This is a genomic window from Ruegeria aquimaris, assembly GCF_025751555.1.
In the GTDB taxonomy this organism is placed as follows: Bacteria; Pseudomonadota; Alphaproteobacteria; order Rhodobacterales; family Rhodobacteraceae; genus Ruegeria_B; species Ruegeria_B aquimaris.
Genome location: NZ_JAOWLB010000025.1, coordinates 1 through 57,671 on the forward strand (window position 1 = coordinate 1; position 57,671 = coordinate 57,671).

Here is a 57,671-nt window from a genome sequence, read left to right on the forward strand (position 1 = left end):
GTCCGACACGGCCTTCCGAAGCCGCTCATTCTCTTTCTGGAGCCGTTTGAGTTCCTTGAGTTGGTCGGTTCCCATACCGCCATACTGCTTGCGCCAGCGGTAATAGGTCTGCTCAGTAATGCGCACTTCGCGGATCGCATCCACGCGCTGCATCCCCTGGCCGACAAGCACATCAACCTGCCGCAACTTCTGAACTATTTCCTCGGGCTTGTGCCGCTTGTTTGCCATTCTCTGTCCTCCGTTCCCTATACATAACGGTGGACCTAGGCAGCTGGGGCATTCCAGCCCGGCTGGAAAGCGGTGCGGACGAACCGGTTTACACGCTCGAACAGAAGGGGCGCCTGACCTATCTGGCGGTTTGTACCGGCTGCCACGCCTATGACGGCGTGCTACATGGCCCGTCGATGCAATCGATCCAGGCGCTTTATGATGGCGACAAGTCTGGCATGGTCGCCTATATCAACAACCCGGAACGCAAGCGTGAGGATTTCCCCGAAATGCCGCCCCAGAGCTATCTGGGAGCGGAGACCCTGGATGCCATTGCGCAATACATCCTCGAAGACCTCGGGAAGTAGGGCGGTCTAAAACGGCAGGGCATCCGAAGACTGCCGAAGCCGGCAAAAGGCAATCCTATTCTGCCCGACCTGTCCGTCGGGCACCTCTGCTGGGCCTCGCCATAGGTGAGGTCCATACCGATCGAGAGCGGTATGACGCCCCGGTTGCTTGGTGCTGCATTTGCTGCAACGGTTCAACAATCAAGCGCTTGCTTGAACCAACCGGGAATACCTCACCGGCTGACGCTGGCAAACTTCTATCCCGATCTGGAAAGATCAGACGTGGCCGCCAAACCAGAACAAGTCGATCCCTGAAGAAGTTGTGCGTATTGGGCGCTCCTTTGGAATGTAGAATGCCAACGATTTGCTCTTCGTTGAAACGGCGCTGCTTCAGCGCTTGTCGCCTCAAATGAAGAGCACGCTGACCTGGAAGCAAGGCTTTTTGAGTAGAACATAGAAGTGGCTCTACGACAGCAGGTCGAACACCTCGCTGCCGATTTGCAGGTTGATCGCTGACTGCCCCTGACCATCGACCAGCGCCCACATGATCTGACCGGTGGGGCGATAGATCACGAAAGCCTCCTGCACCGCATCGTCGCCCGCGCGTTCGCCCTCGGCGTTCTGGGTATGGGCGAAGTTGACCTGGAAATCGGCACGGGTGGCGGTCGTGTTGCCGAACAGGAGCACGTCCCCCTCGGCAGAACTGTAATCCTGCACCCAGTCCGAGCCATGTCCTTCGACACCGACATGGAAGAACTTGTCCGCCCCGTCGCCGCCGTTGATCCGGTCATGGCCGAAGCCGCCATTGACGAAGTCATTCCCGGCGCCGCCGAACACGAGGTCACTGAACGCAGAACCGGTGATGACGTCGTCACCGTCCTGACCCTGGATTTCATCGACGCCAAAGCCGCCCGCAATGGTATCGTTGCCGCCCTGGCCAAAGACCTGGTCATTGCCCGCGCCCGCATCGACGCTGTCATTGCCCTCACCTGCAAAGATCACGTCGCGCAGATCGCCCTCGGACGGGCCGCCGATGATGATGTCATCGCCATCGCCGCCGTTGAGCGTATCGGCGCCCAGACCACCATCCATGCTGTCATTGCCTGCCTCGCCCAAGAGCCGGTCGTTGCCGTCGAGGCCTGTGATCGTATCGTCGCCGGAGCCGCCCTGCAGCACATCCGCCTCGGGCGTGCCGGTCAGCGACCTGCCCGCCGAACCGCCATCCGCCAGAGCCGTCATCTCGGCCAGCGTCAGGCTGCGATCGGCGAACTGAAAGGATTCGAACCCGGTGGCTTGATCGCTGCCCTGCGACGAGACGATGGTGAACGTGTCGCCAGAGCGGGTGACCGTAACGTCATCGACATCGACGTCGAACCCGACCGTGTCGGTCCCCTCGCCGCCATCCATCGTGTCGTCGCCCAGACCGCCGGAGAGGCGGTCATTTCCAGCCCCACCGTTCAGTTGGTTGTCGCCGTCCGATCCGATAACGATATCGTTGCCAAAACCGCCGGCCGCGTTCTCGATCACGGCGCCGAACGCGATGGCCACGTCCTCGTATGAGCCGAAACGGGAAAAGCTGCCCGGCATCAGGTTGAGCGCGACCGGACCGGCATGAGTTGAGGCATCGAGCCAGTCTTCGCCCCCGGCGTCCCAGATTACGTCAACGCCGGCCACGCGGGGGCCGGTGTAGCGGTCGTCTCCGGTATTATAGCCCGGGTTCGCCCCCCACCGATCCTGCAAGGCCAGGACATCGAACAGGCCCATGCTTTGCGGATCGGTAGAGGTGTCAGGGTTGTCCGTATAGGACATGACCGTGAACTTCCGGTTGTCGTACTCGTCTGGCAGTGGAGGGTTCACAACATCGCCGGATCTGCTTTCGTCAAACGAGTGTTTCAACCCCAGCGCGTGCCCTAACTCATGCAGGATGAGCCAGTGCCAGCGCGATGTCAGCTCCAGCGTGTTGTCATAGACGGCGAAACCGTCATAGTTTGCCAATGTGCCATCGGACCATGCGGAATAGCTGTAACCACCGTATCCAACGGTCGTTCCGGGGATGTCGACTTTGCCGATGTTGATATCGGGATCCGAAGCGCCCGCGACTTCGGTGAACTGTACGTTGAGAAAGGTCTCCAGATGGTCCAGCGCCAGACGGATCTGGGTCTTTTCCGCCGCATTCAGGAGCTGCCAGCCGCTGAAGGTGCGGGCCAGGTCCGGGGGTTGAACCATCGCTTCGAACTGATAGGTGAACGAGTAGGGCAGCTGCGTCGAGGTATTGATCGGCCCTGAAAGCAGCGAAAAGGGGAACTGTAGCCCTTGTAGGATTTCCGTTTCGGTCAGCACTGGGTTCTCGTATCGGTTTCTTTGTTGTTTCCGGCGCGCTATTCAATCTTGTGGTCCGGGCTACTGCAGAAAACTGTCACAGGGCGCCAATAGCGCAGTTCGCTATAGCAGGTCGAACAGATCATCCCCGATCTTGAGATTGATCGAGGACTGCCCCTCGCCATCCACCAAGGCCCACATGATCTGGCCCGTCGGGCGATAGATCACAAACGCCTCTTGCACCGCGTCGTCACCGGCGCGTTCGCCTTCGGCATTCTGGGTATGCGCGAAGTTCACCTGGAATTGGTCCGGTCTGGCGGACTCGTTCCCGAACAGCAGCACGTCACCCTCGGCGGCGTCATAGTCCTGCACCCAGTCCGAGCCATGGCCCTCGACGCCCACATGAAAGAACTTGTCCGCGCCGTCGCCGCCGTTGATCCGGTCATGGCCGAACCCGCCGTTGACGAAATCGTCACCGGCGCCGCCGAAGACCAGATCCGAGAAGCTCGACCCGGTGATGACGTCATCGCCATCCTGGCCCTGGATCTCGTCGACCCCGGCGCCACCCGCGATCGTGTCATTGCCCTCCTGGCCATAAACGAGGTCATTACCGGCGCCCGCGTCGACGCTGTCGTTGCCTTCGCCCGCAAAGATCACATCGCGCAAGTCGCCTGTGGCTGGACCGCCGATGAGGATGTCATCGCCGTCGCCGCCATTGAGCGTGTCGGCGCCAAGGCCGCCGTCGAGACTGTCATTGCCCGTATCGCCCAGCAGCCGGTCATTGCCTGCTTGCCCCTGCAAGACGTCGTCGCCCGCAAGTCCGTAAAGCGTATCCGCGCCGGCATTCCCGGTCAGTGTATCGTTGTCGGGAGTGCCGGTTTGGTCGATGGGAACAAGGCTGAGACCATTGTCATGGATCCAGACGCCATGACCCGAGAAGGCCAGGATTTCGTCAACACCGTCGCCGTCGAAATCAGCCAGCGCCAGGGCTTCGTTGCCGCCACCTATGGTCTGGTCGTCAGGTCCAGGTGAAAACCTGCCATCCTCTTGGTAAAAGATGCGATGCTTGTTCGGATACTGCATCTGAATCAGCAGGTCCTGATCGCCATCAAGATCGAGATCGGAAAAGATCAGCCGCGACGCCCAGCCGTTGGGGTCGATTTCACCCGCGAAATCGGCGGGATCGAACCAGTCGGTCGTGCGGTCCGAGAAACTGCCATCGGGTTGCTGGATCAGGACCTGGATGCCGATCCCTGTGTAAAAAGGATCGGTGTCGGTGGCCAGTGTGACGATATCGGGGCGGTCATCGCCGTTCAGATCGAGCACCTCGAGATCGACCGTGATCGCCTGATCCAGGGTGGTCTGGTTCGGCAGCGAAGTCATGACAAAACCGAACCCGTTATAGCGGGCGATTTTGTTGGTAAGTCCGGCCTGAAACCCTTGATCCGCACCAAGGATCAACTCGCCTTTCCCGTCGCCGTCCAGATCGGCTATCGCTGATGCGGTGTAGTCCCGGATGCCAGGCAGGGGCAGCGCGCCGATTGTGGGGGACCCGTCAGGTTGTACCGTCACGATATAGGCACCGTTCACGCCGAGGTTTCCGACGAAGATATCGGTCAACCCATCACCGCTCAGATCGCCCGCAGCGACGGAATGGGTAAAATCCTGCTCGCGCGAGTACTCGGCCGAACGATTGATCCAGCCCCCGGTGCCGTCCGAGATCAGAACCGTGTTGACCTGTCCGGGAAAGGGATGGGTATCCAGACCATGATCGGCGACGAAGATGTCGTCCCACCCATCACCGTTCAGATCCTGTACGATCAGTCCGCGTCCAAAATCGACCTGTAACGGTGTCCCGCCACCGTACCGGGCAGAGACGTCTTCGACGGTACCGTCGGCATGGACCGTGAAGATAGGCATGTCCAGCCATTCACCGCCGGGAACGGAAAACCGTGTGACGATGATCTCGGGTTGCCCGTCACGATCCAGATCGCTTACCTGGGTCCAACCGGCATAGTTGTAGTCCCGTTCGAAATAGAGGTCGGCCAGATAGGTGAACATGGATGCCTGCATGTGCTATTCTGATTTCTGAATATTTTTCACGAAAACCAGGCCGCAGGCAACCTTTGTAAACACGAAAGGTGGTATCAGAGAAACTGCGCCAGAAGGATGCGGAACGTTTGCAGCAGTTCGTCGCGCGTTTTCCGATCTGCCCCGATCTGACCCTGCATCAGATATCGGAATGCGCCGTCCAAGAGCGCATAGTACAATTCAACGTTATCGGGCTCGGGATGCCCGGCTCTGTCGAAGGCCTGGCGTACAATGTCGATCAACTTAGCTTCGATCGCGGCAACGGCAGGCCTGAAGGCGTCGTCGAACATGGCCTGAGTGCGAATATCGTACCACAGCCGATGGATCATTTCGTCATCAATGATCGACACGACCAGAGCATTGGAGAAATTGTCGATGACCGCTTGGCGCCCTTCGGCCGCGTCCAGTGCGCGAATGATGTTTTCGACGAAAAACTCCTTGTAGATCGCCACGCAGTGGATGATCAGGTCGGTTTTGTCTGCGAAGTAATAGTGAAGCATGCCCAGCGACACATCGCTTTTCTCGGCAATGTCACGCAAAGAGGTATTGGCGTAACCCAATTCCTTTAGCGCCTCGATAGCGGAATCCGCGATCTGGCGCTTTCTCTCCAAACGTTTGGCAGACTTGCGGTCAGCGCGCTCGTCCGGTTTCGCGGGCAGGTCATCCATATCGCTCCAATGTCGCGAAAATGGATGAGTTGCAAGTCATTCAGGTCGTCCCTGATGCTTTGCCCGGCAAGATCCGAGAAAGCAACTGGCCGACTGTCCGATCTGGCCGCCCCGTTCCACAAGGTCCAGGGCGACCGACGGTTTGTCAGGCGTCCCGGTCGATCAGGACATTGCCGAATTGCTCGCGTAACTTGTTTTTCAGCATCTTGCCGGTGCCGTTCAGGGGAATGGCATCGGTAAAGACCACCGCATCCGGCACCTGCCACTTTGCGACCTTGTTCGTGAAATACGAGATGATTTCTTCCTCGCTTGGGCTGGCGCCATCTGCCCGGACAGCGACAATCACCGGACGTTCGTCCCATTTCGGGTGTTTAGCACCGATGGCCGCCGCCATGGCGATGCCGGGATGCGAGACGGCGATCCCCTCCAGATCGACCGAGGAAATCCATTCGCCACCGGACTTGATGATGTCTTTGGTGCGATCACGGATCACCATATAGCCATCTGCGTCGATAGTGGAGACATCGCCGGTGTCGAACCAGCCGTCATCGGTGAGCGCGCTGCTGTCCTTGCCGAAATAGGTGTCGACGACCCAGTGACCCCGGCATTGCAGCGCGCCTTCGGTCTTGCCGTCATGGGGCACTGGATTACCCTGGTCGTCGACGATGCGAATGTCGATCCCAAAGGGCGGACGCCCCTGACCGAGGCGCAGCGCGGCCATGGCATCCACCTCCAGATCAAGATGCTTGGCCTTGATCTGGTTGGCGGTTCCTAGCGGAGATGTTTCGGTCATGCCCCAGGCGTGGATGGTCTCGCAATCGTATGTATCGCGGAACGTGGCAATCATCGACGGCGCGGCCGCCGAGCCGCCGATCACGTTGCGCTTGAGGCTGGCCATCTTCGACCCTGACTTGGCCGCGGCTGCGAGCAGCATTTGCCAGATTGTCGGTACGCCCAGGGCGAGGGTAACCTTGTGATCGTCGATCATCGACAAGAGGCTGTCGCCGTCCAGCCCCGGACCGGGCATGATCAGCTTGGCACCCGTCATCGCGGCGGCGTAGGGGATGCCCCAGGCATTGGCGTGAAACATCGGAACCACAGGCAAGACCGTCTCGCGCGACGACAGGTTCAGCCCGTCCGGCAGCGAGATCGCGAATGTGTGGAGCATCGTCGAACGATGATAGTAAAGCACCCCCTTGGGGTTACCGGTCGTGCCCGAGGTGTAGCACAGCGAACAGGGCATATCCTCGCTGAGGGCGGGCCATTGATAGGCGTCGTCGCCCCCCAGGATCAGATCATCGAAGAAGATCGCGCCAGGGACGGCGGCGGCGACCTCGGGGTCATGCGGGCCCATATAGATGAAATGCTCGATCGTCTTGAGATGGGCGCGCGTGCCGACGATCAGCGGCATGAAGGTCTTGTCGAAGAAGATCGCCTTGTCACCGGCATCGTTGCAGATGAAGATGAACTGTTCGGGGAAGAGGCGCGGGTTCAGGGTGTGGCACACCATACCCCCACCTGAAACCGCGAACCAGATCTTCAGGTGCCGATGGTTGTTCCAGGCCAGCGTGGCAATCCGGTCGCCGTGTTCCAGACCCATCTTGCCGAGCGCCGATGCCAGCTTGCGCGCCGAAGCATCGACCTCGGCCCAGTTGGTTACCGTGATCTCTCCGGTGGTTTCGCGGCTGACGATCTCGGTGTCGGCATGGTATTTTGCGGCATGCACGATCAGGTCGCTGATCAGCAGCTCTTGTTTCATCATCGATCCCAGCATGGGCAAACTCTCCTGAAAATATCCCTGGGACACAGGTCGCCTATTTCGGAGCCGGTTGAAAAGGCGTTACGCTGCGTACATTGCCGGGACCACACTGGCGCATTTCGCGCGCGTCAATCGCATTCCGCGTTGTTGGCATGGGTTTGCAATGATCAGGTGGGCAGTGTGCGGCCCTGAGTAAAAAAACCGGCGCGGTGGGCGCGCCGGTTTCCTGAACCACTTTCCGGGTCGCGCAGAGCGACCGCCGGGTCGTTCTTGTCTTAGCCGAAGACGCGGGTCAGAGCCGCGTCGACGGCATTGGTGATGGCGTCGATATCCTCGGCGGTGGCAATCAGCGCGGGCGAGAAACACAGCGTGTTGTTGCGCCCCGGGATCGAGCGGTTGGTCACCCCGATGATCACGCCCTGCGCCATGCAGTCGGCCACCACGGCCTGCGCCTGTTTCTCGGTCACCGGTTCCTTGGTCTCGCGATTGGCCACCAGTTCGGCGCCAAGGAACAGGCCCTTGCCGCGCACATCGCCGATCACGGCGTGCTTTTCCATCAGCGCATGCAGGTTGCCCAGCATCCGCTCGCCCATGGCGGTGCAGTTGCCCAGCAGGTCCTCATCCTCGATGATGCGCATGTTTTCCAGCGCGGCGGCGGGGCCAGCGGTACAACCGCCAAAGGTCGAGATATCGCGGAAATAGTTCAGCGGATCGTCGCTGTTGTCCTTGAACATCTCGAACACTTCCTCGGTGGTCACCATGCAGGCGATGGCCGCATAGCCCGAGGCGACGCCCTTGGCCATGGTCACGAAGTCGGGCTTGATGCCGTATTGCTGATAGCCAAACCAGGTACCGGTGCGGCCTATGCCACAGACTACCTCGTCGATATGCAAGAGCACGTCGTATTGCTTGCAGATTTCCTGCACCCGCTCCCAATAGCCTTCGGGCGGGGTGATGACGCCGCCACCGGCGGTCACCGGCTCAAGGCACAGCGCACCGACGGTCTCGGGGCCCTCGCGCAGGATCACCTCTTCGATCAGGTCGGCGGCGGCGCGTCCGAACTCGGCGCCCGACAGATGACCCAGCCCCAGTTCTTCCTTGCGGTACTCCATGCAGTGGGGAACCTTGACGAAGTCCGGCGCAAAGGGGCCATACTGCGCGTTGCGCTCGTCCTGGCCGCCCGCCGACATCGCCGCCAGGGTCGAGCCGTGATAGTCGCGGTCGCGATAGAGGATCTTGGTCTTCTTGCCGCCGTATTTCTTGTGCGCGATCTGGCGCACCATCTTGAACGCCTTCTCGTTCGCCTCGGAACCCGAGTTGGTGTAATAGACCCGGCTCATCCCCGGCATCTTGGAAATCAGCTTCTCGGCATACAGCGCGCCGGGAATCGAGCCAGCCGAGTTGGCGAAGTAGCACAGTTTCATCAACTGGTCATAAACCGCCTTGCAGATGGACTCACGGCCATAGCCCACATTCACGGTCCAGACCCCGCCCGAAACCGCGTCGAGATGTTCCTTGCCCTTCTGATCCCAGACCCGCATGCCCTTGCCTTCGACGATGATGCGCGGATCGTTGGTTTCAAAGGGTTTGTGCTGAATCAGATGATGCCAGATATGGGCGCGGTCGGCCTCGACCACGCGACTCAGATCGTTTTCGTTGAACGTGCCGTCCATGACGTGCCCTCTTTTTTGCTGTGCGGTTCCGCAGTGGGATAATACAGAAGAACCCGAGGTGGGCTTCAGAGTCCAGAGACGTCAATTCATGGGCAACCGATAGGGCCAGAATTTTACGTCCCATATATCCAAAAAATGACGCTTTCGTAAGGTAAATGGTCGCTCGATTCAGGGCAACGCTCGGAAAACAATAGAAGTTTCCCTATTTCGAAAGTCAAAATCCGGACATTCAAAAGCTGCGACTCAGTCGTGTGGCCCGAAAAATTCGTTGATTGGATGCGGGTTTTCCATTCGGATCATTGCACGCCAGAGATATCCTTTGGCCGACAAGAGACGGCAAACCGTCCTGAACCTTTGATCGCCGCGCAACGTGGCAACAGGGAGAAGATAGAATGACAGGAAAGACAAAGTTTCTGGGTGCCGCCGCCGGGCTGGCGATGATGGCCGCAGCGTTTCCGACGCTGGCCACCGCAGCCGACGGTGAAATCACCGTGGCTTACTTCCTCGAATGGCCGATGCCGTTCGAATATGCCAAGCAGAAGGGCACTTATGACGAGGCACTGGGCGTCAAGGTCAACTGGGTCAGCTTCGAAAGCGGTGTGAAGATGTCGGCGGCCATGGCCTCGGGCGATGTGCACCTGTCGGTCAGCCAGGGCGTACCGCCCTTCGTGGTTGCGACCTCGGCCGGGCAGGACCTGCAAATCCTCGACGTGGCCGTGTCCTATGCCGACAATGACAACTGCGTCGTGCGCTCGGAGCTGGAAATCGACAAGGACAATGCCGGTGAACTGGCTGGCAAGAAGGTTGCCGTGCCGCTGGGCACCGCCGCCCATTATGGCTTCCTCAAGCAGATGAACCATTTTGGCGTCGATGTCGCCAGCATGGATATCGTCGACATGGATCCGCCCGATGGCGCGGCAGCCATTGCCCAGGGCGCGGTCGACATGTTCTGCGGCTGGGGCGGCTCGCTGCGCCGCGCGCTGGAGCATGGCAACGTGCTGCTGACCGGCGACGAAAAGACCGAGCTGGGTATCCTGGTGTTCGACGTGACCTCGGGCCCGGCGGGCTGGGTCGCGGAGAACAGCGAACTGGTCGCCAAGTTTCTCAAGGTGACGGCGGATGCCAACGCCATGTGGGCGGACGAAGCCAACCATGCCGAGATGCTGCCGCTGATCGCCAAGGATGCGGGCATGGATGAAGAGGCGACCGCCTCGACCATCGCGACCTTCAAGTTCCCGACGATCGAGCAGCAGCTGAGCGGCGCCTGGCTGGGCGGCAACGCGCAGACCTTCATGAAGGGTGTGGCAGATGTCTTCGTCGAGGCGGGCAGCATCGATAGCGCGCTGGACACCTACGAGAACGCCGTGAACACCGGGCCGCTGACCGCGGCGGGCAGCATGTAAGCCAACCGGATGACGGGCGGCGGGGTGTCCCGCCGCCTGCATTTTGCATATCGTCCGGAAACGGCGACAATTACCCCTGTAAATATCTCCAACAGGAAAGGCGGGCCATGTCGGGACTGTCTATCGAAAACATATCCATGCGCTTTGACTTGCCGAACGGCAGCTCGGTGCAGGCGCTGAAGAACGTTTCACTGCACCTAAAGGAAGGCGAATTGATGAGCGTGCTCGGCCCCTCGGGCTGCGGCAAGACGACTCTTCTCAACATCGTTGCCGGGTTTCTGGCACCGACCGAGGGCCATATCGCCATGAACGGGCACAAGGTCCATGGCCCCGATGCCGAACGCGGCATGGTGTTCCAGCAGGGTGCGCTGTTCGAATGGATGAACGTGCGCGACAATGTCAGCTTTGGCCCGCGCATGAAGGGCCAGCGCGAGGCGGAGTATGGCAGCCAAGTCGATCACCTGCTTGATGTGACGGGCCTTGGCGACTTCAAGGACAAGGCAATCTATGAGCTCAGCGGCGGCATGCAGCAGCGCGTCGCGCTGGCCCGTTGTCTGGCAAATGATCCGGATGTCATCCTCATGGACGAGCCGCTGGGCGCACTGGACGCGCTGACCCGCGAAAAGATGCAAGGCCTGGTCCTGAAGCTCTGGAAGGAAACCGGCAAGACCATCATCCTGATCACCCATTCGGTCGAAGAGGCCTTGTTGCTGGGCGAACGGCTGCTGGTCATGGCGCCGCGACCCGGACGCATCCACAAGGAATACCGCCTGCCTTATGCCGATATGGGGGTGAATGCGGATCTGCGTGAGGTCAAGAAATCCGAAGGCTATTCCCAGACGCGCGAGGAAATCCTCTCGATGATCTGGGACATGGAAGAGGAAATCATGGGACGCACGGAGGCAGCACAATGATCGGCCTGATTATCCTTGCGGTCTATGTGGCGATCTTTGTCGGCTCGTTCCTGGCTGTGCGCTTCTTCGTACGCAAGACCACCAATGATTTTACCTCGCTCAAGACCGTCACCTTTGGGGATGAAAGCGCGGTTACGTCGAACCGGATTGCCTCGGTGGTGTCGGTTCTCACCATCTTCCTGATCTGGGGATCGTTCACCGGGTCGAAATATGTGCCGTCCTTCCTGCACGCGCCAGCGCCTTTTGTCGGCGACACCTCGTTTGTCTACACGCTCGAGGATGCCAATGGCGCCCGCGACGACGCCACCGTTCATGTCAAGGTCTACCCCTTTGGTGAAAAGACTGAGGATTTCGATGTCGATCCAGGGCCGGGTTTTGCCAAGGATGACGCGGTGTCGATGACCGCCTCGCGCTCAACCACCATAATCTTTGACAAGAATGACGAGGCCAAGCGCAAGGACGGCGCCAAGGTCGTGGCCATTGACGGTACCCCGATTGCCGAGGGACAGTCGATCAAGACCGGCTCCGGACAGTTTTCGCTGACCGACAAGGGGGCAATCAGTTTCCGGCCGCCCTCGGGATTGCAGATGGAGCCGATCTGGCTGCCGCCGCCCGAAGCCGTGGTCAGCCGCCTAGGCGAAATTGCGAAATCGGGCTATCGTGACAGCACCCTGTGGGAGCATCTGGGCTTCTCCCTGTTCCGTGTGATCGCCGGTTTCTTCTTTGGTGCGCTGGTGGGTATTCCGCTGGGCTATGCCATGGGGCTGAGCGACTGGTTCCGGGGCTGGTTCGACCCGATCGTTGAATTCATGCGCCCGGTGCCGCCGCTGGCCCTGATCCCGCTGGTGATCATCTGGGCGGGGATTGGCGAGACGGGCAAGATCATCCTGCTGTTCCTTGCGGCCTTGTGGATCATGGCCATTGCCGCCCGCTCGGGCGTCTCGGGGGTCAGGATCTCGAAGGTGCACGCCGCCTATTCGCTGGGCGCCAGCAAGGCGCAGATCATGCGATACGTGATCGTGCCGAACTCGCTGCCCGAGATCTTCACCGGTGCGCGGGTGGCGATGGGGGTCTGCTGGGGTACCGTGGTCGCCGCCGAACTGGTGGCGGCGGAAAAGGGCGCCGGGATGATGATCATGGTCGCGTCCAAGTTCCAGCTGACCGATATCGTGATCATGGGGATCATCTTGATCGGCGTGATCGGCTTTGGCATCGACATACTGATGCGCTGGGCCGAGCGGGTGCTGGTACCCTGGAAAAGCAAGGGCTGATCCACCTTCGGCAAGAAAAAATCGGGGCCCTGCGGGGCCTCGGTTCTATTGTTGCGGCAGGCACGTGTTATTACGATCTTTCCTTGCCGGGCGTGTTTGTGCCACATCTGCGCGCAGGGCATCACTCAGGGAGGACAGGACATGACCGGCAGCAGCATCTATGACCAGCATCTGGATCGGACTCGTGCCAATTTCACCCCGCTGTCACCGCTGAGCATGATCGAGCGTACGGCGGCGATCTATCCGGATTACCCCTCGGTGGTGTATGGCGCGCGCCGCTATACCTGGGCGGAAACCTATGCGCGTTGCCGCCGGCTGGCCGGGGCGCTGGCCGCGCGCGGGATCGGCAAGGGCGACACCGTTTCGATCATCGCCGCCAATATCCCCGAGATGTACGAGGCGCATTTCGGCGTGCCCATGGTGGGCGCGGTGCTGAATGCGATCAACACTCGGCTGGACGCCCCGATCATCGCCTTCATCCTGACCCATGCCGAGGCAAGGGTGCTGATCGTCGATCCCGAATTCTCGGCCGTTGTGCGCGATGCCTTGGCACAGATCGACCGTCCCGACCTGCTGGTCATCGACATCGAGGATGCAAGTTTCGAAGGTGGGGAGCGACTCGGCGCGCTGACCTATGAGGAACTGCTGGCCGGGGGTGCCCCCGAGTTCGCCTGGTCGCTGCCGGATGATGAATGGGACGCGATCGCGCTGAACTACACCTCCGGCACCACCGGCAACCCCAAGGGGGTGGTCTATCATCACCGCGGCGCGGCGCTGAACGCGAATACCAACATCCTCGACTGGGGGATGCCGAAACACTCGGTCTATCTCTGGACCCTGCCGATGTTTCATTGCAACGGCTGGTGTTTCCCCTGGACCATGGCGGCCAATGCCGGGGTGTCCGTCTGTTTGCGCGCGGTACGGGACGAGCCGATCTATCGCGCCTTCCGCGAAGAGAAAGTGACCCATTTCTGCGGCGCGCCCATCGTGTTGAACATGCTTGCCAACGCGCCCGCGCATCTCAGGGATTTCGACCACCAGATCAAGGTGATGACCGCTGGCGCACCGCCGCCCGCCGCTGTGATCGAAAAGATGGAGGCGATGGGCGTCGAGGTGACCCATGTCTATGGGTTGACCGAGACCTATGGCCCTTCGGTCGTCTGCGCCTGGAAAGACGCGTGGGATGCGCAGCCTGCCAGCGAAAGGGCGGCATTGAAGGTGCGGCAAGGGGTCAAGAACGCGGCGCTCTCGGGCCTGATGGTCGCGGATCCCGACACGCTGGAACCGGTGCCCGCCGATGGCGAGACCATGGGCGAGATCTTCATGCAGGGCAATGTGGTGATGAAAGGGTACCTCAAGAACTCCGATGCCACCGAAAAGGCGTTTCGCGGCGGTTGGTTCGCGTCGGGCGATCTGGGGGTGATGCATCCCGATGGTTACATTGCGCTCAAGGATAGGTCCAAGGACATCATCATTTCGGGCGGCGAGAACATCTCGTCTGTCGAGGTAGAGGGCGTGCTTTACAAGCATCCGGCAGTGATGGAGGCCGCCGTGGTCGCCAAGCCGGACGAGAAATGGGGTGAGACGCCTTGTGCCTTTGTCGAGCTGAAGCCGGGGTCAGAGGCCGACGCGGCCGAGATCATCGCCTTTTGCCGGGCGAACATGGCGCATTTCAAGGCGCCACGGACGGTTGTGTTCGGCGAGTTGCCCAAAACCTCGACCGGCAAGGTGCAGAAATTCGTGTTGCGCGACCGGGCAAGGGCGCTCTGACATGGCCTTGCCCGGACTTGATATCGCCCCGATGAGCCTGGCGGACCTCGACATGGTTCTGGACTGGGCGGCGGCCGAAGGCTGGAACCCCGGGCTGGATGACGCGCGGGCATTTCATGCCGCAGACAGCCGGGGGTTCTTTCTGGCGCGGGTCAAAGGCGAGCCAGTCGCGGCGATCTCGGTGGTCAACCACGATGCCGATAACGCCTTTCTGGGCCTCTATCTCTGCCGGCCCGACTGGCGGGGGCGGGGGATCGGGCTGGCGACATGGATCCATGCGCTGGAACACGCGGGCGCGCGGTCTGTCGGTCTCGATGGCGTGGCAGCGCAAGAGGCGAACTATGCCAAGTCGGGTTTTGTGCGCACCGGGGCCAGCCTGCGGCACGAAGGGTTTTGGCCGTCGGCCCGGTCACCTGAGATACGGTCAGCGGCCTTGTCGGACATGCTACGGCTGATCGAACTCGATGCCGCTGCCGGTGGCTTCAGCCGCCCGACATTCCTGAACGCTTGGTTGGCACCAGGCCAGCCCGAGCGGGCCACGCGGGTGTTGCAAAAGGACGGCGAGATCGTCGGCTTTGCCACATGGCGGGCTTGTCGCGAAGGAACCAAGATCGGCCCCGTCATAGCGCCGGGCACGTCCGCAGCGCTGGACCTGATCGCGGATATCGCCGCTGAGCGTCCGAATGACCCGCTGATTGTCGATTTGCCCGAGGCCAATACGGCGCTGCGCCGCGCGTTGGAAGGTGCCGGGTTTACCGTGCCATTTGCAACGGCCCGGATGTATCGCGGTACGGTCCCACAGACGGGTCCGGGATTGCAGGCGATTGCCACAATGGAACTGGGCTGAGCGCCTAGTCGAACAGCGACAGGTCCAGATCCAGCATCTCGCCCATCCAGATGGCGCGGTCGCGATGATCGCGCAATTCGTCGCCGGTCTCGGGATGAGCAAATATGGTCAATCCCTGCCGGTTCAGCATCAGCCAGGGCACGACCTGGTCGAAGGCGTCCGGGCCAAAGGCCAGTTGGCAGCTCCAGCGCGGATGCGGGCCGACATTCCGAGCGTGAACCCGGCCCATCTGCACCGGAAACAGCTGCGCTGCCTGTTCGCAGACCTGCCGGGCGATCGCCTCGCTGTCGGCGTCGAAATAGACATGGGCATGATAGCCGGTGATGGACTGGTTCATCGGTGTCTCCTGTTTCATCTAGGGCAATCTGCCGATGCGAAAGTGTGCCTGCAATCCCGTACAGACGAACCGCACCTGTGCGCTTTCAGCGTTTTCGGTGGTGCAGCACCCGACCCAGCGTGTTCATCAACAGTTGCGCCGCCAGGATCGAGGTGCTGCCGGTCTGGTCATAGTCCGGGGCCACCTCGACCAGGTCGATGCCCACGATATCGCCCCTCCGGGCCAGCCCGTCGATCAGCTCAAGCACCTCGTAATACTGGAACCCTCCATGGCTGGGCGTTCCAGTTCCCGGCGCGATAGAGGGGTCGAAGGCGTCGATGTCGATGGTCAGGTAATACCGCACGCCCGCAGGGATCCGGGCAAGCATCGCCTCGGTCCCCATCCGGCGGACATGGCGCACCGACTGGATATCCGAACCCATGGCGCGCGCGGCCTCGTAGCCGTCCTTTGCCGTGGACGAGACATTGCGGATGCCAATCTGGCTCAGCCCGGTGACATAGGGCTTCTCCGCCGCCCGCCGCATCGGGTTGCCATGGCCATAGCGCACACCGTGCCGTTCATCGACGAAGTCGAGATGCGCGTCGATCTGCACCACATGGATCGGATCCTGATCGTCAAAGGCGTTGATACAGGGGATGTTGACCGAATGATCGCCCCCCAGCACTACCGGTAAGGCGCCTGCCTGCAGGATCTTGCGAACGCCGAATTCGATATTGGCGTGACTCTTCATCGTGTCGGTATGCACGATATCGGCATCGCCGATATCAACGATACGGACCTTGGCCGGGTCCAGATAGGTGACGTCATCCTCGAAGTCATAAGCACCGGCATGGCCGAATGAAAACAGGGTGGAGGCTTCGCGGATGCCGCGTGGCCCCATGCGTGCGCCCGACCGCCACTGGGCCCCGAAATCGAACGGCGCGCCGAGGATTGCGGCATCGGCGTCGATATTGTCCCAATCCTCGACATAGGGATACTTGCCGAAGGTACAGATACCTACGAAAGGCAGGTTCAGCCGCCCACCGTCATAGCCATGTTTGGCCATATGCCGCGCTCCTTGCTTACAGTCTCTGCCAGTAAGCGGATCGGAGCCGCCCTTGTCCAGCGCCAACCACGACCGTTGACGCTTTGGGGGCGGCAAGGGTTTACTGGCGTCGGGAACCATGGGAGGGCTGAAGATGGCTGCAACACCGCCGGTATGCGACTTTGGCTGGAAAGCCCCGGATTTTACTTTGCCCGGCACCGACGGGCAAAACCACAGCCTCTCCGCCCTGGCCGGTGAGGCGGGAACGCTGGTCATGTTCATATGCAACCACTGCCCCTATGTTCTGGCCGTGCTGGACCGCATCCTGCGCGACGCGCGCGATTTGCAGGCGCTGGGCGTCGGGGTAATTGCCATCTGTTCGAATGATGCAGAGGCTTATCCGGCCGACAGTTTCGCGAACATGAAGAAAATGGCGACGGAACGGGCGTTTTCATTCCCTTATCTGCATGACGAGGATCAGTCAGTCGCGCGGGCTTATGGGGCGGCTTGCACGCCGGATTTCTTCGGTTTCAACAGCGCGATGGAGTTGCAGTATCGCGGCCGGCTCGATGCCTCGCGCAATACCGCTGGGCCGGCAGACCTGCGGCGTGACCTGTTCGAGGCGATGAAACAGGTAGCCGAAACCGGGCGCGGACCCAGCGATCAGATCCCGTCGATGGGGTGCTCGATCAAATGGAAAGCGGCCTGAGGCCGCTTTTGATCAACCGGCAGGCGCGTGCCGGTCGGGATGGGCTGCGGCAAAGGCCGGATGCCCGTTGCACGCGGTTTCCACCGACAGAAGGCGCGGCATGTCGCTGATATCCACCTCCCACCGGCGGGCGTTGTAGATCTGCGGCATCAGGCAGATATCGGCCAACCCGGGTGTGTCGCCGCAGCAATAGGGCGATTGTTCGAACCCGGCCAGCATCGTCTCGAAGGCTTGCAGCCCGGGGCGGATGAAATGGCGCATCCAGTCGCCGGGCATGCCCTCGGCCCCGCCGCTGAGCTGCGTGGCATGGCGTGCGACTTTCAGGTTGCAGACCGGGTGGATATCGACCGCGATTGCCTGCGCCAGCGCCTGCACCTGCGCCCGGCCTGCCGGGTCGGCGGGCACCAGTCCCAGACCACGGGTCTGATCGAGATAATCGAGGATCGCCAGCGACTGGGTCAGCCGCAGCCCGTCGATGTCAAGCACCGGCACCAACCCCTGCGGATTGCGCGCCAGATGCTCCTCTGAGCGGTGCTCGCCCTTGACCAGATCGACTGGAACCGCGGTGTAGGCGATGCCCGCGAGGTTGAGCGCGATGCGCAGCCGGTAGCTGGCCGACGAGCGCCAGTAGTCATAGAGAGTGATGTCGGACATGGGGCGTCTTTCCTGTCTGGGGCAGGGCGATACTAGACTAGAGCAGTTTTCGAACAACCTGAATCGGAAATGCCCTGCCACGCCTTCGGCATTCTCGGGACATTTCCGAAAAGGCGGCCCTGATTGGTTCGAAAATGCTCGGGGCGGTTGCCGTCGCAGCGTTAACCGCTTTCACGGCGTCCTTGGCTCGGGCGCGCTTTGCGCGCCAAAAGGACCCGGTGCGCAGCACCGGGCCCGGTCTTGGTCGAGGGTTCGCCTCAGACGCTCTTGTTCAGTTCCTTGGCATGCAGCCAGGCCGCGTGTTGCGGTGCCTTCTTGGTGCGCGACCACTCTTCCAGCATGTCCCACTTGACCTCGTCCATCCGCTTCAGCAGCGCTTCTTCCTCGGGGTCCGGGCAGGCCAGTTCGACGCGATGGCCGTTCGGATCGAAGAAATAGATCGAGTGGAAGATCGAGTGATCGGTGACGCCCAGAACCTCGACGCCATTGGCCTCCAGATGCTCCTTGAACTCGATCAGCGTCTCGCGATCCTTGACCTTGAAGGCGATATGCTGGACCCAGATCGGCGTGTTCGGATCACGGCCCATCTCGGGCTTGGTCGGCAGTTCAAAGAACGCCAGAACGTTACCGTCGCCGGCGTCCAGGAACAGGTGCATATAGGGATCGGGTTCATGGGTCGAAGGGACATGATCCTCGGCAATCGCCAGGATGAAGTCCATGTTCAGCATCTTGCCATACCACTCGACGGTTTCCTTGGCGTCCTTGCAGCGATAGGCGACGTGGTGGATTTTCTCGATTTTCATGTTGCTCACTCCTTGAGGGCGGCGGCCTGAATGGCCTGGGTCAGGATGGCCCGGTCGCCGATTTGGTTGGCCAGTACCAGAACCAGGCGCGCGTTCAGCGCGTCGCTCTGTGCCTTGTCGAGCCCTTCGTGCGCCGCCAACAGTTCGGCGTAGAAGTCATCGGCTCCGTTGATGTTCGGGGTCAGGATCAGATCGGACATGGGTGTCACTCCTTGCCGGTGGCCCGGCGGATCGCATGCCGGAACTGGTTTTCGTCATAGTTGGGGCGGCGTGCGGCGACATGCTGGTCTGGCCGGATCAGATAGACCGCACTGTCATTGTCGCCCAGATAGCGGCGCTTCAGCTCCAGCGTCGGGTCGTCCTTGACCGACAGCGCCAGGCGCGTGACCTCGATCCCGTCTTCCTCGATCAGGTCGGGGGCATCGGCGTCGATGGTCAGCAGAATGAACCTGTCGCCCAGTTTCGGCAGCAGGAACCCCTCGTCCAGCGGCGCGTCGGGGCAGGGGCTGCCTGGACGCGTGCGCGCCGGACCATCTAGCAGCGCATCAGCCGAGTTGAGCGGCGAGCCGTCATAGGTGCAAGGCACCGACAGGCGGCCCGAATTCACCAGCGGGCGGGCAAATTCATACTGCTCGCTCAGGTCCAGAACCGCATCGCGCAGGATGCGCGACATCTCGGATTTAGGTGTGATGAAATCGGTCGAACGCGACGAATTGAGGATGTTCTCATCCGCGCCGTGGATCCGCTCCATATCATAGCTGTCGAGCAGGCTTTCGGGCGCCTTGCCCTCCATCACCAGTTTCAGTTTCCAGATCAGGTTGTCGGTATCCTGCAGGCCGGAGTTGGCACCACGCGCGCCAAACGGTGAAACCTGATGCGCGGCGTCGCCCGCAAACAGCACCCGTCCATGGCGGAACTTCTCCATCCGGCGGCACTGGAACGTGTAGATCGAGACCCATTCCAGCTCGAACTGCACATCCTCGCCCAGCATTGCCTTAAGGCGCGGGATCACGTTCTCGGGGCGCTTTTCGCGCTCCTTGTCGATGTCCCAGCCCAGTTGCAGGTCGATACGCCAGACATTGTCGGGCTGCTTGTGCAGCAGGGCGGACTGGCCCCGGTTGAAGGGCGGATCGAACCAGAACCAGCGCTCGGTCGGGAATCCGGCATCCATGATCACGTCTGCGATCAAGAAGTTGTCCTCGAACACCCGGCCCACGAAATCGAGTCCCAGCATCGAGCGTACCGGCGAGCCTGCGCCATCGCAGGCGATCAGCCAGTCGGCCTCGACGGTGTACGAGCCTTCGGGTGTCTCGACCTCCAGCTTGACATGGTCGGGATGGGTGCCGATCGCCTCGACCTTGTTGCGGCCCCGGATTTCGATGGGGGCGCCGGCCTCCTGCAATTCGCGGACCCGGTTCACCAGGTATTCCTCGAAATAGTATTGCTGGAGGTTGATGAAGGCGGGGCGCTGGTGGCCACCTTCGGGCAGCAGGTTGAAGTCATAGACCTGCCGGTCGTCAAAGAACACCTTGCCCAGGTTCCATTCGACCCCCTTGTCGACCATCGGCTGGCCGCAGCCGAGCCGGTCGAGGATCTCCAGCGGGCGCTTGGCATAGCAGACCGCGCGAGAGCCAAAGCTGACCTTGTCATTGTCATCCAGCACCACGACCTCGATCCCCTGCTGGGCAAGGTCGATGGCGGCGGCGAGCCCGATGGGCCCTGCGCCGATCACGATCACCTTGTGGCGCACCGGGCTGGACGCGTCCTGATCGGGACTGCGCTCATAGGCATAGAGTGGAACTTCGAAGATTTTGTTCATGGGTCTCTCCTCCCAGGTCTGGGCGCACCCGGCAGGCCGAGGGCGCAAGTCTCCCGTCCTCTGCCGGGCACCCGCCAGAGGTCTTGTCACATCGTCTCATTAGTTCACCCGGCGCGACACGATCTGGATCAATATCGACCGGTCGGGGGCTCCTCCGCACTGGCGGCCGCCCCCTTTGGGTCAGCCTTGCAGGGCCTCCCACATTTCCAGGTCGCGCTGGGCGGTCCAGATGCGCGGCGTGTCGATGCCGCGCGCCTCGTCATAGGCGCGCGCCACGTTGAAGGGCAGGCAATGCTCGTAGATTGCGTAATCGGCAAACTTCGGATCGCATTCGGCGCGCACGGCGTCCCAGGCCTCTTTCAGCGAGCCGCCGCGCGCGGCGACGCGTGCCGCCGGGCGATAGGTGCTCTGTACAAAATCGCGGGTGTTCTCGATGGCGGCGTTGACCATCTCTTTGCCGACCAGCGCATCGCCGCGTCCCGGCGCAATCGCGTCCACATCGAACCAGGCGATGTTGTCCAGCGTATTGCCCCAGTCGTTGAAATGCCCGTCGCCGCAATAGCAGGCCGAGTGATATTCGACGATATCGCCGGTGAACATCACGTTCTGATCCGGTACATGGATCACCGCGTCACCCGCCGTATGGGCGCGGCCCAGATGCATGATGTCGACCCGGCGATTGCCCAGGTAGACGGTCATGCTGTCCGAGAATGTGGTGGTGGGCCAGGTCAGGCCCGGAATGCTCTCATGCTCCTCGAACAGGCGCGGAAAGCGTTGAAACTCGCTGTCCCAGTCCTCTTGCCCGCGTTCCACCACCATCGAACGGGCGGTGTCGGACATGATCACCTGACCCGCGCCAAATGCGCTGGCGCCCAGCACGCGCACGGCGTGATAATGGGTCAGCACCACATGGGAAATCGGCTTGTCGGTGACCTCGCGGATACAGTCGATCACCTTTTGCGCCAGGCGCGGAGTGGCCTGCGCTTCGACCACCATCACACTGTCATCGCCGATGATGACGCCGGAATTGGGGTCGCCCTCGGCGGTAAAGGCGTAGAGCCCTTCACCCACCTCGGTAAAGCTGATCTTCTTCTCGCTCATGTCGCCCTGCGACGCGAATACCTTGGCCATGTGTCAGTCCCTTTCCAGGAATTCCAGCCGGTTGCCAAAGGGGTCTTCGGCAAAGAACCGGCGGCGGTTCTCGATTGTGTCGTCCCAGCGCGGGCTCTGGCCAAGGGCCTCGATCCGCGCGGCGACGGTGTCTATGTCAATGACGGCAAAGCCCGGATGGGCCTTGCGTGCGGGGGTGAAATCGGGCTCCAACCCCAGATGCAGTTCGGCGCCATTGAGCGCCAGCCACAGCCCGCCGCGCGCCTTCAGCGCACCGGGCTTGGCGATCTCGACCAGACCCAGACCCGCGCACCAGAAGGCGCGCGCCGCGTCCTCGCCCCCGGCGGGGATCGCGATCTGGATATGGTCGAGGGCCAGGGTCATGGGCGGCTCAGCCCCAGGTCTTGGCGGGCAGGATCTGGCCCACGCAATCGCCAAAGCCGACGGTATAGCCGTCGCCGCGCGCATTGCCGCGCAGGGTCAGCGTGTCGCCATCCTCGATAAAGCCGCGAGTCTCGCCGGTCTCCAGCGTGAAGGGCTCGCGCCCGGCCCAACTGAGTTCCATCAGCGAGCCGAATTCGCTGCGCTCCGGCCCCGAGATGGTACCGGAGCCCAACAGATCGCCCGCATTCATCGCGCAGCCACCAATGGCGTGATGGCAGAGCTGCTCGGCCGCCGAATAATACATGCGGCTATAGTTGGTCCTGGCAATGACCGAAGCGCGGTCGGCGCCTTCGGGCTGCATCAGAACCTCTAGCTCGATGTCGTAGAGCCCGTCCTTGCTGCCGCTCAGATAGGGCAACAGCTCTTTCTCACGCGGCGGGGTGGGGGCGCGGAACGGCTCCAACGCCGCCGCCGTCACGATCCATGGGCTGATCGAGGTGCCGAATGCCTTGCCCTGGAACGGCCCCAGCGGCTGATACTCCCAGCCCTGGATATCGCGCGCCGACCAGTCGTTCAGCAGCACATAGCCAAAGATCATCGCGTCGGCCTCGTCCACCGTGATCGGCTGGCCGAACTCGGACCCGGTGCCGACGATGGCGCCCATTTCCAGCTCGATATCGAGCCGTTTCGAGGGGCCAAAGGACGGCATCTCGGCATCGGGGGCCTTCGTCTGGCCGTTGGGGCGATGGATCGGCGTGCCCGACACCACGACCGAAGAGGCGCGGCCGTTGTAGCCGATCGGGATATGCAGCCAGTTGGCCGGCAGATCGGGCGAACCGCGCAGGATGGCGCCCATGTTCTGGGCGTGCTGACGACCGGCATAGAAGTCGGTGTATTCGCTAACCACCAGCGGCATGTGCAGCACGGCCTCGGCCATCGGCACAAGCAGCGGTTCGATAGCCTCCTGCTCTTTCGACCCTTTGGACAGCAGCGCGGTCAGACGTTCGCGCAGGGCGGCCCAGACGGCGGGGCCTTCCTCCATCAGATCGTTCCAATAGGGCACGTCGAACAGCGGGTAGTCGGTCAGCGCGATCAGGCCCTCGGCCTCGGCGGCGGCCATGTCGAGGATCATGTCGCCGATGGCGACGCCACAACGGGGTTCGTCCTCGCCGGTCGAGAAGACGCCATAGGGCAGGTTGTTCAGCGGAAACGGGTGATTGGCGCTATTGGCCGAAGCCACCCAGGATTTCAAAAGGGGCATGTTGTCTCCAAACGCATGTCACGGGCAGGGCCGAGATTTTTCGTAGAAAAATCCGGGCCCCTCAGCCGCAGCCTATTTCTTGCCAGGGGTGCCGTCGAATTTCTTCTCCAGCGAGGTCCAGCAGTCGATGTAATCGTCCTGCAATGGCGCTTCCTTGGCGGCGAATTCGGTCAGGTGCTGCGGGAAACGGGTCTCGAACATGAAGGACATGGTCTGGTCCAGCTTGTCGGGGCCGAGATTGGCGTTCGACGCCTTCTCGAACGCTTCCTTGTCCGGCCCGTGCGGCAGCATCATGTTGTGCAGGCTCATCCCGCCGGGAACAAAGCCCTGCGGTTTGGCGTCGTACTGGCCATAGATATTGCCCATCAGCTCGGACATGATGTTCTTGTGATACCACGGCGGGCGGAAGGTATCTTCCATCACCATCCAGCGCTCGCGGAACAGGACAAAGTCGATATTGGCGGTGCCCGGCACGCCCGACGGTGCGGTCAGAACGGTGAAGATCGACGGATCGGGATGGTCGAACAGGATCGCGCCCACCGGGCAATAGGTGCGCAGGTCGTATTTGACCGGGGCGTAATTGCCATGCCAGGCCACCACGTCCAGCGGGCTGTGACCGATCTTGGTGGTGTGAAACTGGCCGCACCATTTCACGGTCACGGTCGAGGGCGCCTCGCGATCCTCGAACGCCGCCACCGGCGATTTGAAATCGCGCGGATTGGCCATGCAGTTTGCGCCGATCGGGCCACGGCCCGGCAGCTCGAACTTCTGGCCATAGTTTTCGCAGACAAAGCCACGGCAAGGGCCTTCCAGCACCTCGACCCGGTAGACGAGGCCGCGCGGCAGGATGGCGATTTCCTTGGGTTCGACGTCGATGATGCCCAGCTCGGTGGCAAAACGCAGCCGGCCTTCTTGCGGCACCACCAGCAGCTCGCTGTCGGCGGAGAAGAAATAGTCGTCCACCATCGACTCGGTGACCAGATAGATATGGCTGGCCATGCCGGTCTGGGTGTTCACATCCCCTGCGGTGGTCATGGTGCGCATGCCGGTGAGCCAAGTCAGCCCCGCGCCCGAATGCGCCACCGGATCCCAGCGGTACTGGCCCAGGCTGATCACATCGGGGTCGATGCAGGGGGCCGATTTCCAATAGGGCAGGTCGATCTTTTCATAGCGGTGCGAATGCTTGACCGAGGGCCGGATGCGATAGCACCAGGTTCGCTCGGGGCGGGTCGCGGTAAAGGCGGTGCCGCTCAGCTGTTCGCCATAAAGGCCATAGTTGCATTTCTGCGGGCTGTTCATGCCCTGGGGCAGGGCGCCGGGCAGCGCCTCGGTCTCGAAATCGTTGCCCCAGCCGGGCATGTAACCCTCGGTTGTGCCGACAGTGGTGGCCGCCTGGGTCAGTTGATGCGGGTCGATCGGACGGTTCATTCGCGCGTTCCTCCGTTTGCTACTTGTCGGATAATAGTTGATTTTGTAACTAACAAGCATGACAAAGACCAAAATACCCGAAAATGATGACTTCGATCTGCGAAATTTCCTGCCTTTCCTTCTGAATCAGGCGGCGGAACAGAGTTCGCTCGAGTTTCAGCAGATCTATAAGAATCGCTATGGCATGCTGCGTACAGAGTGGCGGGTGTTGTTTCACCTCGGCACGCACGGCGAAATGACGGCCAAGCAGATTGGCGAACGCGCCTTGATTCACAAGACCAAGGTCAGCCGCGCCGTGGCCAAGCTGGCGCAGCGTCGATACCTTACACGTACACGTGATGAGGCAGATCGGCGATCCGAGCAATTGGCGTTGACGGCGGCGGGGCAGGCGGTCTACCGGGAGCTTCGCGGTATCGCCGAGCGGTATGACGAGCGGATGGCGGCGCATTTCACCAAGGGTGAAGCGGCCCTGCTCAGGATGATGCTGCGGCGTCTGGCCGGAATGGATTGATCCGTTGCGGTCTGTGGTGCGGGTTGTGGCGATACCATATCGGCTGTGGCCGATACAGGAGCGATGTGATGAGTGACGGTGATGCAAGACAGGCAACCGCAGGGCAGTTGCAGGACTGGCTGGTTCAACGCGGGCTGGAAGGCGCGCGGCAAGACGAGTTGCTGCACGGATATTGCGAACGCCTACTCGAACTTGGCGTGCCCCTTTACCGCCTGCATGTCGCCCAAAGCGCCTTTCATCCCAAATACGGAGGGCTTGGGTACAACTGGTATCGCGACCGGGGCGTGTCCAGCGACAAATACGGGTATTCCGAGACCCCGATCGAGGCATGGTTGCGCAGCCCGCTCTATCATCTGCTCGACAGTGGCGAGACCGAGTATCGCGAGCGCCTGCTGGAGACAAACGCAGAAAGCCGCTTTCCCATATTGAATGAGCTGCGCGCCAACGGGGCCACCGATTACTTCGCGGCGGGTGTCATCCTTGAAAAGCGCGTGCCCTTCGAAAAGATCGACCCGCAAAATACGCCTGAGGGCGTGCTGATCTCGTGGTCCAGTGACGGGTCGGCGGGCTTTGCCGAGGCGGACCTAGATTTGGTGCGCGCTTCGCTGCCGCAACTGGCGCTGGCGCTGAAATCGGCGGCCAACCGACAGATGGCGGGCGACCTGCTTCAGGTCTATCTGGGGCGCGACGCGGGGCGGCGGGTTTTGTCGGGCGAGATCCAGCGCGGCTCGCTTCAGCAGATCGACGCGGTCTTGTGCTACTTCGATCTCAAGGATTTTACCGCGCTGACCGAGCGCACCCCCGGCCCTGAGTTGATTGCCATGCTGAACGAGTATTTCGGCATGGCGGTCAAAGTGATCCAGGGGCATGGCGGCAATATCCTCAAGTTCTTGGGTGACGGGATATTGGCGATGTTCAACCTCGAAACGCCGGAACGCTCCGCTGCAGCGGGGCTTGATGCGGCGGTTCAGATGCGCCGGGGTATGGCGGAGGTCAACGAGACGCGGCTGGCGCGCGGAGAAACGGTAACCAGCGTCACCCTGGCGCTGCACGCCGGAGAGATCTTCTATGGCAATATCGGTGCCGACAACCGGCTCGACTTCACGGTGATTGGCCCGGCCGTGAACCTCACGGTCCGCCTGTCGGGACTTCACAGGTCGGTTGGTCGAAACATCATCCTGTCCGAACCGGTGGCACGGTTTGCCAAGCCGACCGGGCATGACCTGGTCAGCCTGGGCCGCTACATGCTGCGTGGCGTTTCCGAGCCGCAGGAACTGTTCACGATCTACGAAGGCGCGCCGTGCGAATAGCCGCGCACCGGATCAGAAGTCGATCTCGACACCCGGCAGCTTGAGCGCCTTCATCATGTCGCGCAGCTCCTGCCGGGCGGCGATGTTCGAGATGTTGAGCTGCTTGACACCAATATCCTTGAGATCGAGCAGGGTCAGCCCACGCGGGAACAGCTCGCGAAAGATCACGCGCTCGGAAAAGCCGGGTGCGATGCGAAACCCGATGCGGCTGGCCAGCATCTCTATCGCGCGCTCCATCTTCTCCTTGTTGACCATGCGCTGGGTCCCGACCCGGTTGCGTACGATGACCCAGTCAATCGGCTTCAGCCCGGCCTGGGCGCGCAGCTGACGGGCATTCCAAACCATTTCCGAGTAGACCGAGGGTCCGAGGATCCGTTCACCGTTGGAATCGATACGAGCCAGCAGGTCGAAATCGACAAAGCTGTCGTTGAGTGGCGTAACCAGCGTATCGGCAAGTGAATGCGCGACCTGGCTGAGGCGGGTATGCGAGCCAGGGCAGTCGATCAGGATGAAATCGCTGTCTGCCTCCAGCCGCGATACGGCAGCCGAAAGCCGGTGATCGAACACGTTCTCACCCGGCTTCAGCGCGGCAGCGTCGATCTCGGGCAGATCATGGTTTGTCGGCGATGGCAGGTCCAGTCCCGAGCTTTTCAGGAACGCCGCCCGGTTTTCAAAGTAGCGGCCGAGGCTTCTTTGGCGCAGGTCGAGGTCGAGGGTATTCACTTTGTACCCCAGCCGCGCCAGGGCGCTGGCGACGTGCATGGATACGGTGGATTTTCCGGCACCGCCCTTTTCGTTGCCGACGACGATGATATGCGCCATTGCCTGCGTCCCCTGATCTCCGAGCAGTTGCTCCCCCGGTGTTGAAGCGCACTATATGTTGTGGGTGTTGGGAAGGGAAGCGGTCACGTTGCCTTGACGTGCCCGGACCGGTTCCGCGGGCCGGGTCACGAGGGCAAGGACCAAAAAAACCGGTTTTGTACGGCAAATTGGCCGTTTTGTCCCTGTGCCACAGGAGGAATTGACCGTTTTGTACAGGCCCGGTCCGGGCCTGCCGCCGCATCACAGGCAAGAGTCAGGCCAGCAGGTCAGCCACCTCCGAGCCGATTTGCAGGTTGATACTGGACTGCCCCGCGCCATCGACCAGCGCCCACATGATCTGGCCGGTGGGGCGGAAAGTCACGAAGGCTTCCGCAATGGTATCGTCGCCCGAGCGTTCGCCTTCGGCGTTTGCTGCGTGGTTGAATTGAACCAGGAACTGGTCCCTGGTGGCAGAGGCGATGCCGAACAGCAGCACGTCGCCCTCGGCTGCGGTGTAATCCTGCAGCCAGTCCGAGCCGTGGCCCGCGACGCCGACGTGAAAGAACCTGTCGGCCCCGGTGCCTCCGTTAATGCGGTCGGACCCGAATCCGCCGTTGAGGAAATCGTTCCCCGCATTCCCGAAAATGATGTCGGAAAAGGCAGAGCCGGTGATGACATCGTCGCCATCTTGCCCGCGCAGGTCATCAGCCCCGGCTCCGCCAGCAATGGTGTCATTGCCGCCCATGCCAAAGATCAGGTCGTTGCCGTGGCCGCCATCCACACTGTCGTTACCCTCCCCGGCAAAGATGACGTCTCGCAGATCGCTTTCACTGTCGCCGCCAATGATCGTGTCGTCGCCGTCGTCACCGACGAGGTTGTCGGCCCCGTCGCCGCCGTTCAGGAGATCATTGCCGCCGTCGCCCGTGATGGTGTCGTCGCCATCGCCGCCATCGAGCGTATCGTCGCCGCTGCTGCCAATGAGCCTGTCGTCGCCGTCGCCACCCGACAGGCTGTCATTGCCCTCAGCGCCAAAGAGAATGTCCGTGCCTGCGCCACCCAGCAACACGTCGTCGCCGTCGCCGCCATCGAGGAAGTCAACGCCGTTGCCGCCGTCCAGCACATCGCCGCCGCCATTGCCATTGAGCGTATCGTCGCCGCTGCTGCCAATGAGCCTGTCATCGCCGTCGCCACCCGACAGGCTGTCATTGCCCTCAGCGCCAAAGAGAATGTCCGTACCTGCGCCACCCCGCAACACGTCGTCGCCGTCGCCGCCATCGAGGAAGTCAACGCCGTCGCCGCCGTCCAGCACATCGCCGCCGCCATTGCCATCGAGCGTATCGGGTCCGTCCCCACCGGAAATGACGTCGCTCATCGCCAGACCCGTGAGGTAATCGCCGTAGGCGGTCCCCTCTTGCATGAAGCCGACCTGTTCGCCGAAGGGCGTCGGCGCGAGCGTGGTGATCGTGCCGCGCGCGGCCAGGAGGTTTCCGCTTTCGTCGGTTGGCGACCAGACGGTGAGAAACCGCAAGTTCTGGTGCAGCGGATCGACAAGGGCCGTGAACGTGAACGTGCCACCCAACCCCGTGGTTCTCTGGCCCACGAGGTCGGAAATGACCGCGCTTCCGCGTTCGTTTCCATCGAAATCGAAAAAGATCACCTCTGCTGCGTCGATGATCCCGGACGTACCCCTGGGGCCACCCTCGATAACGACAAGGACGGCAAAGCCAAGACCGGGCACCTCGACCACCCTGGCTTCGACGAACCCGAACCCGAGAAAATCGTTTGTCAGTGTCCGTATCGCGCCGGAGTCCGGCTCGATCAGATTGATCTGGATGCTGCCAAGAATGTTGCCGCCCTCGGTAATGCTCTGGCGCTCGCGCGTGATGCCTACCTCGACAACCGAGTTGCCCGCAGCGGTTTTGATACTTGACGAAAAATCGACATTCCTCGGATTGGCGTAGGTCGGCACAAGACCATCTTCCGTGGTGAAGGAGGTCGCTTCGATCAACTCGCCACGTGTGCCGCTGAAACTGAAGGGAGCGACCAGTCCGAACCCGCCATCAAGGATGAAACTCGGGGCTTGGGTGCGCAGCAGGACGGGCGGATCGAGCGGTCTGAGCGTTTCGCTGTCGACCCGGGAAATAAAGAACCCCGCTTCGTCAAAGCCTTTCAGCCACAGGTCGGGACTGCCGGGAATGGCCGAGAAATTCGGTTGCGGGTCCAAACTGCCCAGAAAGATCCTGGCCGGCAAGATGAACGCACCGGTTTCATTGCCGGATGCGTCGAACAGAGTTGCGTGGGTTCGACCGCTGTCCGGGGAGGAATCGTTGATCTGCGACAGCACGGCAAAGCCGCCGCCGTCGCGCTCGACCATCGAAATGGCCCTATGTGCAAGGATAATGTCGGCATCGATCCGCGATGCACTGCCGTCGGGTCCAGCACCAAAGACGGCCAATTGCTCTGGTGCGGCATCAATCCCGGCCAGCAAAGCGGCAAAGCCGCCGTTCACCAAGGCCTGAACGGATTGGACGAAGAACGCATCGGCTGTGGATTCGATCTGGAAGGATGTCATGATCAACCCGTTTGAAAAGTCTCGGGTTGCCGGACTTGGGCCCGATCAGCGTGACGCTAGGCGCGCCCCCCAGTTCGTGTCAATCGACTTCATTCAGGCGTCCCGACAGCCTGCTAGCAGGCCAGAAACGGACCTTTGTCCGGGGATCGCCAACGTTGTCCGATCAGGCCGTAGGTTCCGATCCGGAACCGCCCTTGGCGCGCGCCGTAAGCCTGTTCCGTCCAAGGGCACGAAGAGTTCATGCCGGTTGTTCAGTACGCACTGATTGAGTATGCCCAGCGCTTGTGCCGGAACGTCTACGAGAATGAACAGGAAGCTTGTCAGGGGTATTTGCAACGGCTCTTGGCACAAGAAGCCCGGGTTGGCAGAGGCATTTGCCCTTTCGGATCGCAGCCTTCCCAAGCGCCCTTGAGGTGAAAAAGGGCAGATCTTAGTGTCAAGTCTACTTAGGCAGGGAGATTGGAACTTCTTCCAATCCAAGTTATCAGGTATCAGCTTCTCAGGCCAAGAGGTCGAACACCTCGCTGCCGATCTGGAGGTTGATCGACGACTGCCCCGCGCCATCCACCAGCGCCCACATGATCTGACCCGTCGGGCGGTAGATCACGAAAGCCTCCTGCACCGCATCGTCGCCCGCACGCTCACCTTCGGCGTTCTGGGTATGGGCGAAGTTGACCTGGAAATCGGCGCGGGTGGCGGCGGTATTGCCGAACAGGAGGGCATCGCCCTCGGCAGAACTGTAATCCTGCACCCAGTCCGACCCGTGGCCTTCGACTCCGACATGGAAGAACTTGTCGGCGCCCGAACCGCCATTGATGCGGTCATGGCCAAAGCCGCCATTGACGAAATCGTTCCCGGCGCCGCCAAAGACCAGATCCGAGAAGGCGGAACCGGTAATCACATCATCCCCGTCCTGCCCCTGGATCTCATCGACGCCAAAGCCGCCCGCGATAGTGTCGTTGCCGCCCTGACCGAAGATGAGGTCATTGCCCGCGCCCGCATCGACGCTGTCATTGCCCTCGCCCGCATAGATCACGTCGCGCAGGTCATCCTCGGACGGGCCGCCGATGAGGGTGTCATCGCCATCGCCGCCGTTGAGCGTATCGGCGCCGAGCCCGCCATCAAGACTGTCATTGCCCGCCTCGCCGAGTAGCCGGTCGTTGCCATCGAGGCCCAGGATGGTGTCGTCTCCGGTGTCTCCGGTCAGGACCTCGGCCGTGTCGGAGCCGGTGATGGTCCGGCCCGCGGGCGCGACATCCTCGAATGTCAGCGCGATGGTTTCGGAACGCGCACCGCCCGCACCGTCGGTGACACGCAGGGTGACCTCTGCGGCGGTTGCCCCGGCCAGACCGGCGGCCAGAACGAGGTTGCGGCCATCGAGCGCGAAAAGTCCACCCGCGTCATCGGTGAGCGCAAGGGTGAGCGCCTGATTGTCGGGATCGCTGAGGCCGACGGTGCCGACGCGGGTTCCCGGTGCCGCGTCATTGCCGATAGTCGCGGCGAAGAACACCGGCGCGTCCGGGGCGCGGTTTTCGGTGCCAAAGGCCACCAGCGCGATCGGGTCGGAGCGGCCCCGGGTGATGATATCGGAAATGTCGGTGTTGATGTCGGCCACTTCGAACGTGCCTGCAGGCGTGCCGTCGGTCAGCCAAAGCTCGCCGCCGCCGTTGAAATAGACATAGTCGCCCGCCGCGAAGAGACCGCCCGCGGAGACATTTTCCGCCAGCATCCGGGTGCCGTCGGGGGTACCATCGGTGATCCAGAGGTCATTGCCCGTCGCCCGGTCGTCATTGGCGCGGAACACGACGCGGCTGCCGTCGCCGATGGGGGTGAATTCGCGCTCGCCCACGAAATCGGTGTTGCCGGGGGTCAGGTCGGCCAGCTGGACGGTGCCGGACGCGGTGCCGTCGGTGATCCAAATTTCCTCGCCGGTGGTGCCATCGTCGGCCTCGAAGATGATCCTGTTGCCCAGCCGCGTCAGTTCGGCCGGGTCGGAGCCTTCGAGGCCCGGGTTTATGTCGACCAGCAGTCGGGTACCGGTCTCGGTGCCGTCACTGACCCAGAGTTCCCGGCCACCGCTGGCGCCGGGCCGGAACCCCCCGTAGGCGCTGAACACGACCGTGTCGCCCAGAACGGTTATGTCGTTCGGGGAACCGGACGTCGATCCGCCCGCGATATCGGCGACTTGCACGGTACCGTCCGCCGTGCCGTCGGTTCGCCAGAGCTCGATCCCGAATTCCGTGGTCTTGCCGCTGAAATACATGTGCGGCCCGGCGGTTCCGGTTTCTTCCAGGAAGGTGACGCCGCTCTGATTGGGGCTTTCGGGGATCAGGGCCTTGACCAGGCGGGTTCCGGCTTCGGTGCCGTCGCTGCGCCACAGTTCCAGCCCGTTGCCGTCATTGGCCCGGAACAGAAGCCCGTCCTGGAAGGCCGTGAAAAACTGACCGGCGCCACTGCCGGGACCCGGGTTGATGTCGCGCAGCGCCCGGGTTCCGTCGGCGGTACCGTCACTTGCCCAGACCTCGCCGCCCAGGTCCGGGTTCAAGGCGGAGAAATAGAAGGTGCCGTTGATCGCGCGGATCTCGGTCGGGTCGGCATTGCCGGTGCCGGGATGGATGTCGGCGACCCGAGACGCCGCGTTCACGCCATCGAGACGCCAGAGCTCGGAGCCGCCGGTTTCTTCGCTGGCCCAGAAAACCACCGTGTCGCCAATCGCCGCGGCGTAGGAGTCGAAGACCGACAAGGCGTCGCCCGGTCCCGGGTTGATGACAATCTGGGTGACCGTCCGGCTGCCAAGCTGGGTCACGAAGGCTTCGCGCCCTTCCGACCCGTCATCCGCCGAGAAAAGCAGATATCCCGCCACGTTTCTCCCTCCTCAAGCATTTGATAATGCCCGAGGGTAACATGGGCGGTCGCGATTACCAAACCGGTCCGCCGGGCGCGCCGGGCATGCCGGCGCGGCGCGGGCTCAGCCCAGCAGGTCGAACAGATCGCTGCCGATCTGCAGGGTGATGCTGGACTGGCCCGCGCCATCCACCAGCGCCCACATGATCTGACCCGTGGGCCGGTAGATCACGAACGCCTCCATCACGTCGTCGTCGCCCGCCCGTTCGCCTTCGGCATTTGCGGTATGGGCGAAGTTGACCTGGAACTGTGTGCGGGTGGCTGTTTCGTTTCCGAACAGCAGCATGTCGCCTTCGGCTGCGCCAAAGTCCTGCACCCAGTCGGAACCATGGCCCTCGACCCCCACGTGAAAGAACTTGTCCGCGCCAGTGCCGCCGTTGATCCGGTCGGAGCCGAAGCCGCCATTGACGAAATCGTTCCCGGCGCCACCGAACACGAGGTCGGAGAAGGCCGAACCGGTGATCACGTCGTCGCCGTCCTGACCTTGCAGCTCATCCACGCCGAAGCCACCGGCGATCGTGTCATTGCCATTGCCGCCGAATGCAAGATCATTGCCATAGCCACCGTCAATACTGTCCGCGCCGTCTCCGCCATAGAGGATGTCGCGCAGGTCCTGGATGGACGTTCCTCCGATGAGGTGGTCATTCCCGTCGCCGCCATTCAGCGTGTCGAGCCCATCCCCTCCGTTGAGGGTGTCATCGCCACCAAGGCCAATCAATCGGTCATTGCCGAGGAAGCGGAACTCTTCGCTGGGCTCGGCGATGTCGTCATAGGTGTCGTCGCCTGTGACAACCCATGGCTCTTCATTCAGGACCCGGTCGAGAACCTCGGATTGAAGTCGCCCCCTGGCGATGCTCCCCTCGGTGCGATCAAGCAGATCGAACAGGGTCGATGCATCCAGGGAAAGACCGGTGATCTCGATCCTTTTCGTGATGATCAGCGGGTCGTGGATATACTCGCCAAAGGTCGCTGTGTAATAAAAGAAGCTCTCGATTTGCCCGGTCAGGAACGCAGGACCGGAATCGGGCGCATCTACGCCGCTGCCGATGATATCGACGCCTTCACTGAATATCGAACCGATCTTGGCCAGGCCGGGTTCTGCCGTGAGGGAGGTAATTCCATGATACCTGAGCAAGTCCACGAAATTCTCTGCCAGCCACGGAAGATGTCCTCGAAAACTTAGCTCCGGCATGTCATTCCCCCCTTATGTCTTTGAATTCCTTAGATTAACCAGATCAACTCTGAAAGGCTCGGCCAAGGCCGTTCCTTTGCCTTGATCCCGGGAAACATAGCAATTTTTCTATTTGTATGAACAGGCTCGGTCGTGACCACCCAATAGTGTGTCCTGAGTGCACCAATTGTTCGCTATCGTTGATCCTGCACCGCGTCGTTGCCCGCGCCGCCGAAGATCAGGTCGGATCAGGCCGAGCCGGTGACCACGTTGTCGCCGCTTTGCGCAAAGGCGCCCCTTATGCACCATATGTCCGTTTGTCGATGTCAATTGCAGAGAGTTCCGCGGCACAGGCAGAGAGAAACGTGGCCTCGGCGTCAGATTGGCGACGGGCGGGATTGCTGACCAAATAGATGTTTACCAGCGGCAGGTCGTCGTATGGCGGCAATTGCCGGAGGCGTCCGGCGGCGACGTCCTGCTTGGCGACGTGCAGCGGTAGTGCCCCGATGCCGACATTCGCCATGATCATGCGCCGGATTTCATTCAAGCTGGAAGAAACGCCACGCCAGCTATCGGCCAGCCTGAGGCGTGTGCGCAGTCTGGATGTGGCCGCAAGGGGGCCGCCTTCGGCCTCGGTCTGAAACGCGACGAAAGGCTCGCCCTCGAGATCGGCCGGATCAATCTCTTTCACCCCGAACAGCGGATGGCGTGCCCCGCAATACAGCCCGAAATACTCGCGATACAGCACCAGGGTTTCCAGATTCTTGGGAGGTTTGGAAAGCAGGCAAAGCCCGAAGCTTGCCCGGTTTTGCGAGACGATCGTTTCGACCTCGTTACTTTCAAAAACTGAAAACGAGTAGGTCACATTGGGATGGGCCTTGGTGAAGCTGTTCAGGAAATCGTCGAAATGATCCGAAATCACATGGCTGGTTGTCGCAATCGTCAGGTGGCCGCGCAGCTCGGCATGGGCCGCGTCCAGGAGCGAAGGGAGCTGCGACACCGACCCAAAGATCTTGGCGCATTCCGTGTACAGAACCTGACCCGCCCGCGTGACCGAAAACTCGTTGGGTTTCCGTACCACAAGCGTCTGCCCCGCGTGTTGTTCAAGCCGCTTGAGCGCCGCCGAGATGGTTGGCTGTTTCAAGCCGAGAAAGTCGGCCGCCTTGGATATGCCGTGCTGTTCGACCACGACCATGAAGGTGCGCAAGAGATTCCAGTCGAGGTTCCAGGGGAAGCGGTGTTTGTGCGGCTCAAGCATAGATTTCATCTATATTGAAGATACTTAATATCTATTTGCGCAATATTGAGTGCCATGCAAGGTTTTTGCCAGTGCGGACGATTCCGCAGCGCGGTGCCGGAACAGGCCGATAGCGTGACATTACCAGGGAGAAGAACGAAATGACTGCTCGCCGTACCATTTTGAAATCTGTATTTGCCGCTATCGGTCTTGCTGCATTCGGCATGACTGTTGCCGCCGAAGAGCTGGACACACTGAAAGAAAAAGGCGTGATCCGCATCGCGATGTCGGGCGCCTATCCTCCGTTCAATTTCGTCAACGATCAAAACAAGGTTGTCGGTTTCGACCCGGCCATCGGCACCGAGATCGCCAAGCGGATGGGGCTGGAAACGGAAATCGTAACCACCGCATGGGACGGGATCATCGGTGGCCTGCTGGCGAACAAGTATGACGCCATCGTCGGGTCGATGACGATTACGGCGGAACGCGACGAAGTTGTCGACTTTGTCGGGCCCTACTATTCGGACAAGCGCGCGATCTTCACCAAGCCGGGCTCGGGCATTGCCAGCCTTGACGATCTGAAGGGCAAGAAGGTCGGCCTGACGCTTGGGGAAACCCACGAGGATTGGGCGCGCGAAAAGGGCTATGACATCAACACCTACAAGGGCCTGCCCGAGCTGCTGCTGGAGCTTGAAAACGGACGGGTCGACGCCATCGTGAACGACTCGATCGCGGCCATTCTGGCGATGACCGAAAAGGGCCAGGCGTTCGAGATGTTCGCGGATCCGACCACAGAGCCCTTTGGTGCCGGCATTGCCATTCGCGAAGGCAACCCGCAGCTGGCGGCGGAAATGCAGAAAGCCCTGCAATCCATGATGGACGATGGCACCTATCTGGCCATTGCCAAAGAGTGGATTGGCGCAGACATTCGCTAAGGCGTCCTATCCCCGCCGCCCGGGCGGCGGGGAGTTTCTGCTGCAATGTTCCGACCAGATCGCCAAGGCCCCCCCCCGATCATCCGGCCTCTGACGCGTCTTGTGTCGCGCCGGAACGTCGGTGCGACCGCCGGTTCCATAAGATAGAGTGATGTCACGCGAGAGCGGCCCGGCAAGATCCCGGCCGGAAACCCAAAGGAGTGAGACATGGACCTGGAACTGATGATGAAGGTCTATCCCTTCTTTCTGGAGGCCGCGTGGGTCACCGTTCTGCTTTCGGTCCTGACCGCCATCCTGGGGTTGATCTGTGGCACACTCGGGGCCGCCGCGCGGCTGTCGCGTCACGCGATACTGAGGTTCGCGGGCGCCGCCTATGTCAGCGTGTTTCGCGGAACCCCCGCGCTTATCCAGTTGTTCATTCTGTATTTTGGCGGCCCGCAGATCGGCATTCAGCTTGACGCGTTCGAAGCGGGTGTCATCGGATTGGGCATCAACGCGGGCGCCTATATGACCGAAACGATCCGCGGGGCAATCATCGCCATCGACAAGGGCCAGCGCGAGGCGGCACGCACCCTTGGGCTCAGCAGTTGGCAGGCAACCTACAAGGTGATCCTGCCGCAGGCCGCACGCCTGATGGTGCGCCCGCTTGGCGTGAACCTGAACATGCTGATCAAGGCGACCGCGCTGGTCGCCGCGATTGCGGTGGTCGAACTGACCTACACCGCGCAACGCTATATCGGCTCGACCTACAAGCCGTTCGAAATGTTCCTGCTCGCAGGGGTTCTATACATGATCATCATCTACGCGACCGGCCGCGGCGTTGCCTGGCTGGATCGCAAAGTCCAGATCACCTGATCGGAGAGGGCAGACAGATGGGCCTCGATTTCTCCATTGTTCCCAAATATCTGGACATCATCTTGTTGGGTGTTGCCTGGACCATCGGGATCACGGTCGCCGCCGCCTTGTTGAGCTTTGTCGGTGGTATCATCTTTGCGGTGACCGCCCTCTATGCGCCCTGGATCATTCGCCAGCCGTTCCGTCTGATCGAATGGGTCTTCATGGGCACTCCTTTGTTGCTGCAACTGTTCCTGATCTATTTCGGACTGGTGCAGATCGGGATCGACCTGCCTGCCTTTGTCGCCGGTATCATCGGGCTGGGGCTGCATTTTGCCGTCTATAACTCGGAACTGATCCAGACGGCGATTCTGGCGGTGGACAAGGGCCAGATGGAAGCGGCCCGCACATTGGGGCTGAGCCGGGGGCAGGCCCTGCGCAAGGTGGTGATCCCCCAGGCGGTGCGCGACGTCATTCCGCCGATCGGCAACAACATGATCGCCCTGCTGAAAGACAGCGCGCTGGTATCGGTGATCGGGGTGAGCGAACTGACGCTGTCGGCGCAAAGGGTGATCGGCAAGACATATCGTCCCTTCGAGTTCTACATCCTCGCCGCCGCATTCTACTACGTCATCAATCTTTGCATGGAATGGGTGCAGCGCAAGATCGAGCGCCGCATTTCCATCTCTCGCTGACACAAGAGGCCCATCATGAGCGAACAGACAAGTTTTGTCGAAATTCGTCACGCCCAGAAATCCTTTGGCGCGCTTGAAGTGCTCAAGGATATCAGCCTGAAGGTTTCGCGTGGCCAGATCGTCGGCATCATCGGTTCGTCGGGCTCCGGCAAGTCCACGCTGCTCAGGGCGATCAACGATCTGGACCCTTTGACTGGCGGCGAGATCTGGCTGGACGGGGTGCAGGTGAACAAGAAGCTGCCACACCGCCAGTATGAAAAGCACATCAACGAGATGCGCCAGCAGGTCGGCATGGTCTTCCAGCATTTCAACCTGTTCCCGCATATGACGGCCCGCGAGAACGTGACCATGGCGCCGAAACTGCTCAAGGGGATGTCGCAGGGGGATGCCGACAGGCTGGCCGAGGAGCAGCTCGACAAGGTCGGCATGCTGGAGCGGATCGACTATTACCCGTCGCAATTGTCCGGCGGGCAAAAGCAACGGGTTGCCATCGCCCGGGCGCTGGCCATGAAACCCAAGCTGATGCTGTTTGACGAGGCCACCTCGGCGCTTGACCCGGAACTGGTCGAAGAAGTGAACCTGGTCATGAAAAAACTCGCCGAAGAGCACATGACCATGATCATCGTCACCCATGAGATGGATTTTGCCGCCTCGGTCTGTGACCGGGTTCTGTTTATGGACAAGGGCGTGGTGGTCGAAGAGGGCCCACCGGAAGTGCTGTTCAAAAATCCGACACAACCCCGGACCCGGGAATTCCTGCGCAAACATCTGGAAGGTGCCAAGTGAGCGACGCGGCTTCGTATCTGTTCTATCAAACCCGCAACCCGCGCCCGTTTCTCGACCGGGGGGAGGGGATCTATCTGTTCGACGAGAACGGCAAGCGCTATATCGACGGATCGTCGGGGGCGATGGTGTCCAATATCGGTCACTCGAACCCGCGTGTTCTCGCCAAGATCAAGGCGCAGATGGACAAGGCCACATTCGGCTATCGCCTGCATTTCCGTACCCATCCGTCCGAGGATCTGGCCGCAAAGACAGTGTTGCTGATGCCCAGGGGGCTGGACCGGGTGTTCTTTGTCTCCGGCGGCTCGGAAGCGGTGGAAAGCGCCGTGAAGCTGGCCCGGCAACATGCCCTGACCCAGGGCCAGCCGAAACGTTACAAGGTCATTTCGCGGTTCCCGTCCTATCACGGATGTACCTTTGGCGCCTTGGACCTGACCGGTTACGATCCGCTGCGTGAGCCTTTTGCGCCGATGATGCGCGGGATGCCAAAGATCGCCGCACCCGCCACCTATCTGGACCGCGACAATCTCAGCGAAGCGCAGCGCGGGCTGAAATATGCCGAGCTTCTGCGGGACAAGATCATCGCCGAAAGCCCGGAAACGGTGCTTGCGTTCGTCATGGAGCCTATCGGCGGCGCCTCGACCGGTGCGCTGGTGGCCCCGGACAGCTATTACGGGCGCATCCGGGAGATCTGTGACGAGTTTGGCGTCCTGCTGATCTATGACGAGGTCATGACCGGTGCGGGCCGTACGGGCAGGTTCCTTGCCGCCGAGCATTGGGGGATCACCCCGGATATCGTGGCCATGTCCAAGGGATTTGGCGCTGGCTATGCGCCGCTTGGGGCCATCGTCGCCGGCGCCCGTCTGGTCGAGCCGGTGCTCGATGCGGGAGGGTTTCTGCACGGGTTCACCTATGCCGGAAATCCGCTGGCCTGTTCGGCGGGACTGGCCGTGCTGGAAGAGTTGGAAGAGCAGAACCTGATCGAAAACGCCGCCCGTATGGGCGAGGTACTTATGGCCCGGCTGCGCGAGTTGATGGACCGCTACCCCTTCATCGGCGATGTGCGGGGCAAGGGGCTGTTGACCGCGTTCGAACTGGTCTCGGACCGCGAAACGATGGAGCCGCTGCCGACCAAGCTCAACGCCTATGACCGTCTGGTGGAACTGGCCTATGCGCGCGGTCTGATCATCTATTCCCGCCGCACGCGTGGCGGTACCTCTGGCGATCATTTCCTTGTGGCTCCCCCCCTGATCATCACCGAGACCCAGATTGACGATATGATGGTGATCCTGCGTGATGCTCTGGACGCATTCGCAAGCGAAACGGGCCTGCCCGTGTCCGAGGAGGCCGCGTGAGACTGACCGACAAGCAATGCAGCATCGAAGACGCCATCGCCCGGATTCAGGACGGCGCCACGGTGATGCTGGGCGGGTTTGGTGTTCCGGGCACTCCTTTTGCCCTGATCCGGGCGCTTGTGCGCCATGGCGCGCGTGATCTCACAGTCATCAAGAACGATGCCAACGAACCGGACATGGGTGTCGATCATCTGTTGCGGAGCGGTCAGGTCGCGCGGCTGATCACCACCCATCTCGGGCTGAACGGTCACGCGATTGATCTGATGAACAAGGGCAGGATCAAGGTCGAGTTCAACGCCCAGGGCATTCTGGCCGAACGCATCCGCGCGGGTGGCGCGGGGATTGGCGGGTTCCTAAGCGATATCGGCATCGGCACCGAACTGGCCGAGGGCAAACGGATGATCGAGTTCGGCGGCAAGACCCATGTCATCGAACCCGCCCTGCGTGCCGATGTGGCCCTGCTGCACGCAGCGCGCGCCGACAGTTTTGGCAATCTTGCCTACGCGGCCACCGCGCGGAATTTCAACCCTCTGATGGCCATGGCCGCCGATTGCGTCATCGTCGAGGCCGAAGCCGTGCTTTCGCTTGGCGCGCTTGACGCCAACGACATCCACACGCCCGGCGTGTTTGTCGATCACGTCACGGAACTGGCTGCTTTGTCCGAGGAATACGCCGTTGTCCAACGCTAATGACAGACTGGCCGCGCGTGCGGCCCGCGAAATCCGGCCGGGCATGGTGGTCAACCTTGGCATTGGTCTGCCGACCAGGGTGGTCAATCATTTGCCTGGGGACTTTCCCGTGTGCCTGCATGCGGAAAACGGTTTGACCGGGATCGGGCCGACCCTGCCCCCCGATCGGGCCGACCGGAACCTGATTGATGCGGGCGGGGCCTATGTTTCGACCATTCCCGGATCGGCGTTTTTCGACAGCGCAACCAGTTTTGCGATGGTGCGGTCCGGGCGGCTGGACCTGACCATGCTTGGTGCGTTCGAGGTCGCGGCCAATGGCGATCTGGCAAACTGGAAGATCCCCGGAAAGTTCTCGCCGGGCGTGGGCGGAGGGATCGAACTGGCGCAAAAGGCGCGGCGCGTTGTTGTCCTCACCACCCATACCGACCGTGCGGGCAATCCCAAGCTCACGGAATGCTGCACCTTGCCGCTGACGGCGCGGGGTTGCGTCAGGCGGATCTTTACGGATCTGGCGGTGATTGACGTGAAACCCGACGGCTTTCACCTGATCGAAACCGCCCAGGGCGTGAGTGTGGCCGAGATCAAAGAGGCCACCGGAGCGCCGCTGATCGTTTCTGAAACACCACTCCCAAGCTTTTGAGGTCGCACATGCAAACCGATCTGAAAACCCGCCTGTTCGATGCCGTAGACAGGGCCTTTGACAGGCAAATCGCGTTTCTGGCCGAACTGACCGCGCACCCGTCTCTGCGCGGGCAGGAACAATCGGCACAGGATTTCATGGCGGCCGAATTGAGCGCGCGCGGCTACGAGGTCGATCGTTGGCAGATCGACGTGGAGGACATCCGGCATCTGCCGGGGTTTTCTCCGGTTCTGGGGCCGTATGAAGATGCGGTGAATGTGGTTGGCACGCACCGCGCCAGAACGCGAAAAGGCCGCTCGCTGATCCTGAACGGACATATCGACGTGGTGCCCGCCGGGCCGTTGGACATGTGGGACAGCCCCCCCTTTGAGCCGCGCGTCGCGGATGGATGGCTTTACGGGCGCGGTGGCGGTGACATGAAGGCGGGATTGGCGTCGAACCTGTTTGCGCTGGATGCGCTGACCGCGTGTGGGGTGGCTCCGGCGGCGGACGTGTTCTATCAATCGGTGGTCGAAGAGGAGTGCACCGGCAACGGTGCATTGGCCTGTCTCGCACGGGGCTACACCGCCGACGCGGCGCTGATCCCAGAACCCTTTGCCGAACAGCTTGTCACCGCACAGCTTGGCGTGATCTGGTTCCAGGTTCATCTCAAGGGGCTGCCGACCCACGTGGCCTATGCCGGTAGCGGCGCCAATGCAATCGAGGCCGCGATTCCCGTGATTCAGGCCCTGCACGAGATGGAGCATCGCTGGAACGCGGCGGAAAACCGCCATTCCGACTATGCCCATATGGATCATGCGCTGAACCTCAATGTCGGCAAGTTCCAGGGGGGCGACTGGACCAGTTCGGTGCCGGCATGGAGCACCTTTGACGTGCGCATGGCGATCTTTCCCGGCCAGTCGATCGACGCGGCAAAGGCTGAGATCGAACGGGTCATACTCGACGCGGCGCGGGGCAACGACTTTCTGCGTAACGCCTTGCCCGAAGTTGTTTATCACGGTTTTCACGCCGAGGGCTACGCGCTGTCCGAAGACGGGTCTGAACGGGCCGCATCCGCAATTGCGGCGCTGGATCAGGCGCATCACACTGCTACCGGGACACCCCTGGTGCGCGAGGCGATCACCGCCACGACCGACGCGCGCTTCTTTGGTCTCTACGCGGATACGCCCGCGCTGGTTTACGGGCCACGCGCCGAGGCGATCCACGGGTTCAACGAACGTGTCGAACTGGAAAGCATGCGCCGCGTCACCAAGGCAACGGCCCTGTTCATTGCCGATTGGTGCGGCATCGAAGAGCGTTGAGGGGGTGACCGAATGCGCAAGGCGGTTGCCGTTCCGCCCGCCCCCGTTGGCACGGCCTATGGCTGCGCGTGCGGTCGGTTTGTTTGAACTATTCTGAGGGAGCTTCCCATGACCGTTCTAACCCAGGAACAAGTTGCAACGCTGACGGTCCTTCGTCGTGAGCTTCACCGCAAGCCCGAAGTCTCGGGCGAAGAGGCCGAGACGGCAAGACGCATCGCGCAGGAACTGACGGCACGTGGGGCCGACTGGATCTGGCAGGGGCTCGGTGGGCATGGCGTTGCAGCGGCCTTTGATGGCGTGACCGATGGTCCGACCGTGCTCTTGCGCTGTGAACTCGACGGGCTGCCGATCCATGAGATCAACGACATCGCTCACAAATCCGAAATCGAAGGCAAGGGGCACCTCTGTGGCCATGACGGGCATATGGTCTCGATGCTGGGCGTCGCCACGGCGCTTGCCAATCGCCCGGCAACGGGCCGTGTGATCCTGTTGTTTCAACCCGCCGAAGAAACCGGGGCAGGGGCGAAAGCGGTGATCGAAGATGCGCGCTGGCCAGAGCTTCGCCCCGATTATGCGTTTGCGTATCACAACGTACCGGGCCGCCCGCTGGGTGAGGTCGGATTGCGCGCGGGCCCGAGCAACTGCGCCTCGCGCGGGATGCAAATCCTGCTGGAGGGGAAGAGCTCTCACGCCGCGGCGCCCGAAGACGGGGTTTCCCCTGGCCCGGCCATGGCCGCGCTGATGCAGGCCTTGCCGACTCTGAGCACCGGTACGATCGAGGACGAGGGGTTCGCGCTCGTCACGCTGACGCATGCCCAATTGGGAGAGCCGACCTTTGGTATCGCGCCCGGGCGGGGCGAGTTGCGGGTGACCCTGCGCTGCATGACCGACGCGCGCATGGATGCGCTGGTGTCCGACGCCATTGCGCTGGTCGCGCGGCATACCGATGACCTGTCCGTCGATATCCGCTGGCACGATATCTTTCTGTCGGTGACCAACGACACCGAGGCGACCGGTGTCGCACGACGCCAGGCCAGCGCCCAGGCCCGTGCCCTGTACGAGATGCCGGCCCCAATGCGCTGGTCCGAGGATTTTGGCCGTATCGGCCTGGATGGGGCAAAAGCCGCCATAATCTATCTGGGTGCGGGTGAGACCCACCCCCAGCTGCACAATCCCGATTACGATTTTCCCGATGCGCTGATCCCGATCGCGGCCGATCTGTTTTGTGGAATCATCACCGAGATGCTGGGACCCTCGCAGGTCTGATCATGGCCCAGGCTTCGATTCCAAGCTCCTGGTGTGAAATCCACTGCGATCGGATTTCCAGCAATCTTGAACTGGCCCTTGGGCTTGTGCCCGATGGTGTTGAATTCTGCGCGGTGATGAAGGCGGATGCCTACGGGCACGGGATCGGCCGGGTGGTTCCGTTGCTTTTGGAACAAGAGGTCGGGTGTATCGGTGTCACCTCGAACGCCGAAGTCCGCGCCGTGCGCGAAGCGGGGTTTTCCGGCAGGCTTATCCGGCTGCGCGCGGCGACGCCGGAGGAAATGGCCGGGGCGCTGGCGGACCATGTCGAGGAACAAGTCGGCTCTGTCTGGGCAGCCCGGCAGTTGCGTCAAATCATAGGCGGCGGCGGGCGACCGGCGGGTGTTCACCTTGCCCTCAACTGCGATGGCATGTCCCGGGACGGATTGGAGATGTCAACCAAAGCCGGACAACAGGAGTGCCGTGAAATCCTGGAGACGATCGGCCAGAATATCGTTGGCATCTGCACGCATTTCCCAACGAACGAGCCGGTGCCGCTCGGGCAAAGCGCGGATCGGTTTTCGCGGCAGGTGGCCTGGGTCTGCGACAACAGCGATTTGAAGAGATCGGACCTGCTGGTCCATGCGGGCAGTACGCTGACATTGCTGTCGGGCGAACCGGTGGAAACCGACATGTACCGCTGCGGAGCCATTCTTTATGGCTTCTTGAAACCCGAACTCGGCTTTCGTGCCACCATGGAGCTCAAGTCACGGGTGGTTCATCTGGGCGATTACCCTAAAGGCGCGACTGTCGGCTACGATTGCGACCGGCGTCTGGACAAGGACTGCCGCCTGGCCTGCATTTCAATCGGCTATGCTGCGGGATACGGCCGGATCGCACATGACTGCGGAGCGGTCCTGATCCGCGGCAAGCGCGCGCCGGTTCTGGGCAAGGTTTCCATGAACTCCATCGTCGCGGACATCACCGAGATTGGCGAGGCTCAGGTCGGCGACGAAGCGACGGTGTTTGGCGGAGACGGCCCAAACACAATTGGCCCGGAGATGGCCGTTTCACAATTTGGTACCATCTTGCCGGATTTGTTTTCCGACTGGGGATTGCGCAATCCCCGGGCTTATCGCCGGTAAGCCCCTGTAAGCTCTCGACCACGATCCCCCGATCGAGATGACAGGCGGGACCGGGTGGCGGCGTCTTACCAATACGCCGCCGAGCACTTCGGTTTCCGCAAGGCCATCCTGCGCGGCAGGCCGTTTTGCGCCCGGCGGGTCTGATCTGACTTTTTCCTGCGGTTTCCGAGCGTGTGGGTTAGCCGAACAGAAGTTCCAGAACCGCGAAACCGCCAATCAGAACCATGCCCGTGACGAAAGCGGTCGAAAACAGGGTCAGAAGAAGCCCCGCAACAAACCAGTAGCCGTCGCGCTCGCTCAGGCCGAGTGCGAGCATGATGATCGACAGGGCCGGCAGACCGTTGGCGAAGGGGATCGGAAGGAAGAGGAAAATCGCGAGGATCAGGGTCGCAGCACCGATAAGGCGTTCGGCCAGCGGGTAGGAGGTCGGCCACCAGCGCGGCTTGGCCAGGCGCTCGATCCGTTCGACGTAAGGAACCGATACTATGACGATCCGGTCGAAGGACGCGCGCTCGATGGCGCGGTCGGCGACGAACCGCGGCAGCCAGACGTCCGGTCGGCCGAGAATCAGTTGCACAGCCAGAAACATCAGCGGCACCGCGGTGAAGACCGACGAGCCGGGTATGAACAGGAATACGTTCGGAGCGGCGAAGATCACCATAAGCGGCGCGAAGCTGCGGTCGCGAAGGGCGTGGACGATATCGCCGACCGAAACCCGCGTTCCTTGTCCCGCCGAGATGTCGCGCAGCACCTCGGACAGCTTCCGTCCCGGCCGCCGGTTCAGAAGCGGTTGGTTGGCATCCATGGCGGTCATTCCGTCTGAATCGGATTGACCGCCACAGAGGGCGCCGCAACGGTGTGTCGCGTCTGCCAGAGCGACAAAGCGATGCCGCCGATCAGCAGCGTTGCGGTGACACCAAGTGAGATCACGGCAGGCATCTTCTCGATCCCCAGAAGCTCTGCCCCGATGACCTTGGCGCCGATGAAGACGAGCACCAGCGAGACCGCGGTCTTGAGATGGATGAAGCGATGCATCATCGCCGAGAGCGCAAAATAAAGCGCCCGCAAGCCGAGAATGGCGAAGATGTTCGAGGTATAGACGATATAGGGGTCGGTGGTGATCGCGAAGATGGCGGGGATCGAGTCGACGGCGAAGATCACGTCTGCCAGTTCGACCATGACGAGCGCGAGAAAAAGCGGCGTGACGAAGAGCTTGGAGGCTCCTGAGGTGCCGACTGGCTGGCGCACGACGAACCGCTCGCCATGGAGCCCGTCGGTCACGTTGAAGCGGCGGCGCATGAAGCGCAGAACCGGGTTGTGCGCAACGTCATATTCCGCGTCGCCGTCGCGCAGCATCTTGATGCCGGTGAGGATCAGGAATGCCGCGAAGATCAGCAGCACCCACTCGAAGTGTTCGACCACCGCAGCACCAACGCCAATCATGATCCCGCGCAGGATGATCACGCCGAGGATGCCGCAGACAAGGACCCGGTGCTGATAGGCGCGCGGCACGCCGAAATAGGCAAAGATCATCGCGATGACAAAGATATTGTCCATCGCGAGGCTTTTCTCGACGACAAAGCCGGTAAGGTAGAGAAGCGCCGCCCGTTCGCCCATGAATTGCCAGATCCAGAGCGAAAACAGGAGGCCGACGCTGACGTAAAACGCGGAGAGCAACAGGCTCTCGCGCACGCCGATCTCGTGGGATTTCCGATGCAGCACGCCGAGGTCGAAGACTAGGAGCGCCACAATGAGGCACAGGAAGAGCACCCAGCTCCACAGGGGCTTGCCAAGACAGTCGAGTGACAGAAGATCCAAGATTGGGCTCCGGAATTGACCCGCCCGCAGAGGCGGTCAGAGACGGCGACCATGTAGATCGACGCAAGATCGGAACCCGAGCCATCGATAAATGGGAATTGCCGAAACTCCGGCAAGCCCGGTCGAAAAGAATATTTCCAGACGGTCGATTGAACGGCAGAAGGCCGCGAGCGATGCAGGCTTCGATCATCGTCGGCGAGACGCCACGACCCACAGAACAGGCGGTTGTTGGAGCCGGGGCCCAAACCACCAAAATTCACCGGGGCTCAAACCGCAAGTTGACCCAACATGGTTATCAATAAAAATCAAATGGTTGGACGGCGATACAGCAAAAACGCCCAAGACAATAGGTCGAGAGTATATCGACCTAGAGAGACCAAGCGGGCCGCCCCGAGCCACGGCCGGTTCACAGCCCCTCCCGCATAACCCTCGAAAACAACAGAAAAAAGGCTCGGTGGCGATCCACTGGCCTACAAACGAAAAGCCAGGGGGGCTGACTTTCACAGCAGCGGTGAACACCTACCTAGTCGAAACGCCCGCTGCTGTCGGCACCAAGGCGACTGGCAAGGCGGTGCTTTGGCAGCCCATTGCTGTTTTGTGCCGTGATTGATTTGTGATACCGTAGCGCGCACTGAGTTCGCAGGCGACGCCGGGCGGTTCGGCCAATTATTAAGGCACGAACCTGCTGTTTGCACAAACCCGTATTTATCTGCGTGACATCGGATCACTCGAAACGATTTCACGCGTTCCGGTCCTTCTGCGGTCTCCCACTAAACAGGAATACTCATTGGTTATTGAGTCTTTCAAATGTCTGATTTGGCAAGCCGCGAGACCAATCCGGGTAGCGTTCTTTTTCATGAAAGCGCTGTTTCGGCGGCGGTGCTCGGAACGGATTCCTTCGACGTTGTCGAAGGCACCGCTGGCAATGATACCCTGGACGGGTTGGGGGTGACGACACCTTGTTCGGCTATGACGGCGATGATCGGCTGATCGGGGTGCGGGCAACGACAACCTGTTCGGCGGTCTGGGCGACGATGTGCTGATCGGCGGCCCCGGCTCTGATCGGCTGCACGGCGAAGGCGGTTTGGGAGACAGGGTTATCCTGGACTACAACACCACCGATGTGACCATCTCGCTAAGCGGGTCGTTCTTTACCTTCCAGTCCTTTGAAGGGGCCGACGAGATCATCGGCGTCGAGATTTTCCAGTTCCTAGACCAGACGCTGGATGTGGCCGGCCTTCTGGATCTGATGCGCGGGCCTGTCGCTGGCACACGTATCGTCGGCACCCCTGATGCTGACGCGCTGGGTGGCGATGCGGGCGCGGATACGATCGAAGGACTTGACGGAAACGACCGCATTCTTGGGCGGGACGGCAATGACAACATCCAGGCAGGCGATGGATCTGACACCGTGAACGGTGGCACCGGGGATGATACCATCCTTGGCGGAGAGACAGGCGCGGACTTGCGCGATGAGATCTACGGCGATGACGGCAATGACAGCATCGACGCCGGAGCCGGCAACGATCTCGTTTATGGGATGAACGGCAACGACACGATCGCGGGCGGCGCCGGGGTCGACGAATTGCAGGGTCAGGATGGCGACGACGTCATCACCGGATCGAGCTTTTCCGACCTCGTGTTCGGCGGCGCGGGCGACGACTTCGTCAACGGCGGTTTCCGGCATGACCGGATCAACGGTGGCACCGGCGCGGACAAGTTCTTTCATGTCGGTGTCGAGGGTCACGGGTCGGACTGGGTGCAGGACTACAGTTCGGCCGAAGGCGATGTTCTGCTCTTTGGCAATGCCTCCGCCACCCGCACGCAGTTCCAGGTGAACTTTGCGCATACGGAAGACGCCGAGGGCGAGCGCGCGGGTGACGATGCGGTGCAAGAGGCGTTTGTGATCTATAGACCCACGGGCCAGATCATGTGGGCGCTTGTGGACGGGCAAGGGCAGGACAGCATCAACCTGCAAATCGGCAGGGACGTTTTTGATCTCCTGGCCTGATCGCCACCTTGCTTCCCGAGACATCGAGGTTGATCTAAATCATATCGAAAGTGGAATGTAACGTTCAGGCTTGGTCGGAGAATTGTCTCGATCAAGTCTGGAGGTCTGAATGTCCATCGGTAACTACTGGTTTCGGCCTGACGGTTCCGAGTTCGCCGTCAACAACGCACGCGCATCGGTCGTCGGGGCGTTTTCGGATGGCGTCAACATTACGGTGCTCGACAACGGCAATATCGTTGCAGTCTGGGACGATGCCACAGCGCCCAGTTCGATCCACGCCCAGATTTTGACGCCCGAGGGCACACCCGTCGGCGACAGCTTCCAGATCAGCCAACCCTCTCTGGTGCCCGGCGGCGGTGAGTTGCCCCATTGGAGCCCGACCGTCACCCCTACCGCAGCGGGCGGGTTCTTTGTCGCCTGGGTCGTCGAGGAATACAATGGCGGCTACAACACCGGCCGTAACGTGCTGGGGCGAACCTATGACGCCAGCGGAACCGCCTTGAACGACCAGTTCGTCGTTGCCAACCAGGTCAGCGACAGCGGTTGGGTCGTCACCAGCAGTTGGGAGACCTACCCCTCGCTCGACACGCTGTCTGATGGCCGCATCGTCATGGCCTTCTACGACGATCTCGACATCACGGTGAAGGTCCTCTCGGCAGATGGCACCAGCACATTGCAAAACACCCATGTCAACACCTCCTCGACCACGCTTTGGCAGCGGGATCCGTCCGTTGCAGCGCTGTCCGGGGGCGGGTTCGTCGTCTCCTGGTCCGACGATCTGGAGGACGAAGGCGGCCATGGCGTCTATGCCCAGATCTACGATGCCACCGGAGCGGCGGTGGGCGGGAACTTCCGGGTGAACTCGGACTCCACCGGAGTGCAGAACAGCCCGGTAGCGGTCGGCCTGGCAGGCGGTGGGTTTGCCATCGCCTTCGCCGACAGCTGGGCCGAGCATATCCCCGATAGCTGGAACCATGTTGCCGTGCGCGTCTATGACGCCGCGGGAAATCCGCTGGGGGCCGACATCCATGCCGACCCGCACCTTGGCGATGGTCAGGGCGGCGCCTATGATATCGGCATGGAGGCGCTGCCCGACGGCGGTTTCATGATCCTGCGCACGCGGCATGTCGATTACCACGATGTGCGCAACGACATCTATGGCACCCGCTACGACGCTGCGGGCAACCAGATGGGCGACAGTTTCCTGATCAACAGCTTCCAGACCTACCACCAGTCGAAGCCCCGCGTGGTCGCGCTCGAAGATGGCCAGATCGCTACCGTCTGGTACGACTGGGGCAGCACCGACCGTGCAAACGGCCTTTACGGTCAAGTGTTCGACGTTGCCCAACTTGGCGGCACGCCGACCGAAGAGGATGACGTGATCGTCTTCGACGACAGCGGCCATGATGTGGATCTGCTGGGCGGCAACGACCAGGCCCTTGGCGGGACCGAGGACGACACCTTCCGTGGTGGTGCAGGCAACGACCGTCTTGGCGGCGCGGGTGGCAATGACAACCTGATCGGCGACGCGGGCAACGACACGCTCGAAGGCGGCGACGGAGATGACATGCTGCGCGGCGGTGCCGGCGATGACCTGATGACCGGCGGCGACGGCGCGGACGAGTACGTCATCGAACCCGGCGGCGGCGCCGACCGGATCACCGATTTCGACCGGTCCCAGGACCGGCTCAGTTTTGACGGGGTCGATACCGGCGCCGCCACCGGTGCAAATGTGGATGGGAACAGGGTCATCACCTTCGAAGACGGGGCCACCTTGACCCTTGTCGGGTTCGGAGCGAACAATGCGCCCACCGGCAGGCCCGCGATCACCGGCACCGCCCGTCAGGGCGAAAGCCTCGGTGTCGATCTGACCAGCATCGCGGATGCCGACGGGTTCGATCCGGCAGACGTGGACATTCAGTGGCTACGTGACGGCACGGAGCTGCCCGGCGCCACCGGCGCGACCTATGCCCTCGGACAAGAGGATGTCGGTAGCCGCATCTCGGTTCGCATCACCTATGTCGACGGGTTCTTCATAGAAGAGTCCATGACCAGCGCCATCACCAGCGCGATCGAGAACGTCAACGACGCGCCCACAGGTGAGGTGGCGATCTCCGGCATAGCCGCACAGGGCGAGACCTTGACCGCCGACGCCTCGACCGTCGCGGATGTCGATGGGTTCGACCCGGCGGCCGCATCGGGTCAATGGCTGCGCGACGGCACGGCCATTTCCGGCGCCACCGCTAATACCTACACCCTGACCCAGGCAGACGTCGGGGCCGAAATCTCCTTTGCCTACAGCTACACCGACGGTTTCGGCTTCCGTGAAACCGTGACCAGCGCCGCCACGGACGCGGTCGAAAACGTCAACGACGCGCCCACGGGTGACGTGGTGATCTCCGGCACGGCCAAGCAGGGCGAGACTCTGACCGCCGACGCTTCGGGGGTTGCCGATGCCGATGGCATTGTCGATGGGTCGCAGAGCTACCAGTGGCTGCGCGACGGCACGGTCATCCCCGGGGCGACGGCGGCCAGTTACCTGCTGACCGCAGCCGATGTGGGCGCAACCGTCTCGGTGCGCTTCTCCTATGGCGACGGTCAGGGGACGGTCGAAAGCCTTACCGCTGTGGGCGCCGGGACGGTCGAACCCGATCACCTATCCCTGACCGGCACGCCGGAGGCCGACGTCCTCGTCGGCGGGCCGGGGGACGACACCATCCTGGGCCTCGACGGCAACGACCGGCTCTTGGGCGAGGCAGGCAATGACAGCATGGATGGCGGTCTGGGCGCCGATACGCTCAACGGCGGCGATGGCGATGACATCATCATCGGCGGCCCGTCCGAGGGCGATCTGCGCGACGTGATCTTTGCAGGTGAGGGCAATGACAGCGTCGATGCGGGCGCGGGCAATGACCAGGTCTTTGGCCAGGGCGGCAACGATACCATTGCCGGTGGCGCGGGCGTGGACGAGATCCAGGGTCAGGATGGCGACGATGTCATCACCGGTTCGGCGTTTTCCGATCTGGTGTTCGGCGGCGCCGGGAATGACTTCGTCAATGGCGGCTTCGGGCATGACCGGATCAATGGCGGCACTGGCGCCGACAAGTTCTTCCATGTTGGTGTCGAAGGGCATGGCTCGGACTGGGTGCAGGATTACAGTTCTGCCGAGGGGGACGTGCTCCTGTTCGGCAACACGACCGCCACCCGTGCCGACTTCCAGGTGAACTTCGCGCATACGCAGAACGCCGAGGGCGAACGTGCGGGCGACGATGCCGTACAAGAGGCCTTCGTGATCTATCGCCCCACCGGTCAGATCATGTGGGCGCTGGTCGATGGTCAGGGGCAGTCAGCGATCAACCTGCAAATCGGCAGCGAGGTGTTCGACCTGCTGGCCTGATCGCGCGTTTGCTGTGAGTCCGGCCGGGGCGGCGACAGCTATCTCGCGACCGGGGAGATTGCGGATTGCGCCAGTCTTGGGCGTGATCGGTATAACTTCGAAATGACCGCGCTTTGTCCCGGTTCGGTTGTCGATACGCGATACCAGCGCGCCAACGGATCGCCACAAAAGGGAGGAACTGACCGTGTCTGCAACAACGGATCGCACCCGTAACATATCCGCCAATCCCGATACTGGTGACATCCCGCTGGCAATCGCGCCTCCACCGGATTCGGAAACGACGATCACCATTCTCAGCCTGCCGGAAATCGGTGACATCATCCTGCCCGGCGCCGCGCCGCTGGCCCCCGGACAGGAAATATCGGCAGACCAGCTTTCGCGCCTTGCATACCGCCCGGACACGACCGGGGCCGGCAGTGACTTGTTCACATACCAGTTCACTGAAACCAGCGGTCGGCGAACCGAGATCGGGGTCGACGTCACCACAACCGGCGCTCTGTCCGGCACTGCCCTCTACTTCCGGGCCACCTCCGATGCATTCGGGCGCGAGCTCTGGCGCTTGTTGCCAACCGGTCAGGTCGCGCAAGTGGCCGACATCTACGAAGGCCCCAACGACGGCGCGCCAAACAACCTCACCCGGTTGGGTGACACGATCTATTTCTCTGCCCGCACCCCGATCAATACGCGCGACGACACCGGGGCCGAGCCATGGCGTGTGGGCCCGGATGGGGTTGTCGTCCAACTGGAGGAAATCAACCCGGGTCCACCGCATGGCAACCCGAACGATTTCACCCCGTTCATGGGAACGCTGTACTTCGAGGCAACAAACGAAGACACCGGCTATGAACTCTATCGGATCGGTTCCGACGGGAATGCCGAACTTGTCGCCGATATCAATCCGGGCCCGGCGGATTCCATTGCCAAGTCGTTCACGGTCTACGGGGATGCGCTGTATTTCTCGGCCAAGACCGACGCGCTGGGAACCGAACTCTGGCGCGTCACCGCATCCGGCGAGGTCGAACAGGTCCGGGACATCAAGACCGGCAGCGGAAGCTCCAGCCCGGGCGAGTTCACCCTGTTTGATGGCGCGCTCTACTTTGCGGCAAACGGGGACAGCGGCGGTTCACAGTTGTGGCGCGTCGATCCCGACGGTGTCGCCCGGCAGGTGACCACACAGGAACAAGTCGGGTTCAACGCCATCCCGCGGGCCTTGCAGGTTTTCGACGACCAATTGTGGTTCCAGGCCGACGATCCGGCCTTTGGCGGTGCATTCGATCTCTATCGGCTGGGCGCAGGCGACATTCCGGAACTGGTTCATGATTTCCGGGTTGGCGGCCTGTTCTCGGAAATCCGCGAGATGCAGGTGTTCGGCAACGCGCTCTACTTCACCATTGGCGAATGGGCCGAAGACGGCAGCCCCCTGGGCAACGAGCTTTGGCGCGCGTTCTCGGACGGTACCGTTGAACTGGTGGCCGACATCAATCCCGGCGGATCCTCATCCAGCGCCCATGATTTTATCGTCTTCGGTACATCCCTGTATTTCACCGCCGAGGACGGTATTCATGGGCGGGAACTCTGGCGCGTGGATGCCGATGGCATTCCCGGCCTGGTCCGGGACCTCAACCCCGGAGAAGACAGCGGCGCGGGCAACCTGCATGTGTATGACGGCGCACTCTATTTCGTCGGCAACGACGGGCTGACTGGGTCCGAACTGTGGCGGATGACGGCGGACGAAACATTCGAACGGGTTGCCGATATCCACGATGGTCCGGGAGACTCCTACCCCGGTGGCTTCGTTGCCTTGCCGATCGAGGCCACCATCGGCATGTCGGATGGAAGTGTTCTCGACGATGTTCTGTTCGGCTCCGATGCAGCGGACCGGGCCGAGGGCGGTCCGGGGAACGACCGGATGTCCGGGCTTGGCGGAAACGACAGTCTCGATGGCGGTCTGGGTGCCGATACGCTCAACGGCGGCGATGGCGATGACATCATCATCGGTGGCCCTTCCGAGGATGACCTGCGCGACGTGATCTATGCGGGCGAGGGCAATGACAGCGTCGATGCCGGTGCAGGCAACGACCTGATCTTCGGTCAGGGCGGCAACGACACTATCGCGGGCGGCTTTGGCGTCGATGAGATCCAGGGGCAGGACGGGGATGATGTGATTACCGGTTCCGCCTTCTCGGATCTGGTCTTTGGCGGCGCCGGGAACGATTTCGTCAATGGCGGCTTTGGCCATGACCGCATCAATGGCGGTTCGGGCGCCGACAAGTTTTTCCATGTCGGAGTCGAAGGCCACGGGTCGGACTGGGTGCAGGATTACAGTTCTGCCGAGGGCGATGTCCTCCTGTTCGGCAATACCGCCGCCACCCGCGCCGATTTCCAGGTCAACTTCGCCCATACCCAGAACGCCGAAGGTGAGCGTGCGGGCGACGATGCGGTGCAGGAGGCTTTCGTGATCTATCGCCCCACGGGCCAGATCATGTGGGCGCTCGTGGATGGTCAGGGGCAGTCCAGCATCAACCTGCAAATCGGATCGGAGCTGTTCGACCTTCTGACCTGAGCCACCTTACCAACAGCCCTTCATGCGAGGTATGCGATGACTTTGGCCAGTACCCTGCGGGCATGCATCCGGACCCAGTGGATCATCCCGTCACCTGCGGGAAAAGCCGAACTGCTGCGCATCGGGGAAGAATGCGGGCATGATATCGACGGGTTGATGGAAGTGGCCAAGCCCGCGCCTACAAGCGTTGGCTTGCCCAGATGCGCGGTGGACGCCCATTTCAGGCCGTGGGACGGCCGCGCCTGACGCAGGAGCTGCGCGACGTCGTCACGCGCATCGGGTCTGAAAATCTCTTGTGGGGTTACAAGCGGATCGCAGGCGAGTTGAAAAAGCTGGGACTCCATGCCGACGCCAATTCCGTCAAGCACATCCTCAATGATGCGGGCAAGCGCGAATGCCTGAATTTCGTTGTCTGCTTCAGCCGTTCCCAGTCCGACCAAATTCTTGGGACCTGGGTGCATCATTACAACACCGAGCGTCCACATCGCGGGCGAGACATCGGGAACAACGTGCTGCAAGTCGATTTCCGACCCGTGCGCGACGGCCCGATCCGGCGCAATCGCAAGCCTGGCGGCATTGTCACATCCTACACCCGCGAGGTGGCGTGGGTGCCATGGCCGAGCGAAACCAGTCCCAAAGATGGACAGTACCGATTTCATCTTGTCGGGTTTCACCACAGCCTATGTCGTTTCACGGTAACAATAGATCAGGCCTTGCATGTATTTTGGCACCCCTCTCAGGGAAGGCCAAAGACGCTGGGGGAAGCACAGGGCCGCGGCTGGTGGACCTTCAGAGCCGAAGCGATCCGTTTGGACCACCTGATTGCGCCAATCTGGCCGAGCCGCCGCGCAGCCGCACGATACTCTCCTGAAATCATGGCGCGCGGACGCAATGGTGTCGCTGTTTGGTACAGCGGTCCATGACGGTTCCGAGCAAGGAAATCAGAAAGCGCGGTTGGCACCTCCGCGCATTTCTTAACCCGACGCCTCGTCCGCAAGACCCAACTGCGCGAGCCTGATGCGCTGACGCGCGGCCAGCGCCTCGATCTCGGCTGTGGCAGCCGGTGTCAGCACCGCACCTGGTTTCCGCAGCGTGGGGTGGGCGATGACGCCTTGCCGGGCCAGAGAATACTTGCGGATCGCCAATCCGATGCCTGGCTGGGCCTCATAGCGGATCATCGGCATGTAGGCGTCAAACACATCGCGCGCATGGTCGATGTCGCCCGCGTTGACCGCGTCGATGACACGGCGCATCATCTCGGGATACCCAAAACCGGTCATCGCGCCATCCGCACCGCGCAGCATCTCCTCCAGCAGGTACATTCCGCCGTTGCCGCAGAGGATCGAGATACTGCGTGCGCCTGCGTCTGAAGCAGCCCGCAGCGTGCTTATCTTTTCCAGCCCTGGCCAGTCTTCGTGCTTCAACATCACGCAAGTCGGGCAGGTCTCGACCACCTTCAGGATGACCGTGGTGGAGATCTGGACACCCGTCGCAAGCGGAAAATCCTGCAGCACAAAGGGCGTTTTGCCAAGGGTTGCCGCGATATCCTGAAAGTAGCTCAGGATCTGCGCGTCCGTCCTCAGGGTATTGGGCGGAGCGACCATCACACCGGCGGCACCGGCATCCATCGCTTCATCGCTCAGCGCCGATATGGCGGCGAGCCCCGGTGCCGACACGCCGACCACCACCGGTACGGAGCTGCGCGCGATGACCCGCCGGACGACGGCGACGGATTCCTCGGCTGTCAGCTTTCCCGCCTCGCCCATCATCCCAAGAATGGTCAGGCCGTTTGCGCCTCGCGCGATGTAGGCGTCCACCATCCGGTCGATGCTGTCGAAATCCAGCGCACCATGGGGCAGAAACGGGGTGACGGCGATGGTGAATACGCCCTTGGTTGTTTCGTCAAGCATGATTGGATCTCGTCGATGCGTGTGACATGTTCAGCCGGATCTGGCCGAGCGCCATGCTGACGGCGCTCTGCGTGGGTTCGACCACCGGCAGACCGGTGGCTTCTTCGAGCGTGGCGCGATACCGGGCCATGCCCGCGCAGCCCATGATCAGGACATCCGCACCGTCCTTGTCGCGCAGCCGACGACCCGTGGCGATCATGGCGTCCAGGGTCTTGTCCGGTTCCGCCAGATCGGCAACGCCAAGGCCAAGCGCCCGGTCGCCGGCCAACCGCCCAAGCACCCCCATGGCGCCGAATGCCCGCAGATGGCGCGGGATCGAGGTCGGCAGGATCGCGATCACGCCGAACCGCTGGCCAAGGGTCAGCGCGGTCATGACCGCGGCCTCCTGAATGCCGACCACGGGCAGCCGGGTCTGGTCACGCAGCGCGTGCAGCCCCGGATCGCCGAAGCAGGCGATCACATATCCCGCCGCATCGGCCTGCGCCTCGGCCAATGCCAGCATGGGCGCGATGGTCAGGTCGGCCTGACGCTGGCTTTCAATGCCTTTCGGCCCCTCAGAAAGGGTCAGGCAGCGGATCGGGATGCCAAAGCTGCGCAACGGGGCGACCGCCGCATCGATACCATCGGTGACGGTTTGCGAGGAATTGGGATTGATGACGATCAGGTGTTTCATGCGCCGGTTCGGGTCGTGGATTGGATTTCGATTTGATAACCCTCGGGGTCACGGAACACAAAGGCGCGAATGCCGAGCTGGTCGTTTTCGAACAGCCGCGACAGGCCATCCAGCCCCTTGGACTGCGAATAGGCAAACCAGCCATCGACATCCGACACCCGGATACAAAGCTGCACCGGTTTGTCTGCCGCCCATTTGTTCATGCCACGGGTTTCATCAACCAGCCCGACGTGGGCGCCAGAACAAATCCGGTAGATCTTGCACCAGCCCTGATCGATGGCGAGGGTCAGTCCCAGAACCTCTTCGTAAAACCGCATCGCCTGCGGCAAGTCGCGGTAATAGAAGAAGGTGATGGCGAGTTGCGGGTCCAACG

The 57,671-nt window shown here is 61.7% G+C and carries 51 protein-coding genes and 1 pseudogene (1 of these 52 running past the window's edge); 26 read left to right on the forward strand and 26 right to left on the reverse strand.

All coding sequences use genetic code 11. From position 1 onward, the window contains the following. A partial coding sequence (locus OE747_RS21730) for a transposase (RefSeq protein WP_263830564.1) occupies positions 1 to 228 on the reverse strand: 228 nt, incomplete at its 3' end. Between the two features lie 29 nt (positions 229 to 257). Here OE747_RS21730 and OE747_RS21735 point away from each other — a divergent pair. Next, complete coding sequence (locus OE747_RS21735; protein ID WP_263830565.1) at positions 258 to 575, forward strand: c-type cytochrome; 318 nt, start codon at positions 258 to 260, stop codon at positions 573 to 575. Positions 576 to 1,019: 444 nt separating this feature from the next. Here the strand turns inward: OE747_RS21735 and OE747_RS24610 are convergent, their stop codons facing one another. The 5 genes from OE747_RS24610 to OE747_RS21765 form a co-directional block, all read right to left on the reverse strand. After that, entirely contained in the window at positions 1,020 to 2,894 is a 1,875-nt protein-coding gene (locus OE747_RS24610) for a M10 family metallopeptidase (RefSeq protein ID WP_318527330.1), read from the reverse strand. Between the two features lie 102 nt (positions 2,895 to 2,996). Continuing rightward, complete coding sequence (locus OE747_RS21750) at positions 2,997 to 4,946, reverse strand: FG-GAP-like repeat-containing protein (RefSeq protein WP_263830566.1); 1,950 nt, start codon at positions 4,944 to 4,946, stop codon at positions 2,997 to 2,999. A 74-nt stretch (positions 4,947 to 5,020) separates the two neighbouring features. Next, on the reverse strand, positions 5,021 to 5,632 hold the full coding sequence (locus tag OE747_RS21755; protein WP_263830567.1) for a TetR/AcrR family transcriptional regulator: 612 nt from the start codon (positions 5,630 to 5,632) through the stop codon (positions 5,021 to 5,023). Between the two features lie 145 nt (positions 5,633 to 5,777). Beyond that, a complete protein-coding gene (locus OE747_RS21760) occupies positions 5,778 to 7,406 on the reverse strand; it encodes a long-chain-fatty-acid--CoA ligase (RefSeq protein WP_263830568.1) in 1,629 nt (542 codons plus the stop codon). Positions 7,407 to 7,666: 260 nt separating this feature from the next. Next, on the reverse strand, positions 7,667 to 9,064 hold the full coding sequence (locus tag OE747_RS21765) for an aminotransferase family protein (RefSeq protein ID WP_263830569.1): 1,398 nt from the start codon (positions 9,062 to 9,064) through the stop codon (positions 7,667 to 7,669). A gap of 392 nt (positions 9,065 to 9,456) precedes the next feature. On the opposite strand from OE747_RS21765, the gene OE747_RS21770 reads away from it, so the two are divergent. The 5 genes from OE747_RS21770 to OE747_RS21790 all read left to right on the forward strand — a co-directional run bounded on the left by OE747_RS21770 (position 9,457) and on the right by OE747_RS21790 (position 15,269). Then, a complete protein-coding gene (locus OE747_RS21770) occupies positions 9,457 to 10,467 on the forward strand; it encodes a taurine ABC transporter substrate-binding protein (RefSeq protein WP_263830570.1) in 1,011 nt (336 codons plus the stop codon). 107 nt (positions 10,468 to 10,574) lie between these two features. Next, positions 10,575 to 11,381, forward strand: a complete 807-nt coding sequence (locus tag OE747_RS21775) for an ABC transporter ATP-binding protein (protein WP_263830571.1) — start codon at positions 10,575 to 10,577, stop codon at positions 11,379 to 11,381. A 5-nt stretch (positions 11,382 to 11,386) separates the two neighbouring features. Further along, positions 11,387 to 12,652 (forward strand): ABC transporter permease, encoded by a 1,266-nt coding sequence (locus OE747_RS21780; protein ID WP_263830612.1) that lies wholly within the window; start codon positions 11,387 to 11,389, stop codon positions 12,650 to 12,652. 141 nt (positions 12,653 to 12,793) lie between these two features. Continuing rightward, on the forward strand, positions 12,794 to 14,422 hold the full coding sequence (locus OE747_RS21785) for an acyl-CoA synthetase (protein ID WP_263830572.1): 1,629 nt from the start codon (positions 12,794 to 12,796) through the stop codon (positions 14,420 to 14,422). Between the two features lies 1 nt (position 14,423). Further along, positions 14,424 to 15,269, forward strand: coding sequence for a GNAT family N-acetyltransferase (locus tag OE747_RS21790; RefSeq protein WP_263830573.1), 846 nt, complete (start codon positions 14,424 to 14,426; stop codon positions 15,267 to 15,269). A 4-nt stretch (positions 15,270 to 15,273) separates the two neighbouring features. Here OE747_RS21790 and OE747_RS21795 read toward each other — a convergent pair whose 3' ends face one another. Both OE747_RS21795 and speB read right to left on the reverse strand, forming a co-directional pair. Beyond that, complete coding sequence (locus OE747_RS21795) at positions 15,274 to 15,606, reverse strand: DOPA 4,5-dioxygenase family protein (protein WP_263830574.1); 333 nt, start codon at positions 15,604 to 15,606, stop codon at positions 15,274 to 15,276. Positions 15,607 to 15,691: 85 nt separating this feature from the next. After that, on the reverse strand, positions 15,692 to 16,651 hold the full coding sequence (gene speB, locus OE747_RS21800; RefSeq protein ID WP_263830575.1) for an agmatinase: 960 nt from the start codon (positions 16,649 to 16,651) through the stop codon (positions 15,692 to 15,694). 133 nt (positions 16,652 to 16,784) lie between these two features. Between speB and OE747_RS21805 the strand changes: the two genes are divergently transcribed. Beyond that, positions 16,785 to 17,339 carry a thioredoxin family protein gene (locus OE747_RS21805; RefSeq protein ID WP_263830576.1) on the forward strand — a complete coding sequence of 185 codons (555 nt, stop codon included), beginning with the start codon at positions 16,785 to 16,787 and terminating at the stop codon, positions 17,337 to 17,339. Between the two features lie 12 nt (positions 17,340 to 17,351). Here OE747_RS21805 and maiA read toward each other — a convergent pair whose 3' ends face one another. The 8 genes from maiA to hmgA all read right to left on the reverse strand — a co-directional run bounded on the left by maiA (position 17,352) and on the right by hmgA (position 24,798). Then, positions 17,352 to 17,993 carry a maleylacetoacetate isomerase gene (maiA, locus tag OE747_RS21810; protein ID WP_263830577.1) on the reverse strand — a complete coding sequence of 214 codons (642 nt, stop codon included), beginning with the start codon at positions 17,991 to 17,993 and terminating at the stop codon, positions 17,352 to 17,354. 257 nt (positions 17,994 to 18,250) lie between these two features. After that, positions 18,251 to 18,796 carry a VOC family protein gene (locus OE747_RS21815; RefSeq protein WP_263830578.1) on the reverse strand — a complete coding sequence of 182 codons (546 nt, stop codon included), beginning with the start codon at positions 18,794 to 18,796 and terminating at the stop codon, positions 18,251 to 18,253. A gap of 5 nt (positions 18,797 to 18,801) precedes the next feature. Beyond that, positions 18,802 to 18,996 carry a DUF2783 domain-containing protein gene (locus tag OE747_RS21820; RefSeq protein ID WP_164130231.1) on the reverse strand — a complete coding sequence of 65 codons (195 nt, stop codon included), beginning with the start codon at positions 18,994 to 18,996 and terminating at the stop codon, positions 18,802 to 18,804. A 5-nt stretch (positions 18,997 to 19,001) separates the two neighbouring features. Then, on the reverse strand, positions 19,002 to 20,615 hold the full coding sequence (locus tag OE747_RS21825; protein WP_263830579.1) for an FAD-dependent oxidoreductase: 1,614 nt from the start codon (positions 20,613 to 20,615) through the stop codon (positions 19,002 to 19,004). Between the two features lie 180 nt (positions 20,616 to 20,795). After that, positions 20,796 to 21,746 (reverse strand): MBL fold metallo-hydrolase, encoded by a 951-nt coding sequence (locus OE747_RS21830; RefSeq protein ID WP_263830580.1) that lies wholly within the window; start codon positions 21,744 to 21,746, stop codon positions 20,796 to 20,798. A gap of 3 nt (positions 21,747 to 21,749) precedes the next feature. Then, a complete protein-coding gene (locus OE747_RS21835; RefSeq protein ID WP_263830581.1) occupies positions 21,750 to 22,109 on the reverse strand; it encodes a VOC family protein in 360 nt (119 codons plus the stop codon). A gap of 7 nt (positions 22,110 to 22,116) precedes the next feature. Next, the gene (gene fahA, locus OE747_RS21840; RefSeq protein WP_263830582.1) at positions 22,117 to 23,370 is read right to left on the reverse strand and encodes a fumarylacetoacetase; all 1,254 of its coding nucleotides are present in this window, start codon (positions 23,368 to 23,370) and stop codon (positions 22,117 to 22,119) included. Between the two features lie 72 nt (positions 23,371 to 23,442). After that, positions 23,443 to 24,798, reverse strand: a complete 1,356-nt coding sequence (gene hmgA / locus OE747_RS21845; RefSeq protein ID WP_263830583.1) for a homogentisate 1,2-dioxygenase — start codon at positions 24,796 to 24,798, stop codon at positions 23,443 to 23,445. 58 nt (positions 24,799 to 24,856) lie between these two features. Here hmgA and OE747_RS21850 point away from each other — a divergent pair, with 58 nt between their 5' ends. Continuing rightward, the gene (locus OE747_RS21850; RefSeq protein WP_164130220.1) at positions 24,857 to 25,309 is read left to right on the forward strand and encodes a MarR family winged helix-turn-helix transcriptional regulator; all 453 of its coding nucleotides are present in this window, start codon (positions 24,857 to 24,859) and stop codon (positions 25,307 to 25,309) included. Positions 25,310 to 25,377: 68 nt separating this feature from the next. Then, positions 25,378 to 26,619: an adenylate/guanylate cyclase domain-containing protein gene (locus tag OE747_RS21855; protein WP_263830584.1), complete on the forward strand. Its 1,242-nt coding sequence runs from the start codon at positions 25,378 to 25,380 to the stop codon at positions 26,617 to 26,619. Between the two features lie 12 nt (positions 26,620 to 26,631). On the opposite strand, the gene OE747_RS21860 is transcribed toward OE747_RS21855, so the two are convergent. The 5 genes from OE747_RS21860 to OE747_RS21880 form a co-directional block, all read right to left on the reverse strand. Continuing rightward, entirely contained in the window at positions 26,632 to 27,441 is an 810-nt protein-coding gene (locus OE747_RS21860) for a division plane positioning ATPase MipZ (RefSeq protein WP_263830585.1), read from the reverse strand. 253 nt (positions 27,442 to 27,694) lie between these two features. After that, positions 27,695 to 29,992 (reverse strand): calcium-binding protein, encoded by a 2,298-nt coding sequence (locus tag OE747_RS21865; protein ID WP_263830586.1) that lies wholly within the window; start codon positions 29,990 to 29,992, stop codon positions 27,695 to 27,697. Between the two features lie 499 nt (positions 29,993 to 30,491). Continuing rightward, entirely contained in the window at positions 30,492 to 32,855 is a 2,364-nt protein-coding gene (locus tag OE747_RS21870) for a hypothetical protein (RefSeq protein ID WP_263830587.1), read from the reverse strand. A gap of 105 nt (positions 32,856 to 32,960) precedes the next feature. Next, positions 32,961 to 34,037 carry a calcium-binding protein gene (locus tag OE747_RS21875; protein ID WP_263830588.1) on the reverse strand — a complete coding sequence of 359 codons (1,077 nt, stop codon included), beginning with the start codon at positions 34,035 to 34,037 and terminating at the stop codon, positions 32,961 to 32,963. A gap of 328 nt (positions 34,038 to 34,365) precedes the next feature. Then, positions 34,366 to 35,325: a LysR family transcriptional regulator gene (locus OE747_RS21880; RefSeq protein ID WP_263830589.1), complete on the reverse strand. Its 960-nt coding sequence runs from the start codon at positions 35,323 to 35,325 to the stop codon at positions 34,366 to 34,368. A 203-nt stretch (positions 35,326 to 35,528) separates the two neighbouring features. Between OE747_RS21880 and OE747_RS21885 the strand changes: the two genes are divergently transcribed. The 10 genes from OE747_RS21885 (at position 35,529) to OE747_RS21930 (ending at position 44,926) form a co-directional block, all read left to right on the forward strand. Continuing rightward, a complete protein-coding gene (locus OE747_RS21885) occupies positions 35,529 to 36,239 on the forward strand; it encodes a transporter substrate-binding domain-containing protein (protein ID WP_263830590.1) in 711 nt (236 codons plus the stop codon). Positions 36,240 to 36,446: 207 nt separating this feature from the next. Next, positions 36,447 to 37,094: an amino acid ABC transporter permease gene (locus OE747_RS21890; protein WP_263830591.1), complete on the forward strand. Its 648-nt coding sequence runs from the start codon at positions 36,447 to 36,449 to the stop codon at positions 37,092 to 37,094. A gap of 17 nt (positions 37,095 to 37,111) precedes the next feature. Continuing rightward, on the forward strand, positions 37,112 to 37,768 hold the full coding sequence (locus OE747_RS21895; RefSeq protein ID WP_263830592.1) for an amino acid ABC transporter permease: 657 nt from the start codon (positions 37,112 to 37,114) through the stop codon (positions 37,766 to 37,768). A 15-nt stretch (positions 37,769 to 37,783) separates the two neighbouring features. Continuing rightward, the gene (locus OE747_RS21900; RefSeq protein ID WP_263830593.1) at positions 37,784 to 38,554 is read left to right on the forward strand and encodes an amino acid ABC transporter ATP-binding protein; all 771 of its coding nucleotides are present in this window, start codon (positions 37,784 to 37,786) and stop codon (positions 38,552 to 38,554) included. Next, positions 38,551 to 39,906 (forward strand): aminotransferase family protein, encoded by a 1,356-nt coding sequence (locus tag OE747_RS21905; protein WP_263830594.1) that lies wholly within the window; start codon positions 38,551 to 38,553, stop codon positions 39,904 to 39,906. Before OE747_RS21900 ends, OE747_RS21905 begins: the two co-directional genes overlap by 4 nt. Continuing rightward, positions 39,903 to 40,595, forward strand: coding sequence for a CoA transferase subunit A (locus tag OE747_RS21910; RefSeq protein WP_263830595.1), 693 nt, complete (start codon positions 39,903 to 39,905; stop codon positions 40,593 to 40,595). The genes OE747_RS21905 and OE747_RS21910 overlap by 4 nt, the downstream gene beginning before the upstream one ends. Further along, positions 40,582 to 41,235: a CoA-transferase subunit beta gene (locus tag OE747_RS21915; RefSeq protein WP_263830596.1), complete on the forward strand. Its 654-nt coding sequence runs from the start codon at positions 40,582 to 40,584 to the stop codon at positions 41,233 to 41,235. The genes OE747_RS21910 and OE747_RS21915 overlap by 14 nt, the downstream gene beginning before the upstream one ends. Positions 41,236 to 41,243: 8 nt before the next feature. Then, positions 41,244 to 42,536 carry an ArgE/DapE family deacylase gene (locus tag OE747_RS21920; protein ID WP_263830597.1) on the forward strand — a complete coding sequence of 431 codons (1,293 nt, stop codon included), beginning with the start codon at positions 41,244 to 41,246 and terminating at the stop codon, positions 42,534 to 42,536. 108 nt (positions 42,537 to 42,644) lie between these two features. Beyond that, positions 42,645 to 43,802 carry an amidohydrolase gene (locus tag OE747_RS21925; RefSeq protein WP_263830598.1) on the forward strand — a complete coding sequence of 386 codons (1,158 nt, stop codon included), beginning with the start codon at positions 42,645 to 42,647 and terminating at the stop codon, positions 43,800 to 43,802. Between the two features lie 2 nt (positions 43,803 to 43,804). Further along, complete coding sequence (locus OE747_RS21930; protein WP_263830599.1) at positions 43,805 to 44,926, forward strand: alanine racemase; 1,122 nt, start codon at positions 43,805 to 43,807, stop codon at positions 44,924 to 44,926. Between the two features lie 178 nt (positions 44,927 to 45,104). Here the strand turns inward: OE747_RS21930 and OE747_RS21935 are convergent, their stop codons facing one another. Continuing rightward, positions 45,105 to 45,740, reverse strand: a complete 636-nt coding sequence (locus tag OE747_RS21935) for an exopolysaccharide biosynthesis protein (protein WP_263830600.1) — start codon at positions 45,738 to 45,740, stop codon at positions 45,105 to 45,107. Then, the gene (locus OE747_RS21940; RefSeq protein WP_263830601.1) at positions 45,737 to 46,744 is read right to left on the reverse strand and encodes a TerC family protein; all 1,008 of its coding nucleotides are present in this window, start codon (positions 46,742 to 46,744) and stop codon (positions 45,737 to 45,739) included. Before OE747_RS21940 ends, OE747_RS21935 begins: the two co-directional genes overlap by 4 nt. Before the next feature lie 807 nt (positions 46,745 to 47,551). On the opposite strand from OE747_RS21940, the gene OE747_RS21945 reads away from it, so the two are divergent. The 7 genes and pseudogenes from OE747_RS21945 to OE747_RS21975 all read left to right on the forward strand — a co-directional run bounded on the left by OE747_RS21945 (position 47,552) and on the right by OE747_RS21975 (position 55,638). Further along, complete coding sequence (locus OE747_RS21945; RefSeq protein WP_263830602.1) at positions 47,552 to 47,734, forward strand: hypothetical protein; 183 nt, start codon at positions 47,552 to 47,554, stop codon at positions 47,732 to 47,734. A 16-nt stretch (positions 47,735 to 47,750) separates the two neighbouring features. After that, a pseudogene (locus OE747_RS24615) lies at positions 47,751 to 47,816 on the forward strand (hypothetical protein); the annotation flags it as partial. 51 nt (positions 47,817 to 47,867) lie between these two features. Continuing rightward, positions 47,868 to 48,755 (forward strand): calcium-binding protein, encoded by an 888-nt coding sequence (locus tag OE747_RS21955; protein ID WP_404818350.1) that lies wholly within the window; start codon positions 47,868 to 47,870, stop codon positions 48,753 to 48,755. Positions 48,756 to 48,864: 109 nt separating this feature from the next. After that, positions 48,865 to 52,152: a calcium-binding protein gene (locus tag OE747_RS21960; RefSeq protein ID WP_263830603.1), complete on the forward strand. Its 3,288-nt coding sequence runs from the start codon at positions 48,865 to 48,867 to the stop codon at positions 52,150 to 52,152. Positions 52,153 to 52,336: 184 nt separating this feature from the next. After that, positions 52,337 to 54,715: a hypothetical protein gene (locus tag OE747_RS21965; RefSeq protein ID WP_263830604.1), complete on the forward strand. Its 2,379-nt coding sequence runs from the start codon at positions 52,337 to 52,339 to the stop codon at positions 54,713 to 54,715. A gap of 36 nt (positions 54,716 to 54,751) precedes the next feature. After that, the gene (locus OE747_RS21970) at positions 54,752 to 54,961 is read left to right on the forward strand and encodes a hypothetical protein (RefSeq protein WP_263830605.1); all 210 of its coding nucleotides are present in this window, start codon (positions 54,752 to 54,754) and stop codon (positions 54,959 to 54,961) included. Then, a complete protein-coding gene (locus OE747_RS21975; RefSeq protein WP_263830606.1) occupies positions 54,943 to 55,638 on the forward strand; it encodes a transposase in 696 nt (231 codons plus the stop codon). Before OE747_RS21970 ends, OE747_RS21975 begins: the two co-directional genes overlap by 19 nt. A 51-nt stretch (positions 55,639 to 55,689) precedes the next feature. Here the strand turns inward: OE747_RS21975 and OE747_RS21980 are convergent, their stop codons facing one another. The 3 genes in view from OE747_RS21980 to OE747_RS21990 are tightly spaced (each overlapping or abutting the next) and all read right to left on the reverse strand, a layout consistent with a single transcriptional unit that may run on beyond the window. Continuing rightward, positions 55,690 to 56,625 carry a dihydrodipicolinate synthase family protein gene (locus OE747_RS21980; protein ID WP_263830607.1) on the reverse strand — a complete coding sequence of 312 codons (936 nt, stop codon included), beginning with the start codon at positions 56,623 to 56,625 and terminating at the stop codon, positions 55,690 to 55,692. Then, positions 56,618 to 57,298, reverse strand: a complete 681-nt coding sequence (locus tag OE747_RS21985) for an aspartate/glutamate racemase family protein (RefSeq protein ID WP_263830608.1) — start codon at positions 57,296 to 57,298, stop codon at positions 56,618 to 56,620. Before OE747_RS21985 ends, OE747_RS21980 begins: the two co-directional genes overlap by 8 nt. Further along, positions 57,295 to 57,671 carry the 3' portion of a VOC family protein gene (locus tag OE747_RS21990; protein WP_263830609.1) on the reverse strand. 13 nt of this gene lie beyond the right edge of the window, so only the last 377 of its 390 coding nucleotides appear in the window; the start codon falls outside the window, past its right edge; its stop codon occupies positions 57,295 to 57,297. Before OE747_RS21990 ends, OE747_RS21985 begins: the two co-directional genes overlap by 4 nt.

Coding starts and splice junctions, on each gene's coding strand:
- OE747_RS21930 (WP_263830599.1), top strand. CDS start 43,805: ATGGCCCAGGCTTCGATTCCAAGCTCCTGGTGTGAAATCCACTGCGAT.
- OE747_RS21850 (WP_164130220.1), top strand. CDS start 24,857: ATGACAAAGACCAAAATACCCGAAAATGATGACTTCGATCTGCGAAAT.
- OE747_RS21770 (WP_263830570.1), top strand. CDS start 9,457: ATGACAGGAAAGACAAAGTTTCTGGGTGCCGCCGCCGGGCTGGCGATG.
- OE747_RS21920 (WP_263830597.1), top strand. CDS start 41,244: ATGCAAACCGATCTGAAAACCCGCCTGTTCGATGCCGTAGACAGGGCC.
- OE747_RS21885 (WP_263830590.1), top strand. CDS start 35,529: ATGACTGTTGCCGCCGAAGAGCTGGACACACTGAAAGAAAAAGGCGTG.
- OE747_RS21935 (WP_263830600.1), bottom strand. CDS start 45,740: ATGACCGCCATGGATGCCAACCAACCGCTTCTGAACCGGCGGCCGGGA.
- OE747_RS21790 (WP_263830573.1), top strand. CDS start 14,424: ATGGCCTTGCCCGGACTTGATATCGCCCCGATGAGCCTGGCGGACCTC.
- OE747_RS21980 (WP_263830607.1), bottom strand. CDS start 56,625: ATGCTTGACGAAACAACCAAGGGCGTATTCACCATCGCCGTCACCCCG.
- OE747_RS21925 (WP_263830598.1), top strand. CDS start 42,645: ATGACCGTTCTAACCCAGGAACAAGTTGCAACGCTGACGGTCCTTCGT.
- OE747_RS21825 (WP_263830579.1), bottom strand. CDS start 20,615: ATGAACAAAATCTTCGAAGTTCCACTCTATGCCTATGAGCGCAGTCCC.
- fahA (WP_263830582.1), bottom strand. CDS start 23,370: ATGCCCCTTTTGAAATCCTGGGTGGCTTCGGCCAATAGCGCCAATCAC.
- OE747_RS21855 (WP_263830584.1), top strand. CDS start 25,378: ATGAGTGACGGTGATGCAAGACAGGCAACCGCAGGGCAGTTGCAGGAC.
- OE747_RS21960 (WP_263830603.1), top strand. CDS start 48,865: ATGTCCATCGGTAACTACTGGTTTCGGCCTGACGGTTCCGAGTTCGCC.
- OE747_RS21835 (WP_263830581.1), bottom strand. CDS start 22,109: ATGACCCTGGCCCTCGACCATATCCAGATCGCGATCCCCGCCGGGGGC.
- OE747_RS21895 (WP_263830592.1), top strand. CDS start 37,112: ATGGGCCTCGATTTCTCCATTGTTCCCAAATATCTGGACATCATCTTG.
- OE747_RS21775 (WP_263830571.1), top strand. CDS start 10,575: ATGTCGGGACTGTCTATCGAAAACATATCCATGCGCTTTGACTTGCCG.
- OE747_RS21945 (WP_263830602.1), top strand. CDS start 47,552: ATGTCTGATTTGGCAAGCCGCGAGACCAATCCGGGTAGCGTTCTTTTT.
- OE747_RS21765 (WP_263830569.1), bottom strand. CDS start 9,064: ATGGACGGCACGTTCAACGAAAACGATCTGAGTCGCGTGGTCGAGGCC.
- OE747_RS21900 (WP_263830593.1), top strand. CDS start 37,784: ATGAGCGAACAGACAAGTTTTGTCGAAATTCGTCACGCCCAGAAATCC.
- OE747_RS21890 (WP_263830591.1), top strand. CDS start 36,447: ATGGACCTGGAACTGATGATGAAGGTCTATCCCTTCTTTCTGGAGGCC.
- OE747_RS21760 (WP_263830568.1), bottom strand. CDS start 7,406: ATGCTGGGATCGATGATGAAACAAGAGCTGCTGATCAGCGACCTGATC.
- OE747_RS21820 (WP_164130231.1), bottom strand. CDS start 18,996: ATGTCCGATCTGATCCTGACCCCGAACATCAACGGAGCCGATGACTTC.
- OE747_RS21860 (WP_263830585.1), bottom strand. CDS start 27,441: ATGGCGCATATCATCGTCGTCGGCAACGAAAAGGGCGGTGCCGGAAAA.
- OE747_RS21985 (WP_263830608.1), bottom strand. CDS start 57,298: ATGAAACACCTGATCGTCATCAATCCCAATTCCTCGCAAACCGTCACC.
- speB (WP_263830575.1), bottom strand. CDS start 16,651: ATGGCCAAACATGGCTATGACGGTGGGCGGCTGAACCTGCCTTTCGTA.
- hmgA (WP_263830583.1), bottom strand. CDS start 24,798: ATGAACCGTCCGATCGACCCGCATCAACTGACCCAGGCGGCCACCACT.
- OE747_RS21755 (WP_263830567.1), bottom strand. CDS start 5,632: ATGGATGACCTGCCCGCGAAACCGGACGAGCGCGCTGACCGCAAGTCT.
- OE747_RS21880 (WP_263830589.1), bottom strand. CDS start 35,325: ATGCTTGAGCCGCACAAACACCGCTTCCCCTGGAACCTCGACTGGAAT.
- OE747_RS21815 (WP_263830578.1), bottom strand. CDS start 18,796: ATGAAAATCGAGAAAATCCACCACGTCGCCTATCGCTGCAAGGACGCC.
- OE747_RS21970 (WP_263830605.1), top strand. CDS start 54,752: ATGACTTTGGCCAGTACCCTGCGGGCATGCATCCGGACCCAGTGGATC.
- OE747_RS21750 (WP_263830566.1), bottom strand. CDS start 4,946: ATGCAGGCATCCATGTTCACCTATCTGGCCGACCTCTATTTCGAACGG.
- OE747_RS21805 (WP_263830576.1), top strand. CDS start 16,785: ATGGCTGCAACACCGCCGGTATGCGACTTTGGCTGGAAAGCCCCGGAT.
- OE747_RS21785 (WP_263830572.1), top strand. CDS start 12,794: ATGACCGGCAGCAGCATCTATGACCAGCATCTGGATCGGACTCGTGCC.
- maiA (WP_263830577.1), bottom strand. CDS start 17,993: ATGTCCGACATCACTCTCTATGACTACTGGCGCTCGTCGGCCAGCTAC.
- OE747_RS21795 (WP_263830574.1), bottom strand. CDS start 15,606: ATGAACCAGTCCATCACCGGCTATCATGCCCATGTCTATTTCGACGCC.
- OE747_RS21830 (WP_263830580.1), bottom strand. CDS start 21,746: ATGGCCAAGGTATTCGCGTCGCAGGGCGACATGAGCGAGAAGAAGATC.
- OE747_RS21865 (WP_263830586.1), bottom strand. CDS start 29,992: ATGACATCCTTCCAGATCGAATCCACAGCCGATGCGTTCTTCGTCCAA.